This window comes from Sphingomonas aracearum, assembly GCF_003345355.1.
GTDB lineage: Bacteria > Pseudomonadota > Alphaproteobacteria > Sphingomonadales > Sphingomonadaceae > Sphingomonas > Sphingomonas aracearum.
Genome location: NZ_QQNB01000001.1, coordinates 832,283 through 888,414, shown reverse-complemented (window position 1 = coordinate 888,414; position 56,132 = coordinate 832,283). Strand labels below are relative to the sequence as shown.

Below are 56,132 nucleotides of genomic sequence, written 5' to 3'. Positions count from 1 at the left end.
GTTGCCGCGCGCCGCTGGTGCCTGTCGCGCGACTTTCCGTTCACCACCGCCTATCACACGCAATTCCCCGATTATGTCGCCGCGCGCACCGGCGTGAGCCCGGAATGGCCGTGGCGCTACATCCGCTGGTTCCATCAGCCGGCGGAGGGCATCCTCGTCTCGACCGGCTCGATCGCCGAGACGCTGCATGCGCACGGCCTCCCCCAGACCAGGCCGTGGGGCAGGGGGGTGGACCTGTCGCTGTTCGGCGACGTGGCGCCCGACCCCGGCATCCGGGCGCTGCCCGGCCCGGTGCAGCTCTATGTCGGCCGGGTCGCCGTGGAGAAGAACCTGGAGGCGTTCCTCCGCTCGGGGCACCCGGGCACCAAGGTGATCGTCGGCGACGGGCCCGCCCGTGCCGAGCTGGAAGCGCGCTATCCGGACGCGCGCTTCCTCGGTGCCCGTTCGGGCGCGGCGCTGGCGGGCGCCTATGCCGCGGCGGACGTGTTCGTGTTTCCCAGCCGCACCGACACGTTCGGCCTGGTGATGATCGAGGCGCTGGCCAGCGGCACGCCCGTGGCCGCCTATCCGGTGCCCGGCCCGGTGGACGTGCTGGTGCCCGATGTGGGCGCCCTGCACGAGGAGCTGGACCGCGCCATCGCGCTGGCGCTCACCCGCGACCGGGCGACCTGCGCCGCCTATGGCCGCCGTTTCACCTGGGCCGCCAGCGCGCGGCAGTTCCTTTCCGCGCTGGTCCCCGGCTATCCCGAAGAACTTGCCGCCTGACGCGCCAGCCGTGGCGCTTGCCTCCGCGGGCCGCCCGCATTAGATGCAAGAATGTGACAGGCCGCTCCGTGAGGGGCGGCCCTTATTGTTTCTGACGGAGTTTCCGCCCGTGGCCCAAGACAACCGGCAGCCGCTCATGCCCCACGCGACCGCCTCCTGGCTGGTCGACAACACCGCGCTCAGCTTCGAGCAGATCGCCGATTTCTGCGGTTTGCACATCCTGGAAGTGCAGGCGATCGCCGACGACACCGCCGCGACCAAGCTCACCGGCCGCGACCCGATCCGCGCGCACGAGGTGACGCAAGGAGAGATCGACAAGGCGCAGGCCGATCCCGACTATCGCATGCAGATGACCAAGGGCCCGGAGCAGGTCCGCCGCACCAAGGGGCCGCGCTACACGCCGGTGTCGAAGCGGTCGGACAAGCCGGACGGCATCGCCTGGATCATCCGCAACCATCCGGAAATCTCGGACGGCGCGATCAGCAACCTGATCGGCACCACCCGCACGACGATCGCGGCGATCCGCGACAAGAGCCACTGGAACATCGCCAACATCACGCCGAAGGACCCGGTGACGCTGGGCCTCACCACCCAGCGCGAGCTGGACGCGGCGGTCGGCAAGGCGGCCAAGGCGGCCGGCATCGAGGCGCCGGTGGATACGCGCCTGGAAGGCGACCGCGAGGCGCTGATCGCCGAGCTGCGCCAGCAGCGCGAACAGTCCGCGCGCGACCTCGACGCGGTGGAGCAGGGCGAGGCCGCCCGTGCCGAGCCGACGGCGGAGACGCTGTTCAAGCGCTGAAGTCCGTTCGTCGCCCCGGGCTTGTCCCAGGGTGACGACACCGCGCGCTTTCCAGGCACGGTGCTGTTTGGAGCGGCGGATCGTGGCACTGGGCAGGGACGACGCATGCGGGCGAGCATCGCGCCAATGATCGCGTGACACCGGCGCGCAAGTGCCGCTAGCGCTGGCTTCATGGCCACCTTTCCCGCTTTCGCCGCCACCACGCACAAGGGCCTTACCTATCCGTTCGGCGGCGCCGCGCCCGGGACGGGCGAGGTGATGGAGGCCGCGCCGGGAGTCCGCTGGGCGCGGATGCCGGTGCCGGGGCCGCTCGGCCATGTGAATTGCTGGTTGCTCGACGACACGGACGGCGTGGTGCTGGTGGATACCGGCATGAACCTGGCCGATACGCGCGAGGCGTGGAAGGCGATCTTCCGTGGGCCGCTGGCCGGCGTGCGCGTCACGGCGATGCTGGGCACGCACATGCACCCGGACCATATCGGCCTGGCCGGCTGGATGGCGGATCACCACCAGGCGCCGGTGTGGATGACGCGCGGCGAGTGGCTGACGGCACGCATGCTCACCGCCGATGCGCGCGACGGGGTGCCCGGCGAGATGATCGCCTTCTGGCGCGGGGCGGGCTGGGACGATGCGCAGGTCGCGCATGCCAGCGCGCGGGGCTGGTCCGGCTTTCGCCGCATCGTCACGCCGCTGCCGCTCGGCTATCGGCGGCTGACGGACGGCGAGCGGCTGCGCCTCGGCGGGACCGAGTGGCAGGTGGTCACCGGATCGGGCCACAGCCCCGAACATGCCTGCCTGCTGAACGAGGCGGGCGGCGTGCTGATCGCCGGCGACCAGGTGCTGCCGCGCATCAGCCCCAACGTGTCGCTCGGCGTGACCGAGCCGGAGGGCGATCCGCTCGGCGAGTGGCTCGCGTCCATCGCCAGGCTGCGGCAATTGCCGGCCGACCTGCTCGTCCTGCCCGGCCATGGCGACCCGTTCACCGGGCTGCACACGCGCCTCGACGCGATGGATCGCGAGCATCGCGAGCGGCTGGACGAGCTTGCGGTCTTCCTGGCGGAGCCGCGCCGCGCGGTGGACTGTTTCGGCCGCCTGTTCCGCCGCGCGATCGGCCCCGACCTGCTCGGCATGGCGACGGGCGAGGCGCTTGCGCATCTCCGCCGCTTGGAGCTGGAAGGCAGGGCCGTGCGCGACGAGGCGGACGGCGTGTGGTGGTGGCGCGCGGCCTGAGCCTGGGTTATGCTTCCCCGAGACGATCGAGGAGAGCCGCATGTGCGATGAACTGACGGCCGAGGACAATCGGCACCTCTCCCGCCGCGCGTTCGGCATCGGCATGTCGGCGGCCAGCCTTGCGCTGCTGCTGCCGAGCCCCGCGGAGGCGGTGGCGGTGTCCGGCCGGGCGGTGCGCATCCGCACGCCGGACGGCACGGCGGACGCCTTCTTCGTCGCGCCCGCCACCGGCCGGCACCCGGCGGTGCTGATGTGGCCCGACATCATGGGGCTGCGTCCCGCCTTCCAGCAGATGGCGCGCCGGCTGGCCGAATCCGGTTATGCGGTGCTGGTCGTCAACCAGTTCTACCGCTCCACCAGGGCGCCGTTCCTGAAGGCGGGCGAAAGCTTCGACCAGCCCGAGGTTCGCGCGAAGATCGGCCCCTGGCGCGAGGCGCTGACGCCGGAAGCGATCACCCGCGACGCAAACGCCTTTGTCGCCTTCCTCGATGCGCAAAAGGAGGTCGATCCGAAGCGGCCGATGGGCAGCGCGGGCTATTGCATGGGCGGCCCCTTCGTCCTGCGCACCGCCGCCGCGCGCGCGGACCCGCTCCGCGCCGGCGCCTCCTTCCACGGCGCGCAACTGGTCACGGACGCACCCGACAGCCCGCACCGGCTCGCCGCGAAGGTGAAGGGCGGATATCTGTTCGCGATCGCCGCCAATGACGACGGCCGCGCGCCCGGCGACAAGACGGCGCTGCGCGAGGCCTTCGCCGCCGCGGAGGTGCCCGCCGAAATCGAGGTCTATGCGGGCGCGATGCACGGCTGGTGCCCGCCCGACAGCAAGGCCTACAACCAGGCCCAGGCCGAGCGCGCCTGGGGCCGGATGCTCGACTTGTTCCGGCAACAGCTCGCCTGAGGAGACGTTCGATGGCGCTGACCTTCTACACCAACCCCCTGTCGCGCGGCCGCATCGCCCGCTGGATGCTGGAGGAGGTCGGCGCGCCGTACGAGACGGTGGTGCTCGGTTACGACGCGGCGGGCATGAAGGCGCCCGATTACCTGTCGATCAACCCGATGGGCAAGGTGCCGGCGATCGTCCATGACGGGCGCGTGGTGACGGAGGGCGCGGCGATCTGCGCCTATCTCGCCGATGCCTTTCCCGCGGCGAACCTCGCCCCGCCGATGGCCGATCGTGCGGATTATTACCGCTGGCTGTTCTTCGCGGCAGGCCCCGTGGAACAGGCGGTCACCAACAAGTCGCTGGGCTTCACCCCCAACGAGGATCAGGGGCGGCTCGCCGGATACGGCAGCTACGACCGCACCGTGGATACGCTCGAAAAGGCGCTGGCCGGGCGGACATTCGTCGCGGGCGACCGTTTCTCCGCCGCGGACGTCTATGTCGGGGCGCAGGTCGGCTGGGGCCTGCAGTTCGGGACGTTGCCGCAGCGGGAGGCGTTCACCGCTTATTGGGCCGGGCTGGAGACGCGGGAGGCGTACAAGCGCGCCGCGACCATCGACGATGCACTGATCGCGGAGGCTGCGGCCTGACGGCAGGCGCGCGCGCAGGCGGGGTGCAGCGCCGCTGCCTGACGCTCGATCCGCCAGGCCTCGACTGACGGGTCAGCCGCCAGGCTTGCGCCGGGCGAGGTCCGCCAGCACCCGCGCCCGCCACTCGGGAGAGCCGGCGGTCCAGCCGGCGATCTCCGCCACGGTGCGGCGGCACCCCTCACAGAGCCGGTCCGCGCCGATGCGGCAGACGTTGGTGCACGGGCTCTCGATCGCGACCACCGGGACGATCTCGAACCCGTCCTCCTCCTCCACGGGCGCGGCGCTCAGGCGCCGAGCTTGTAGCTCAGGAAGTCCGGGATGGGGCCGTTCCAGCCCTCGTCCGGTCCGTCGCTGCGGAACGAAGACGACGGGGCCGGGACAGGGGCGCGCTCCGCGCGAGCGGGGCGCTCGGCCTGCTCGGGGCGGCGTTCGCGGCGCGGCGCGGCTGGCGCGTCCTCGCTCGCGACAGGAGCCGGCGTCTCGTCCCGGCGCTTGCCCCGGCCCTTGCGCGGCGCCTTCTCTCGCGGCTCGGCGGAGGCGGGGGCGGGGGCAGCCTCGACCTCGGCTTCCGCGCCCCCTTCCCAGCGCGGGATCCTGGTGCCGGTCAGCTTTTCGATATTCTCGATATTCTCGGCATCGTCCGGCGTCATCAGCGTGAAGGCCACGCCCGTCGCACCGCCGCGCCCGGTGCGGCCGATGCGGTGGACGTAGTCGTCCGGATGCCACGGCGCGTCGTAGTTGAAGACGTGGGACACGCCCTTGATGTCCAGCCCGCGCGCGGCGACGTCGGAGGCGACGAGGATGTTGATCTCGCCCGACTTGAAACGGTCCAGCTCGGCCAGCCGCTGCGGCTGTTCCATGTCGCCATGGATCTCGCCCGAGCGGAAGCCGTCGCGCTGCAGGCTCTTGTTGAGCTCGCGCACCGTGGTCTTGCGGTTGGAGAAGATAATGGCGGTGGTCACGTCCTCCGCGCGCAGCAGCCGCTCCAGCGTGGCGCGCTTCTTCTGGCCGGATGTCGGCACCAGCCATTGCGTGATCGACAGGTTGGTCGAAGCCGGACGCGAGACCTCGATGGTCTTCGGGTTGGACAGGAACCGGTCCGCCAGCTTCTTGATCGGCGGCGGCATGGTGGCGGAGAACAGCAGGGTCTGGCGCTGCGCCGGCAGCTTGGTGCAGATTTCCTCGATGTCGGGGATGAACCCCATGTCGAGCATCCGGTCCGCCTCGTCGATCACCAGCAGGTTGCACCCGGTGAGCAGGATCTTGCCCCGCCCGAACAGGTCCATCAGGCGGCCCGGCGTGGCGATCAGCACGTCCACGCCCTTTTCCAGCGCCTTCACCTGGTCGCCCATCTGCACCCCGCCGATCAGCAGGGCGACGGACAGCTTGTGGTTCTTGCCGTACTTCTCGAAATTCTCGGCCACCTGTGCGGCGAGTTCGCGCGTCGGCTCCAGGATCAGCGAGCGCGGCATGCGCGCGCGGCTGCGCCCGTGGGCGAGCACGTCGATCATCGGCAGCACAAAGGCGGCGGTCTTGCCGGTGCCGGTCTGGGCGATACCGATCAGGTCGCGCATCATCAGCACGGACGGGATCGCCGACGCCTGAATCGGCGTCGGCTCGGTATAGCCCGCAGCCGTGACGGCGGACAGGAGTTCGTCGGAAAGGCCGAGATCGGCGAAGGTCATGCAGGTTCCGGAAAAAGGACCAATACGCAAGGTACCGGCCAAGCGCTTCCGCGCTTTCCGGAACTGCCCCGAAAAGTCAAGAAAAGAGGCGGTGCCTTAGCGCCTGGCGACGAGTTTGCGGAACGTGTCGATGCGGCAGCTGCCCCCCGACCGTGCCCGGATCGAATCGCGCCCGGCGCATACCATGCCGTCGGCGGTGGGCTTCAGATAGAAGCCGGAATAGAAATCCATGGGCGAGCAATCGTCGTCCAGCACGGCGCGGAAGCGATCGTCTCCGTCGGCGATCAGGTCGATCGCGTTGCGCCCGGCAAGCGAGGCGCCTTGCAGCCCGTCCACCGGCAGGCATTTCGGCCCCTTCTTCTCCTCCCAGCGGATCGGCGGAGCATCGAGCGGCTGGCGTCCGATCGGCAGGCGGGGGATGCGCACGATGATGCGCTGCTGCACACGAAGCTGCGCCACCGCCAGGTCGGATCGCGATCGTCCGTCCTGGCCGAGCACGGGCGCCGCGGCGAGGAGGAGCGGAAGATAGGCGAGCGAATGCGGCATGGTTTCCTCGCGCGTTACCGCTTCCGGTTGAACAACGCATGAATTACCGCCACTTGGCCGGCATGACTCCTGCCCAATCGCGCCTTGTCGCGGCGGCGCGCGACGCATTCGGGCCGCGCGCGGCCGTGACGGACCCCGACCTGATCGAGCCCTGGCTGCACGACTGGCGCGGCCGTTTCCACGGCGCTGCCCCGGCGATCCTGCAGCCGGCGTCCACCGCCGAAGTGTCGCGGCTGGTCGCGCTGGCGCGGGAGGAGGGAGTGGCGCTGGTGCCGCAAGGGGGCAACAGCTCCATGGTCGGCGGGGCGACGCCGCCTTCGGACGGCTCGGCGCTGATCCTGTCGCTGCGGCGGATGAACGGCGTTCGCGCGATCTCCGCCGCCGACAACCTTGCGGTGGCCGAGGCCGGGGTGATCCTGTCCGACCTGCACGAGGCGGCGGCGACGGTCGGGCGGCGCTTTCCCCTGACGCTGGGCGCGCGGGGGACGGCGACGATCGGCGGGCTGTGCTCCACCAATGCCGGCGGAACGCAGGTGCTGCGCTTCGGCACCATGCGCAGCCTGGTCGCCGGGGTGGAGGCGGTGCTGCCGAACGGGGCGGTGCATGACGGGCTGGCGGCGCTGAAGAAGGACAATCGCGGCTATGACCTCGATCAGCTGCTGATCGGCGCGGAGGGAACGCTGGGCATCATCACGGCGGCGAGCCTGCGCCTGTTCCCTGCGATCGCTGCGCGCGCGGTGGGCTGGCTCGGCCTCGACAGCCCGGAGCAGGCGCTGCGCGTGCTGCGCCGGCTGGAGGCCGACACCGAGGCGATCGAAAGCTTCGAGATCCTGCCGGCAGGGTCGCTGGCCGCGGCGCTCGCCTACCTGCCGGACGCCCGCGCGCCGCTTGCCGGGCAGCACCGCTGGCACGTGCTGGTGGAAGCGGTCTCGACGACGGCGCAAGGGGAGGGCCCCTCCGCGCTCCTCGAACGACTGCTGGAGTCGATGCTGGCGGAGGGCCTGATCAAGGACGCGGCGATCGCCGCCAGCGAGGCGCAGGCGGAGGCGCTGTGGCAGCTGCGCGACGCGTTGTCGGCCGCCGAGCGCGCGCAAGGACCGGCGGCGCAGCACGACATTTCCGTGCCGGTGGCCGCCATGCCGCGGTTCATGCTGGAAGCGGCGGCCGCGTGCGAGGCGCGCTTCCCCGGCACCCACGCCTCCGGCTTCGGCCATCTCGGCGACGGCAACATCCACTTCCACGTCCGCGCCGCGCCCGGCATGTCGGCAGGGCAATGGTACCGCGAGCTCGCGCCGGAGGTGTCCCGCTTCGTTCACGACCTGGTGGTGGCGGCCGGGGGATCGATCTCGGCCGAGCATGGCATCGGCCAGATGAAGCGCGCCGAGCTCGAACGGCTCGCCGCGCCGGGCGACCTTGCGGCCCTGCGCGCGATCAAGGCGGCGTTCGATCCGCACGAGCTGCTGAATCCGGGCAAGCTCGTCACGCTTGCGCCGGCCGGAGCCACAATCTAGGGCGGAAATCCTCATGCGCGGGCGGGGGCCGGCGCGAGATTGCACTGAAACCGGAGAGACCTGATGGCCAGCGCGCCGAATTCGCAACTGCCGCTCTTCTACAACGCGCTGGAGCCGCTTTCGAGCGACGCGCACGCCAACTATCGCCTTCGTCCGCTGGACAAGGCGCCGTTCCTGGCACAGCACCATGCCGTGCCGGTCACGGTGGACGAGTTCAGCCTGGTGCAGCGGCACCTGCCGATCGTCTTCACCGTTGGCGACGATGCGGTGCCGATCGCGCTGATGGGCCTGAACGAGGGCGTGAACACCTTTGTCGATGACGAAGGCGCGCTGATCCAGAACGACCTGTACGTGCCGGCCTATATCCGCCGCTATCCGTTCATGCTCGCGCGGCTGCGGCCGGATGCGCAGGAACTGTCGCTGTGCTTCGACCCGACCTCCGGCGCGATCGGCGCCTTCGAGGAGGGCGAGGCGCTGTTCAACGGCAGCGAGCCGAGCGAGACCACGCGCAACGTGCTGGCGTTCAACGAATCGTTCGAGCAGGCCGGCGCCCGCACCGCCTCGTTCATGCAGGAACTGCGCGAGCTGGACCTGCTGATGGAGGGCGAGGTGACGATCCAGCCGAACGACAGCGACCGCCCGTTCGTTTATCGCGGCTTCCAGATGGTGAACGAGGAAAAGCTGCAGAACCTGCGTGGCGACCAGCTGCGCAAGATCCACCAGTCGGGCCTCCTGCCGCTGGTCTATGCGCACCTGTTCTCGCTGTCGCTGATCCGCGAGGTGTTCGCGCGCCAGGCCGCGCAGGGCAAGATGCCGCTGCCGACGCTCGCGCCGGTCAACTGATCGCGCGAAAGCAACATTTCGACGCACTGTGAGGGCGGCCCTTGAACCCAAGGGCCGCCCTCCTATATTTGGTCTACGCGGCCTTCGTGTCCCCCCCTTTCGCGGAGCCGCGCCGCGCCCTTTCAGGGCGCTCCTCCCTGAACCTCGGCCACCTCGCGCTCCCAGCGCGGGGTGGTTTTTTTATTCGGCGGCCAGCGTGGCGCCGCCGCCCAAGGCCTCGTCGGCCACGGCGCGGATCATCGCGCGCAGCAGCTCGGCGGTGCGCTCCAGCCCCGGGCCGGGTTGCGCCAGCGTTCGGTCGAGATAGAGGCTGCGGTCGAACTCGATCTGCACGGCATGCACGCCGCCGGCCGGCGCTCCGTGGCGATCGAGGATGTGGCCGCCCGCATAGGGCGTGTTGACCGCCGGGCGCAGGCCATGGCCGATCACGGCCGTCTCCAGCCGGTGGACGAAGCGCGCCGCGGCTGCCCGGCCGAACCGATCGCCCAGCACGATCCGTGCAGAGCCCTTGCCGGGCAGCGGCGGCATGGAATGAAGGTCGAGCAGCACCGCCGTGCCGAACCGTGCACGGGCCGCCGAAAGCGCCGCGGCGACCGCCGCATGATAGGGGCGATGGTCCTGGGCGATACGCCGTTCGATCTCGCCCGCCTCCCATTTGCGCCGCCACAGGTCCCCCGTGCCGCTGGCGCGCCGCGGCACCAGCCCCAGGCCCGAGCGCAGCTTCGCCGAGGCGAGCGGCAGCGGGAGCCTGTCGGCGCCGTCGTCCACCGCCGGATCGCGTTCGTTCTCGGCGCGGTTGAGGTCGATCCAGGCGCGCGCATGCTGCTGCACGACGGTGGTTTCCACGCCCCGCGCGGCGAGCGCCAGCACGTCCATGTAGCGATCCTCCAGCGGCAGCAGCGCGGCTTCCGGCACGCGCAGCGCGGCGCGCAGCGGCAGCGGGTAGACGCGCCCCGCATGCGGCACCGACAGCACGACGGGGCTCGCCGCGCCGCCGTCCAGGATCGAGAAGGGCGGGGCACCTGTCATCCGTCGGGAGCCTAGGATGTGCCACGGCAGGCCGCAATCGCCCGCGTCGCTCGCTGGAAAATGTTAAGCGCTTGGCGCATAACCCGGCGCTGACCGAAATGCGGGGCACCATGATTAGAATTCTGCTGGCCGAGGACGACCAGGTCATGCGCGAGTATCTGACCCGCGCGCTGGAACGCTCCGGCTATGCCGTCAGCGCCGTGGACCGCGGCACGGCGGCGATCCCGCTGCTGGAAAGCGAGCATTTCGACCTCCTGCTGACCGACATCGTGATGCCGGAGATGGACGGGATCGAGCTGGCGCAGAAGGCGGCGGACATGGCGCCGGACCTGAAGGTGATGTTCATCACCGGCTTCGCCGCCGTGACGCTGAAGACCGGCAAGCCGATGCCGCAGGCGCGCGTCCTGTCCAAGCCTTTCCACCTGCGCGACCTGGTGATGGAGGTGGATCGCCTGTTCGACACGGAAAGCGTGAGCGGCGGGCTCTGACGGATGCGCTTTCCCTGAAAAGCCGGCTTGCGTCGCCGCGCACGGGCGGCTAAAGGCCCGCTTCCCGTGGGCGTGTAGCTCAGTGGTAGAGCACTGTGTTGACATCGCAGGGGTCGCAAGTTCAATCCTTGCCACGCCCACCATGAAAGCCCGCCAGGTCGCCGACCCGGCGGGCTTTTTGTTGGCCCGCTCCTGGGCGCCCTAAAGGCCGGTGCCGATCACCTGCGCGGCGAAGCGCTCCATTTCCTCGGCCTGCGGGCTCATCTGGAGCAGCAGCAGGTCGAGCCCGGCCGCCTCGTATTCGGCGATCCGCTCGCGCAACTGCTCGGGGGTGCCGACGAGGTTGGGGCGCAGGCCGCGGTTGGAGACGGAATATTCCTGGATCTTCAGCTCGCGCTCCAGCTGCGTGCCCGACAGCCACTGGTCGAAATTGGCATAGCCGGCGGGCAGGTCGGTGACGGTGGTGATCCGCTCCAGCTCGCGCTTCGCCTCCGCCTCGCTGTCGCGCACGATGGCATAGGCGGCCATGCCGTACTGCATGGGGGCGCGCCCTGCTGCTTCCCGCCGCGCGGCCATGTCGGCGATCTTGGGCGCGATCGCGGCGGCGGGGTCGCCGTGCATGACATAGGCGTCGCACTGCGCGGCGATCATCGCCTTGGCCTTCTCGCTTTCCCCGCCGGCATAGACGGTGGGGCGCCTGGCCGGCTTGGGCGCGCAGATCGCGTCTTCCGTGCGATAGAACCGGCCTTCGAAGCTGAAGCGCTCCTCGGTCCACAGGCCGTCCACCACGCGCAGCCACTCCTCGGTGCGGGCATAGCGGTCGTCATGCTGGTCGAATTGCAGGCCGTACTGCTTCGCCTCGTCTGCCCACCAGGAGGACACGACGTTGAGCGCGAGGCGCCCGCCGGCGATGCGGTCGATGTTCGCGGCCGCCTTGGCGAACAAAGCGGGGTGGTGGAAGTTGGGGCGGACGGCCACCATCAGCTCGATCCTCTCCGTCACCGCGGCCAGCGCGGCGGCGGTGGACCAGGCATCCAGCGCGGGCTGCTCCACGCCCTTGATGTCGTTGAGGTTGAGCTCGGCGATCAGCGTCAGGTCGTAGCCGATCTGCTCGGCGCGTTGCGTCAGGCGGCGGGTATAGTCCCAGCTCGCCTCCATGCCCTCGTCCGCGACATTGCGCAGCCAGCCGCCGAACACCGGCGTCCAATATCCGTACCGCATCAGCGCGCCTCCTTCATGACCTGTACCAGATAGTCGACCAGCGGCTCGTGCGGATCCCAGCCGAGCACGTCCAGCGGCCTGGCGACGAAGTTCGACAGGGCGTTGATGTCGTAGAAGCGCGGCACGCCGTCGCGGTCGTCGATCATCACCTCCACGCCGCCGACATCCAGGTCCACCGCACGAGCGATCGCTTCCGCCGCCTCGCGCAGGCCGGCGGGAGGTTCGGCTGAAACCATGGGGATCGGCGCGCCGGGCACCTGGCAGGCGTCGGCCGGGCACAGGTCGAACGTGCCGCCGCCGGCGATGTCGAGCGCGTAGAGGAAGCGCCGGTCGAGTGTCTCGATCCGCGTCACCGTGCCGCGGCGCGCGGGCACATAGTCCTGCACCAGCAGCACGCCGTCGATGCTGGTCGGCAGCGTGCGGTCCGCCACCGCGGCGCGCAGTTCGTCGGTCGAGTCGAACCGGACGATCCCGGCGCCCGAGCCGCCGATATTGGCCTTCACCACCAGCGGGAAGGCGAGGCTGGCCGCCGCCGCCTCGACATCGGCCACACGGTGCACCACCCGGGTGGCGGGAATCGCGAGCCCGAGCCCGGCGATCAGCGACAGCTGCCGCGCCTTGGACGAGTCGATCGCCAGTACCTCCGGCCCGTTGACCACCCGCGCCCCGCCGCGTCGCCAATGGTCCAGGAGGGCGGCGGCGTGGAAGATCGGGTGCTCGTCGTCGCGCAGAAAGCTGGACATGGCGATGCGGTTGAACACCACGCGGGCGGGCGGCGTGCGATCCGCCGGGTCGAAGCTGCCTTCCGGCCTCAGCGCCAGATGTTCGATGCCACGCCGGTCGAGCGCGTCGATCAGCGGCGCGAACCAGGTGGGGTGTTCGTAGAGAAGGGCAAGATCGGTCACGATGGCGGGTTCTCCGGGAAGGCGGCTCGGTGGCATCGGCCCGGCGATAACGCCAGCCGCCTCCCGCTTCAGCAAGGAAAAGCAGAAGTTTCCGCCCCTTGCGTCGCCATGCTGCACGTCCGCCACGGTTATGGACCTGTTGCGCCCGGCCCGGCGTTCTGCCGCGATGGCCGAAGATGAAGAGTTCAGCGCGCGGCGCCAACACCGCGCCGTGCCCAGCGGGCGACTGGCGCGGCTCGGCGGCTTCGGCCGCCTTGCCGGCGGGGTGGCCGGCGGCATGCTGGCGGAGGGCGCGCGTCGGCTGGCGAGCGGCGAGCGCCCGCGCATGGGCGATCTCCTGCTGACCCCCGCCAACGCGACGCGGGTGGCCGACCAATTGTCGCACCTGCGCGGGGCGGCGATGAAGATGGGGCAGATGATTTCGATGGACGCGGGCGACCTGCTGCCGCCCGAGCTGTCCACCATTCTCGCACGCCTGCGCAACCAGGCCTATCGCATGCCGCCGGCGCAGCTCGACCGCTTGTTGCGGGAGGAATGGGGCGCGGACTGGCGGCGGCGCTTTCGCCATTTCGACGCCTCGCCGCTGGCCGCCGCCTCCATCGGCCAGGTGCATCGCGCGACCCTGCCGGACGGGCGCGTGCTGGCGATCAAGGTGCAGTATCCGGGCGTCGCCGAAAGCATCGACGCCGATGTGGACAATGTCGCCACGCTGCTGCGCGTCACCGGCCTGCTGCCCGCCTCGCTCGACCTCAAGCCGCTGCTCGCCGAGGCCAAGCGGCAACTGGCGGAGGAGGCCGATTATCTGCGCGAGGGCGAGCAGATGCGCCTCTATCGCGAGCGGCTGGCAGGCGATCCGCGCTATGTCGTGCCGGTGCTGGAGGAGGCGCTGACCACCCGGCGCGTGCTGGCGATGAGTTATGTCGAGGGGCGACCGGTGGAGGCGCTGGAGCAGGCTTCGCAGGCCGATCGCGACGCCGCGATGGCCGCCTTGCTGACGCTGGTCCTGCGCGAGCTGTTCGAGTTCGGGGTGATGCAGACCGACCCGAACTTCGCCAATTATCGCTGGCAGCCGGAGAGCGGCGCGTTGGTGCTGCTGGATTTCGGCGCCACCCGAACGGTGCCCGCCGATACCGCCGGCGCCTATTGCCGGCTGATCGAGGCGGGGCTGGCGCGCGACCGGAACCGCATTCGCGAGATTGCGGTGGAGACCGACTTCCTCGGCCCGGCGGCGGCCGCGGCGCATCGCGGGGCGGTGGACCGCATCATCGCGTCGATCGACGAGGCGCTGAACCGCCCCGGACCGTTCGACTTCGGCGACCGCGCCTTCGTACCCGTGGTGCGCGAAGAGGCAAAGGCGATGATGGCCGATCGCGACACCTGGCACGTGCCGCATGTCGAAACGCTGTTCGTGCAGCGCAAGGTGAGCGGCACGGCGCTGCTCGCCGCCCGGCTGAAGGCGCGGGTGGACGTGCGCGGGCTTGCCGGCGCGGCCATTGCGGACCATCCCGCGGCATGACCCGCAACCGGTATTATCAGGGGCCGCCGAGCGATCATTTCGACGGCACCCGCTTCTTCAACCCCGGCCAGCCTGCCACCGATCGCGGCCTGCGCGACATGCTGCGCTGGAAGCTGGCGGGCGGCGCGGCGAAATGGCCGAGGTCGGTGCCGGTGACCCCGGCGCGGCCGGAGGCGCGCGTCGCGGGCTTGCGGATCACGATGGTGGGCCATGCCTCCCTGCTGATCCAGGCGGCGGGCGCCAACATCCTGACCGACCCGGTCTGGTCGGATCGCGCCAGCCCGTTCCGCCGTGTCGGGCCCAAGCGGGTGACGGCGCCGGGCATCCGGTTCGAGGACCTGCCGCCGATCGACGCGGTGCTGCTGAGCCATGGCCATTACGACCATCTCGACGTCGCCACCTTGCAGCGGTTGCAGGCACGCGACGCCCCGCTGATCGCGCTGCCGCTGGGCAACGATACGGTCGTGCGGGAGGCGGTACCCGATGCCCGCTGCCTCGTCGGGGACTGGTGGAGCCGCCTGCCGCTGGGGGACGGCTTCGCCACCACGCTGACGCCGGCCTGGCACTGGTCCAATCGCTGGCCGAGCGACGCACGCATGATGTTGTGGGGAGGCCACTATCTGGAGACGCCCGCCGGCTCCGTGTGGTTCGTCGGGGATACCGGCTATGGCGACGGGCAGCTCGCCGGCACGGTGCGCGAGCGCCTGGGCGCGCCCGACACGGCCTTGATCCCGATCGGCGCCTATGAGCCGCGCTGGTTCATGGCGGCGCAGCACGTCGATCCGGAGGAAGCGGTGCGCATGTTCGAGGAGGTGGGCGCCGGCCGCGCGCTCGGCATCCACTGGGGCACGTTCCAGCTGACCGACGAGGCGCGCGACGCACCGGTGGAGGCGCTGGCGGCCGCGCGGGAAGCGGCCGGCATTGCGGCGGAGCGCTTCGTTCCGGCGCAACCGGGCACCGCCTACGACTTTCCCTGACGCCTGCATCCGGATAGGAGCCTGCGCCAGGAGAGACAGACATGACCGATTTCGACTTCGCGCTCGGCGAAAGCGCCGACATGATCCGCGAGAGCACGACCCGTTTCGCCACCGACCGCATCGCGCCGCTGGCCGCGCGCATCGACGCCGAGGACTGGTTCCCCCGCGAGGAGCTGTGGCCGGCCATGGGCGAGCTGGGCCTGCACGGCATCACCGTGGAGGAGGAGTTCGGCGGGCTCGGCCTTGGCTATCTCGAGCATGTCGTCGCGCAGGAGGAGGTTGCACGGGCATCCGCCTCGATCGGCCTGAGCTACGGCGCGCACTCCAACCTGTGCGTCAACCAGATCCGCCGCTGGGGCAATGCCGAGCAGAAGGCGCGGTACCTGCCCAAGCTGATCTCCGGCGAGCATGTCGGCTCGCTGGCGATGTCGGAAGCAGGCGCCGGTTCCGATGTCGTGTCCATGAAGCTGAAGGCCGAGAAGAAGGGCGACCGATACGTCCTCAACGGCACCAAGTTCTGGATCACCAACGCCGCTTATGCCGACACCTTGGTGGTTTACGCCAAGACGGGCGAGGGTAGCCGCGGGATTACCACCTTCCTTGTCGAACGCGGCATGAAGGGCTTCTCCATCGGCCAGAAGATCGACAAGATGGGCATGCGCGGCAGCCCCACGTCCGAGCTGGTGTTCGACGATTGCGAAGTGCCGGAAGAGAACGTCATGGGCCCGCTGAACGGCGGGGTAGGCGTGCTGATGAGCGGTCTCGACTACGAGCGCACGGTGCTGTCGGGCATCCAGCTGGGCATCATGCAGGCCTGCCTGGACGTGGTGTTGCCCTACCTTCGCGAGCGCAAGCAGTTCGGCCAGCCGATCGGCGGATTCCAGCTGATGCAGGCCAAGGTGGCCGACATGTATGTCGCGCTCAACTCCGCGCGCGCTTATGTCTATGCCGTCGCCCGCAACTGCGATGCCGGGCGCACCACGCGCTTCGATGCCGCGGGTGCGATCCTGCTCGCCTCGGAGAACGCCTTCCGCGTGGCGGGCGAGGCGGTGCAGGCGCTGGGCGGCGCGGGCTATACCAGGGACTGGCCGGTGGAGCGCTTCTTGCGCGATGCCAAGCTGCTCGACATCGGCGCGGGCACCAACGAGATCAGGCGCATGCTGATCGGCCGCGAGCTGATCGGCGCGGGCGAGCGGGTGGCGCAGTGAGCGCACCGGTACTGGAAACACGAATCGACCGCGAGGCTGAGCAGTTCCGCGCCAACACCGCGCACAACCTCGCTCTGGCGGAGCGGCTGCGCGACGACGTGGCGCGGGCGGCGCTGGGCGGCAGTGAGGCCTCGCGCGAGCGCCACGCCGCGCGCGGCAAGCTGCTGCCGCGCGACCGGGTGGAGCGATTGCTGGACCCCGGCTCGGCCTTTCTGGAGATCGGCCAGCTCGCCGCCAACGGCCTGTACGGTGACGAGGTGCCCGGCGCCGGCGTGATCGCCGGCATCGGCCGGGTGAGCGGGCGCCAGTGCATGATCGTGTGCAACGATGCGACGGTGAAGGGCGGCACCTATTACCCGCTCACGGTCAAGAAGCACCTGCGCGCGCAGGAGATCGCGCTCGAGAACCTGTTGCCGTGCATCTACCTGGTGGATTCCGGCGGCGCGAACCTGCCGCATCAGGCCGAGGTGTTCCCCGACCGCGAGCATTTCGGCCGCATCTTCTTCAACCAGGCGCAGATGTCGGCCAGGGGCATCGCGCAGATCGCCTGCGTCATGGGCAGCTGCACCGCCGGCGGGGCCTATGTGCCGGCGATGTCCGACGAAACGGTGATCGTGCGCGGGCAGGGCACCATCTTCCTGGCCGGGCCGCCGCTGGTGAAGGCGGCCACCGGCGAGGTCATCAGCGCGGAGGAACTAGGCGGGGCGGAGACGCATGGCCGCCGCTCCGGCGTGGTCGATCACGTCGCGGAGAATGACGAGCATGCGCTGACGATCGTGCGCGACATCGTCTCCACCCTGCCGCCGCAGCGCGCGCCCGGGGTGAACCTGCGCACGCCGGTGCCGCCGCGCTACGATGCGGCGGAGCTGTACGGCCTGATCCCGCAGGACGTGCGCGCGCCGTACGACGTGCACGAAGTGATCGCGCGGCTGGTGGACGGGTCCGAGTTCCACGAGTTCAAGCCGCTGTACGGCGCGTCGCTGGTGTGCGGCTTTGCCCATCTCGGCGGCATGCCGGTGGCGGTGCTGGCCAATAACGGCGTGCTGTTTTCGGAATCCGCGCAGAAGGGCGCGCATTTCATCGAGCTGGCGTGCCAGCGGCAGGTGCCGCTGCTGTTTCTCCAGAACATCTCCGGCTTCATGGTCGGCGGCAAATACGAGGCGGAGGGCATCGCCAAGCACGGCGCCAAGCTGGTAACGGCGGTGGCGACGGCCAGCGTGCCCAAGATCACCGTGCTGATCGGCGGCAGCTTCGGCGCCGGCAATTACGGCATGTGCGGGCGCGCCTATGACCCGCGCTTCCTGTTCACCTGGCCCAATGCCCGCATCAGCGTGATGGGCGGGGAACAGGCCGCCTCCGTGCTGGCGACGGTGCACCGCGACGCCGCGACGTGGACCGCGCAGGAGGCCGAGGCGTTCAAGGCGCCCGTCCGGCAACGCTACGAGGACGAGGGCAATCCCTGGTACGCCACCGCCCGTTTGTGGGATGACGGCGTCATCGATCCCGCGCAGACCCGCGACGTGCTGACGCTGGCGCTGACGGCGGCGCTCAACGCTCCCATTCCCGAGCGCCCTGCGTTCGGCGTGTTCCGGATGTAGGCCGCCATGATCCAGTCCCTCCTGATCGCCAACCGGGGCGAGATCGCCTGCCGCATCATCCGCACCGCGCGCGCGCTGGGCGTGCGCACGGTGGCCGTCTATTCCGATGCGGACGCCGATGCGCTGCATGTGCGCGAGGCGGACGAAGCGGTGCCCATCGGCCCGGCCGCGGCGCGCGACAGCTACCTGCGCGGCGACCGCCTCATCGCCGCCGCGCGAGAGAGCGGGGCGGAGGCGATCCATCCCGGCTATGGCTTCCTGTCTGAAAACGCCGACTTTGCCGAGGCGGTGATCGCCGCCGGCCTGGTGTGGGTCGGGCCGCGGCCGGACAGCATCCGCGCGATGGGCCTGAAGGACGCCGCCAAGGCGCGCATGATCGAGGCAGGCGTGCCGGTGACGCCGGGCTACCTCGGCGGGGACCAGCGACCCGAACACCTGGGCGAGGAGGCCGACCGCATCGGCTATCCCGTGCTCATCAAGGCCGTGGCGGGCGGCGGCGGCAAGGGCATGCGCCGCGTCGATGCCGCCGCCGACTTTGCCGACGCGCTCGCCAGCTGCCAGCGCGAGGCGGCCGCCTCGTTCGGCGACGATCGCGTGCTGATCGAGAAGTACGTGCTCGCCCCGCGCCACATCGAGGTGCAGGTGTTCGGCGACACGCACGGCAACGTGGTGCACCTGTTCGAGCGCGATTGCTCGCTCCAGCGCCGGCACCAGAAGGTGATCGAGGAAGCGCCGGCGCCCGGCATGGACGAGGACACGCGCGCCTCGCTCTGCGCCGCGGCGGTGCGCGCGGCACAGGCGGTGGACTATGTCGGCGCCGGCACGATCGAGTTCATCGCCGATGCCAGCGAGGGCCTGCGCGCCGACCGCATCTGGTTCATGGAAATGAACACCCGATTGCAGGTCGAGCACCCGGTAACCGAGGAGATCACCGGCGTCGATCTGGTGGAATGGCAGTTGCGGGTGGCCAGCGGCGAGCCGCTGCCGCTGCGCCAGGAGGCGCTGCGCATTTCCGGCCATGCGATTGAGGCGCGGCTTTATGCCGAGGATCCCGCGCGCGGTTTCCTGCCGTCCACCGGTACGCTGGAGGCGTTCGACCTGGGCGACACGGCACGGATCGAAACCGGGGTGACGGAGGGCGATGCGATCTCGCCCTTCTACGACCCGATGATCGCCAAGCTGGTGACCAGGGGGGCGACCCGCGAGCAGGCGCGGCGTGCGCTGATGAACACGCTGGAGGGGGCGGTGGTGTGGCCGGTGAAGAGCAATGCCGGCTTTCTGGTCAAGGCGCTGGCGCACCCCGACTTCGTTGCCGCCCGGCTCGATACCGGGCTGATCGCGCGCGAAGGCGAAGCGCTGCTGCCACCCGCCTTGCCGTCCCGGCAGGCGCTGGCGGATGCCGCCGCCAGCCTTGTCTCGCCCGGGCCGCTGCCCGGTTTCCGCCTGAACGCGGCGCCGCGTCTCACCGCGCGCTTCCTGGTGGGCGGCGAGCCCGCCGAGATCGACTGGTCGGAAGGCGAGGGCGAACTGGTGGAGCAGGACGATGTGCTGCTTGCCGAGGACGGCCAGACCTGGCGGGTCGAGCGGTTCCGCGCCTCGGCGGCGGCGGGCGCGAGTGCCGGTGACGGCGCGATCCTGGCGCCGATGCCGGGGCGCATCCTGTCCGTGGAGGTTGCCGCGGGTGATCGGGTGGCCAAGGGCCAACGCTTGCTGACACTGGAAGCGATGAAGATGGAACATGGATTGGTCGCGCCGTTCGACGGCATTGTCGCCGAGCTTTCGGCGAGCACCGGCGCGCAGGTGCAGGTGGATGCGCTGCTTGCCCGCATCGAACGGGCGGACGCCTGATGGCCGGCCGCTTCTATGACGAATGGACGGTGGGCGATCACCTCGTCCACGAGATCCGGCGAACGGTGACCGAGACCGATAACCTGCTGTTCTCCACCATGACGCACAACCCGCAGCCCTTGCACCTGGATGCGGAGGCGGCACGGGCCAGCGAGTTCGGCCGCATCCTCGTCAACGGCACCTTCACGTTCGCGTTGATGGTCGGCCTGTCGGTGGGCGATACGACGCTGGGCACGCTGGTGGCGAACCTCGGCTATGACGCGCTGGTGATGCCGAGCCCGGTGTTCCTCGGCGACACGCTGCGCGCGGAAACCACCGTGGAGGCGCTGAAGGACAGCCGCTCGCGCCCCAATGCGGGCATCGTCACCTTTGCCCACCGCATGCTCAACCAGCGCGACGAGATCGTCTGCCGCTGCCTGCGCAGCGCGCTGCTGCTGCGGCGGCCGGCATGAGGCTGCGCTCGCTGCTGTTCGTACCGGCCGACCGTCCGGAGCGCTTCGCCAAGGCGGCGGCGAGCGGGGCGGACGCGATCATCCTCGACCTGGAGGACTCGGTGGTCCCCGCCCGCAAGGACGAGGCGCGCGCGGCGGTGGCCGAGTTCCTGCGCGAGCCCGCCTCCGTGGTTCGGCTGGTGCGGATCAACCCGCTGGGCGCTGGCTGTCTTCCCGCCGATCTCGCCGCGGGCAGGGGCGCGGACGCGCTGATGCTGCCCAAGGCGGAAGGGGCGAGCGATGTCGACGCATTGCGCGCCGCCTGGGGGGAGGGCTGCCCCCCGATCCTGCCGATCGCCACCGAGACGCCGGCCGCGATCTTCGCGCTCGGCGGCTATGGGTCGGTGGCGGCGCAGCTGTGCGGGCTCACCTGGGGCGCGGAAGACCTGCCCGCCGCGATCGGCGCCACCACCTCGCGCGAGGCGGACGGGCGGTACACGCCGCCGTACGAGACCGTGCGGTCGCTGGCCCTGTTCGCCGCCCATGCGGCGGGCGTGGCCGCGATCGAGACGGTGTTCCCGGCAATCGCCGACGACGAGGCGCTGGCGGCCTATGCGGCGCGCGGCGCGCGGGACGGGTTCACCGGCATGATGGCGATCCACCCGCGTCAGGTGCCGATCATCAACGCGGCTTTCACGCCCTCTGCCGAGGCGGTCGCCGCGGCGCAGCGGATCGTGGACGCCTTTGCCGCCGCGCCCGAGGCGGGCGCGTTGCAGGTCGATGGCCGCATGGTCGATGCGCCGCACCTGCGCCAGGCACGATCCCTGCTCGATCGCGCCCGAACCGCATGATCCATCTTTCCCGGGCGCCGGCGATAACCGGCGCCGCCCTGTTCTTCGCGGCGCCCGCGCAGGCGCAATCCGAACCGGCATCCGGCGACATCACGGTCACCGCGCAGCGCCGCGAGGAGGAGGCGAGCCGCGTGCCGATCGCGATCACGGTGCTGGGCGGCGAGCAGATCGAGGACGAGGCGATCGCCAATCTCGATCGCCTCGGCACGAAAGTGCCCAACCTCTATCTCGCGCGCAATTTCGGCACGAGTTCGGGCGCGCTCGTCTTCCTGCGCGGGGTGGGCGAGGGAGATTCGATCTTCACCAACGATCCCCCGGTCGGCATCTATGTCGACGACGTCCTTCTCCCCCGGTCCACGGGGGCGTTGCTGGACCTGATCGACATCGAGCGGATCGAAGTGCTGCGCGGGCCGCAGGGCACGCTGTATGGCCGCAACACCAGCGGCGGGGCGTTGCGGGTGCTTACCCGGCGGCCCGATACCACCCGCACCGGCGGCGCGGCCGACCTGACGCTTGGCAGCTACGGCCGCTTCGACGTGCGCGGGACGGTGAACCTGCCGGTCACCCCGACGATGGCGGTGCGCCTGTCGGGCATCTCCCGCGTGCAGCGCGGCTGGGGGCGCAACCTCGTGGATGGCGACCGGATCAACGGCCAGCAGGTGCAGGGCGGGCGCGCCTCCCTGTTGTGGAAGCCGGGCGCCCGCGTGACGGTGTTCGCCACCGCCGACCTGACGATCGACCGCTCCGGCCCCCGCTTTCCGCAGCGTTTCGCCGCCGATCCCGCGCGGCCGGGTCGCCTGCTGCCGGCCTTCGTCGCGCCCGATGGCGACCTCGACAACTTCCTGTCGGCGGACACGCGGCCGCTGGGGGACACGGATACGGGCGGCGCGTCCCTGCGGGTCGACCTCGATCTGGGCGGCGCGACCTTGTCGTCGATCACCGGCTACCGCGCGCTGCGCTCCCGCATCGGCTTCGACCAGACCGCCACCCCGCCCGGCGAGGGCAACGTGATCCTGTTGCAGGATCAGCGGCAGCACAGCACCAGCCAGGAGGTGCAACTCACCGGCACCGCATGGGACGGTGCGGTGGATCTGCTCGCCGGGCTTTATTATTCCGGCGAGCACAACGATCAGTTGACGGCGTTGAGTTCCGCCGTGCCGGCCGGTTCCGCCGGCGCGCGCTTCCGCACCGACGACTTCTTCGTGGCGCCCTCGCGAGGGGCGGGCACGAGCGGCAACTGGTCGCCCTACGAGCCGCGCCTCGATACCGACAGCTATTCGGCCTATGGTTCCGCCACCGGGCATCTCGGCGCCCGCGCCACCCTGACGGCGGGGTTGCGCTTCACCGACGAGCGCAAGCGCTACGATGTGCGCTTCCTCACCGCTCCCGGAACGGTGCTGGTCCTGCCCGATGGCAGGCCAGCCCGGCGCACGCTCGCGCGCCGCTGGACGGACGTGTCGCCCCGCCTCGCGGCCGATTACCTGGTGCAGGGCACGGGCTGGCAGGCGACCGCCTACGCCTCGCTGGCGAAGGGCTTTCGGAGCGGCAGCTTCGACGGGCGCGCGCGCAACATCGATTTCGTGCTGAACCGGCAGGACGCGATCGCGCCGGAAAAGGTGTGGAGCCGCGAAGTGGGCGTGAAATCCCGCCTGTTCGATCGGCGCCTGACGCTGAACATCGACTATTTCGTCAACAGCTACACCGACATCGCCTTTTCCGCCGCGCGCGCGAACACCATCCCGCCCGACATCTTCCGCCAGAATGTCGGCGATGCGCGGATCTCGGGGCTGGAGGCGGACTGGTCGTTTCGGGTGCTGCCGGGGCTGGAGCTTGGCGGCTGGGCAGCGACGCTAGCTGATCGGTTCACCCGGCTGGCGGCGAGCCCCGGCTGTACCGCGTTCGTGGCGGACGAGCGACAGCTCGACCTGCGCTTCACGCCGGCGTTCCGCTACCAGCTGAACGCCAGCCTCGTCCGACCGCTCGGCAAGGGGCAATTGCGTCTTGGTGGAGAGTATAGCGGCTCCTCCCCCTACGACATCGCCCTGTGCAACGAGCCGCAGCACCGCGTCGACAATGCGGAAAGCGCCAATGCACGGATCGGCTATGAGCTGGGCGACTGGGCGGTCATCCTGTCCGCCACCAACCTCACCGATCGACGCTACAACAGCGGCAGCGTCGGCTCGATCGGCTATCCGGTCGCGCCGCGCGAGGTGCAGGTGCAGGTGCGCCGCCGCTTCTGAGCCCTTCTGTAACGTTTCGTGACCGGGTGGACAGGGGCGGGAGCCCGCCCTAGCCCCTGATGGTGATGCGACAGGCGATCGGCATGCTGCGCGGACGGGCAACCGTGCCGCTGCTCCTGGCGCTCGCCGGATGCAATCAACAGCAGTCCGCGCTGGTGCCGTTCGGCGAGGAAGCCGCCGTGCTGCGCCATCTCACGGTGGTGATGGTGGCGGGAGCCGTGGTGATCGCCCTGGCGCTTGCGGCGCTGATGGCCTGGGCGGTGCGCGCGCCGGAGGGCAGGCTGGGCCTGCGCGGGGGCGAGCGGTTGATCCTCGTCGCGGGCGGCGTGCTGCCGACGGTGCTGCTGCTCGGGCTGCTCGCCTACAGCCTGCCGGCGATGCGCCCGCGCGCGGTTGCGCCGGCGGACCTGCGCATCGCGGTGACGGGCGAGCAATTCTGGTGGCGGGTCCAATACGAGCCCGCCGGCGCCGCGCCGGTGACCAGCGCGAACGAGATCCGCATCCCCGTGGGCCGCACCGTGCTGTTGCACCTGGAAGGCCGGGACGTGGTGCACAGCTTCTGGATTCCCGGGCTTGCCGGCAAGACGGACATGATCCCGGGGCGGCGCAACGTCATGGCCGTGCGCGCGACGCGCGCGGGCCTTTTCCGTGGCCAATGCACCGAGTTCTGCGGCCTCAGCCACGCGCTGATGGCGTTCGACGTGGTGGCGATGCCGGCGGCCGAGTTCGATCGCTGGCTGGCCGCGGAACGCCAGCCCGCCGTCGCTCCGGCCGGTGCGGGCAAGGCGCTGTTCCTGGCGAACGGCTGCGGCGGATGCCATGCGATCCGCGGCACGGGGGCGGCCGGCGCGATCGGTCCGGACCTGTCGCACCTTGGCGGACGCACGACGATCGCGGCCGGCATGTTGCGGCCCACCGAGGCAAACATTGCGGCGTTCGTGCGCCATCCCGAACGGTTCAAGCCCGGCGTGCGGATGCCCGCCTTCCCGCAGATGTCCGAGGCCGAGGCGCGTGCCATCGCCCGCTACCTGAAAGGGCTGAAATGAGCCTCCACGCGCAGGACGATCCCGGCTTGCGCCATGCGCAGGAGGAGCGGCTGCGCGCCGCCTGGAAGCCGCCGGAAGGCTGGCTCAGGCGCTGGACGGACGTGAACAACAACCGCGTCGGCGTGTGGTACACGCTGACCGCCTTCGCCTTCATGCTGTTCGCCGGCGTGCTGGCGCTGATCATGCGCACGCAGCTCGCCGTGCCGGAGAACGACCTGGTCGGGCCGAACACGTTCAACCAGCTGTTCACGCTGCACGGCTCGGCAATGATGTTCCTGTTTGCCGTGCCGATGTTCGAGGCGGTGTCGATCATCCTCCTGCCGCAGCTGCTCGGCGCGCGCGACCTGCCGTTCCCGCGGCTCTCCGCCTTCGGCTATTGGAGCTTCCTGATCGGCGGCATCTTCGTGCTCGGCTCGATCTTCTTCAACGCCGCGCCGGACGGCGGCTGGTTCATGTATCCGCCGCTCACCACCCGAACGGACCTCAGCGGGCTGGGCGCCGACATCTGGATGCTCGGCCTGTCGTTCATCGAGGTGAGCTCGGTGGCGGCGGCCGTGGAGCTGATCGTCGGCGTGCTGAAATGCCGGCCGCCGGGCATGCGGCTGAACCTGATGCCGCTCTACGCCTGGTACATCCTGGTGGTGGCGGTGATGATCCTGTTCGCCTTTCCGCCGCTGATCGCGGGCGACGTGCTGTTCGAGATGGAACGGCTGCTCGGCTGGCCGTTCTTCACGGCCGAGAAGGGCGGCGATCCGCTGCTGTGGCAGCACCTGTTCTGGATCTTCGGCCATCCGGAAGTCTATGTCATCTTCCTGCCGAGCATTGCGCTGTTCGCGATGCTGATCCCCACGTTCGCGCGGCGGCATCTGCTGGGCTATCCGTATATCGTGCTGGCGGCGGTGGGGACGGCGTTCCTAAGCTTCGGCCTGTGGGTCCACCACATGTTCGCCACCGGCCTGCCGAAGATCAGCCTGGCGTTCTTCTCGGCGGCATCGCAGGCGGTGGTGATCCCCACCGGCGTGCAGATCTTCGCCTTCATCGCGACGCTGGCGGCCGGCCGCGTGATCTTCTCGACGCCCTTGCTGTACGCGACCGGCAGCCTCGCCATCTTCGTCATCGGCGGGCTGACCGGCGTGATGGTGGCGATCGTGCCGTTCGACTGGCAGGCGCACGACACGTATTTCGTCGTCGCGCACCTCCATTACGTGCTGATCGGCGGCACGCTGATGCCGCTGTTCGCCGGCCTTTATTATTACTGGCCGCTGGTGACGGGCAAGAAGCTGTCGGACCGGATGGGGCGCACGGCGTTCTGGATGCTGTTCGCCGGCGCCAACCTTGCCTTCTTTCCCATGCACCTGTCGGGCCTGATGGGCATGCCGCGGCGCGTGTTCACCTATCCGAGCGAACTGGGGCTGGGCGGGCTCAACCTGGCGTCCACCCTCGGCGCGTTCCTGTTCGCGGCGGGCGTGCTGGTGGTGGTGGTCGACATGGCGCTGTCGCCGCCGCGGGCCAAGGCGAAGCGCAATCCATGGGATGCCGGCACGCTGGAATGGCTGGCGCATCCCGATGACGAGGATTGGGGCATCCGCTCCGTGCCGCTGATCGAGACGCGCTACCCGATCTGGGACCAGCCCGGCTTCGTCGCCAAGGTTGACGAGGGCCGCTTCTTCCTGCCCGATGCCGAGGAAGGCCGGCGCGAGACGATCATCACCTCGGTGCTCGACGCGCGGCCGGTGGCGGTGCTGCGGCTCGGCACGCCGAGCTTCGTGCCGATGCTGACGGCCATCGCGGTGGGCGGCGTGTTCATCCTCACCACCTATCACCTGTACTGGTGGGCGCTGGCGAGCGGCGTTGTCGCGCTCGGCTTCATCCTGCGCTGGCTGTGGAGCACGGCGGAGATCCCGGAAAAACCGTGCAAGCCGATCGGGCACGGGCTGGAGCTGCCGCTGTACATCGCCGGCCCGCAGGCGCCGGGCTGGTGGGCGATGTTCATCACCATGCTGGCGGATGCCACGGCGTTTTCCGGGCTGGTGTTCGGCTATTTCTTCTTCTGGACGGTGCATACCGGCTTCCCGCCGCCCGGCGCGGGACCGGGTGCGGCATGGCCGATGATCGCGCTCGCCCTGACGGCGGCGAGTTGGGGCGCGACCCTTGCCGCGCGCGAGCTGCATCGGCGCGGCGGCGTGGCGCCGGCGCGGCTGCTGCTCGGCGCAGGAGCGCTGCTGTCGATCGGCTCGGTGGGGGCGGGGCTGGCGGGGCCCTGGCTGTCCGGGCTCGACCCGGCAGCGGCCGCCTATCCGGCGATCGTCTGGACGCTGGCGATCTGGACCGCCGCCCATGCCGGCATCGCCGCGATCGCGCAGCTCTACGCGCTCGCCCGCAGCCTGGCGGGGCGCACCACACCGTCCCACGACGCCGACGTGGGCAACGTGACGCTGTACCTCCATTTCCTGCTGTTCACCGCCGTGGTCGCCTATGCCACGATCGGCCTGTTCCCGGAGGTCGCATGATCGAGCGCCTGCGTGCCCGCGCCCGCTCGCTCAACGTCACCTTGTGGACGCTGATCGTGCCGCCGACCGTGTGGGCGGCGCATTTCCTGTTCTCCTACCTGTGGGCGGCGATCCGCTGCGCCAAGACCGGCAGCTTCTCCACCGCGCCGGGCGTGTTCTGGGCCTGCACGATCCTGGCGCTGCTCGTCATCCTTGCCTCCGGCTGGATCGCGCGGGTGCAGTCGCGCACGCCCGGCGATCATCCCCCTCACGAGGAGGGCACGGAGACCGACCGGCTGCGCTTCCTGGCCTATGCCACCATGTTGCTGGCCGGCCTCAGCTTCGTCGGCGTGCTGTTCACCGCCGCGCCGGTGCTGTTTCTGAGCGATTGCCGGTGAAGCGATCCGCGATCCTTGCTGCGGCTCTCGTGGCCCTGGCCATCGCCGCCGGCACGCGCGGGATGACCGGGCACATGGCCGCGCACATGATCGCCGTCGCCCTCGCCGCGCCGGCGCTGGCGCTTGCCCTTCGCGGCAGCCGGTGGGAGCCGGCGGCCCTACTGGCAAGCCCGCTCGCCTGGTCGGTGCTGGAGCTGGCGACCGTCTGGTTGTTGCACCTGCCGCAGGTGCGCATGGCGGCGGGTCATGCGACGGTGGCGATGGTAGCGGAGATCGGCTGCTTCCTGCTGGTGGGCACCGGTTTGTGGTCGGCGGTGCTCGCGCATCGAGGGCAGGCGGGCGCGGCGGGCATCGGCGCGCTGCTGCTGACGTCCATGCACATGACCCTGCTCGGCGCGCTGATCGGGCTGGCGCCCCGGCCGCTTTATGCGGGGATGGCGCATGGCGCGCCTTGGGGGCTGGGCGCGTTGGAGGATCAGCAACTGGCGGGTGTGGTGATGCTGCTGGTCGGCGGCGCGAGCTATCTGCTCGGCGCGCTGGCGGTGCTGGCCGGCATGTTGCGGCAGGGGGAGGCGCAGGCGGCATGACGGTTCGCATCACCTGGAAGCGCGTGCTGGCGGCGTTGCTCGCGCTGGCGCTGGCCGGATTGGCGGTCGGCTGGTCGGGCGCGGTGAACGTCGCGGCGTCCAGCGGCCATTGGCCGGTCACCGACTGGTTCCTCCACTGGGTGATGCGCAACTCGGTAAAGACGCGCAGCCATTTCGATGCGCCCAAGCAGCCGGCCGACGCGACCGGCCTGGTCAGCGCCGCCGGGCATTTCGCCGCTTCCTGCGCGGTGTGCCATGGAGCCCCCGGGCTGGGCGCGTCGCCCGTCGCGCGCGCTGCGACACCCCCGGCGCCGGACCTGTCGGTGAACGCCAGGGAGTGGAACGACCGCCACCTGTTCTGGATTCTGAAGCATGGCGTGAAGTTCAGCGGCATGCCCGCCTGGCCGGCGCAGGACCGGGAGGACGAGGTCCGCCGCATGGTCGCGCTGGTCCGTCGGCTGCCGGGCATGACGCCGGAGATGTTCGCGCAGCTGACGGGCGGGGCGGCGGCGATCGCCGGCTCCAACCGGTTCGAGACGTGTGCCGGTTGTCACGGCAGCGATGGGCGCGGGCGCGGGCAGGGCGACATTCCGGTGCTGGGCGGGCAGCGCTTCGAGTATCTGCTGGCCAGCCTCAAAGCCTATCGCACCGGCGATCGACACAGCGCGGTGATGGGCAATGCCGTTGCGCGGCTGAGCGAGGCGGACATGCGGGCGCTGGCGGCGCGGTTCGCGGCGATGCCGGGCCTTGGTGCGCCGGCCGGGGGCAGCGACCCGGAGGCGGAGCGGATCGTGCGCGAAGGGCTGCCGGATCGCGAGCTCCCCGCCTGTGCGAGCTGCCATGCGCCGAACAAGCCCTATCCGGTGCTGAACGGGCAGAAGGCCGCCTATGTCGCCGGGCGCCTGCGTCGCTGGCGCGGCGACGAAACGGTGGTGGATGCGCGCAAGACCCACGCCACCATGCCGGTGATCGCACGGCGCATTCCAGAGGAGATGATCGACCGGCTCGCCCGATACTATGCCGGGCAGGCGCGGAACTAAATCTGCATCAACCCGTTTGCGGCCAGTCCGGGTTCGATCCCGGTGCACCCGAAAGCGGGGGGAACCCAGAACATGATCGTCAACGGCATCACCGTGTCGCCGCCCGCGGACCCGCGGGTTTCGCTGCTCGACCTACTGCGCGAGGAGCTGCACCTGCCCGGCACCAAGAAGGGCTGCAACCAGGGCGCATGCGGCGCCTGTACCGTGCTGGTGGACGGTGAGCGCATCCTCTCCTGCCTGGCGCTGGCGGTGCAATATGAGGGGCGGGAGATCACGACGATCGAAGGGCTCGGCGCGCCCGGCGCGCTGCATCCCTTGCAGGCCGCCTTTGTCGAGCACGACGGCTTTCAGTGCGGCTATTGCACGCCCGGGCAGATCTGTTCGGCCGTCGCCATGGTGGAAGAGGTGCGCCGCGGCGTGCCCAGCCACGTCACCGCCGACCTTGCCGCCGAGGAGCTACTCCTGACGCCGGAGGAACTGCGCGAGCGGATGAGCGGCAATCTATGCCGCTGCGGCGCGCACAACGGCATCGTCGCGGCGATCACGGAGTTTGCGGAGGCCGGCCGATGACTCCGTTCCGCTACACCCGCGCGGTCGCCGCCGGCGATGCGCTGCGCCAGGGCGGGCAGGCAGGCGCGCGCTATCTGGGGGGCGGCACCAACCTGGTCGATCTGATGCGCGAGACGATCGAGCGGCCGGAAGCGCTGGTCGACGTGACCGGCCTCTTCCACGCGATCGAGGAAACGGCGGACGGCGGCCTGCTGATCGGCGCCGCGGCGACTAACACCGCGGTGGCCGAACACGCGCTGGTCCGCCGCCGCTACCCGCTGTTGTCCCGCGCCATCGTGGCGGGCGCCTCGGCGCAGATCCGCAACATGGCGACGGTCGGCGGCAACCTGCTCCAGCGCACGCGCTGCACCTATTTCTATGACAACGAGGGATCGCGCTGCAACAAGCGCCGGCCGGGCGAGGGATGCGACGCGATCGGCGGGTTCAACCGCATCCACGCGATCCTGGGCGCGTCGGCCGATTGCGTCGCGACGCACCCGTCGGACATGTGCGTCGCGCTGGCGGCGCTGGACGCGACCGTGCACCTCGGCAGCACGCGCGGCGATCGTCGCCTGCCGCTGACCGACCTCCATCGGCTGCCCGGCGACCGGCCCGACGTGGAGACGATGCTGGAGCCGGGCGAGCTCATCACCGCGATCGAGCTGCCGCCGCTGCCGCTGGCGGCGCGCTCCACCTACCGCAAGGTGCGCGACCGGGCGAGTTATGCCTTTGCGCTGGTTTCCGTCGCCGCCGCGCTGGAGGTGACGGACGGACGGGTGCGCGACGTGCGCCTCGCGCTCGGCGGTGTGGCGCACAAGCCGTGGCGCGCGTGGAAGGCGGAGGAAGCGTTGCGCGGGCAACCCGCGACGGAAGAGGCCTTCACCGCGGCCGCGCTCGCCGAGCTGGCGGACGCGCTGCCGCTGAAGGACAACGGGTTCAAGATCGAGCTTGCCCGCCGCACGATGGTGGCGGTGCTGGGCGAGCTGGCGGGAGCGGGCGCATGAGCATGCTGGAAGATGCCAAGCAGGCCGCCAAGGGCATGGCGCAGCAGGCGGTGGGCAAGGCGATCCAGCTCGCGCCCGACAGCTGGATGCCGGGCGGCCGGCCCGATCCGCTGATCCGCGAGCAGCACGGCCAGATCGGCCGGCCCGTCTCGCGCATCGATGGCCCGCTGAAGGTCGGCGGGCAGGCGCGCTATGCGGCGGAGTTCGCGCTCGACGGCATGGTCTATGCCGCGCTCGCCTACAGCACGATCGCGCGCGGGCGGATCCTGGCCATCGACACGAAGGCGGCGGAGGCGGTGCCCGGCGTCGTGCTGGTGATGACGCACGAGAATGCGCCGCGCATGAACAAGGTGCCGTTGTTCCTGACCGACCAGAAGGCCGCGGGCGGCGTCGACCTGCCGATCTTCCAGGATCCGGAAGTCCATTGGAACGGCCAGCCGGTCGCCGCCGTGCTCGCCGAAACGCAGGAGCAGGCGGACCATGCGAGGTCGCTGCTGCGCATCACCTATGAAGAGGTGCCGGCGATCACCAGCTTCGCGGGCGCCAAGGCCAAGGGAAAGCATCCGGGCGTGTTCATGGGCAACCCGCTCAACATCCGCATCGGCGACGCGGAGGAGGCGCTGGCTGCCGCGCCCTTCAGGGTGGACCAGGCCTATGAGACGCCGCGGCACAGCCACAACGCCATCGAACTCCACGCCTGCACCGTGGCGTGGGAGGGCGACCGCCTGCGCGTGCACGATGCGTCCCAGCTGGTGGCGCACACCGCCTGGAGCCTGGCGCAGGTGTTCGGCATGGAGGAAAGCCAGGTCCACGTTTCCTCGCCGTTCGTCGGCGGCGGGTTCGGCGGCAAGTGCCTGTGGAACCACCAGGTGATCGCCGCCGCCGCCTCGAAGCTGGTGGATCGCCCGGTACGCCTGACGCTGTCGCGCGAGGGCGTGTACCGCGTGGTCGGCGGGCGCACCTCCACCGAGCAGCGGGTGGCGATCGGCGCATCGGCGGACGGCACGTTCGAGGCGCTGATCCATACCGGCACGGTGGCGATGAGCCCGCACAACCAGCTGCCCGAGCCCTTCATCCTGCCGGCGATGAGCGTGTACGGCGCGAACGCGTTCAAGCTGGAGGTGGACGTGGCCTATATGGACATGCTCGCCAACACCTTCATGCGCGCGCCGGGCGAGGCGGTGGGCACGTTCGGGCTGGAATGCGCGATCGACGAGCTGGCCGAGGCAATCGGCATGGACCCGATCGACCTCCGGCTGAAGAACGAGCCCGACAAGGATCCGGTGACCGGCGCGCCCTTTTCCATCCGCGAGGTGGAGAAGATGTGGCGCGACGGGGCCGAGCGCTTCGGCTGGTCGGATCGCGCGCCCGTCGCCAGCCGGCGCGAGGGCGAGTGGCGGATCGGCACGGGCGTGGCCGGCGGCACCTATCCCTATTACCGCATGCCCGGCGGCGCGGCGCGCATCACGCTGCGCCAGGACGGGCACGCCACCATCGACATCGCCGCGCACGACATGGGCATGGGCACCGCCACCGCGCAGACGCAGGTCGCGGCGGACCGGCTCGGCCTGCCGATGGACGCCATCACCTTCAACTATGGCGACAGCACGCTGCCCGGCGTGGTGCTGGCCGGCGGATCGCAGCAGACCGCCTCGATCGGCGCGTCCGTGATCGCGGCGCACCGCCTGCTGGTGAAGGAGCTGCTGCAGCTCGCCGGCAACGACTCGCCGCTCGCCGGCCTGTCGGTGGAGGAGGTCGGCGGGCTGGACAACGGGCTCGCCAGCCTGGCCGACCCGTTGCGGCACGAGACCTATGCCTCCATTCTCACCCGCGCACAGCGGGGCACGCTGGTGGTGGAAGGCACGCCGCCGCCGCCGCTGGAGACCATGCATTGGTCGATGCACAGCCATTCCGCGCTGTTCTGCGAAGTGGGGGTGAACGCAGTGACCGGCGAAGTGCGCGTCCGCCGCTTCCTCGGCTCGTTCGATTGCGGGCGCATCCTCAACCCCAAGACGGCGGCCAGCCAGTTCCGCGGCGGCATCATCATGGGGCTGGGCATGGCCTTGATGGAGGAAACGCAGTTCGACGAGCGCAAGGGGCGGATCATGAACCCCAGCCTCGCCGAATATCACCTGCCCGTGCACATGGACGTGCCCGAGATCGACGTGATCTGGACCGACGTGCCCGATCCGCACGCCCCGATGGGCGCGCACGGGGTGGGCGAGATCGGCATCACCGGCGTCGGCGCGGCGGTGGCCAACGCGATCTACAACGCCACCGGCAGGCGGGTGCGCGACCTGCCGATCACGCTGGACAAGCTGCTCTAGCGCCGCGACCGTCCTTGCGAGCGTAGCAAAGCAATCCAGGGTTCCGCGGGTTGCCCTGGATCGCTTCGCTGCGCTCGCAACGACGAGTGAGCCAGCCCCATGTCATCCTGCTCTAGCCAAGCGGCGCCGGCGGCAATATATACCGCGCGTTATGGAAAGTGCCGTTTTGCCAGCGCCCAAGGGTCGCCCGCGCGAATTCTGCGTCGATGGAGCGCTTGCGGCCGCGCTCGGCGTGTTCTGGGCCAAGGGCTATGAGGGCGCATCCATGGCCGATCTCACCGCGGCGATGGGCATCACCAAGCCGAGCCTCTATGCCGCGTTCGGCAACAAGGAAGCCCTGTTCCACAAGGCGCTGGACCTCTACGAGGCCGAAAAGCTCGCTTATACCCGCGAGGCATTGCAGCAGCCCACCGCGCGCGCGGTGGCCGAGCACCTCCTGCGCGGCGCGCTGGAGGCGATGGCGGGCGGATGCGACCCGAAGGGCTGCCTGGGCGTCATCAGCTCCACCGCCTGCGGCGCGGAGGGCGAGTCGATCAAGGCGCATGTCACCGAGCGGCGGCTGTCGTCCCAGGCGGCGATGGCGGCGCGTTTCGAGCAGGCGGCGGCGGACGGCGACCTGCCGGCGGAGGTCTCCCCCGAATCGCTGTGCCAGTATCTCTATGCCATCCTGCAGGGCATGGCCGTGCAGGCCGGGGCGGGGGCCAGCCATGCCGATCTCGAGCGGGTGGTGGAAACCAGCCTGATGATCTGGCCGGGCAAGTAGGCGCGGGCGACCGTTTTCCTGAAAACGTACTGAGCGGTACAGAAAGCGATTGACGGACGCCGGTCCGATTTCTATACCGACCAGTATAGAAGATTGGCAGCTCCTCTTCGTTCCGTCGCTCCGGGTATCGGCCCTGCGCGGCCGTCGAGTTGCGCCCAGCGAAGGGGAAACACGCATGGCCTATGTCGCATTCAACGAGCCCGGCGCCGCCGCCCTGGCCGATGCCGTCGCGGGAACGACGATCGCCCCCGATGAGGGCCGCCTGAGCGCGCTGGAATGGTCGGTGGTGGCACTCGCCCGCCGCGACAGCCTGAGCTCGCTGCGCACCCCCGGCCGCATCGCGGTGGCGATGCGCGTGGTCCTCAAGACCCCCAACCCCCGCCTCGCCGACGAACGCCTGGAAGCGCTCCGCCGCATGGCCGTGCTGGCGTGGCACCACAACTATGCCGTGCCCGGGCACGAGGTGAAGGCGTTCCTGGCGGCGGGGTTTACGCTGGCGCAATACGATACGATGATGGCGAGCCTGTCGGCGGCACGGATGTCGATCAAGCAGTAGCTCTCTTCGTGGTGAGCCTCCAGACTTACCTAAAACTCAGTTCAGGCGCTACAAATCCCTTAAAGTCTTGAGGACGTCTTCTACGCGGCCCTCAGTAGTCTTCTGCCCAACCAGTTCGTATAAATTGCGAAGTTTTATTGCGAAATCTATGGCTGGATAATCCCTAAATTTATATAGATCGGCAGACGCTACATTATCAATCAAATTTAGTTCTTTGTCGAATAACCATAATTCAAACTCACTCCCACTATCTCTCTCATGATCTATATGGACGATATACTCGCCGACCAGGGCTTCGTATGAGTTTGCAATTGTTCGGGACGACCACTTCAGCGCGCCTGATCTGGTTTTTTGATCCAAAGAGGATATTAGCTCTTTGTAGCTAGACTCACTGCTGTGCATTTTGCACTTCCTTCTGAGCTGTTACGATTGTATGCTCAAGAATATTAACTTGTATTCTTATGCTTTTTATTATGTCGGAAGAATCGAAACCTTTGATGCCCTTACTTGAAATATCCTGCAGTAGTTGGATTGACTCGAGAAATGTTTGAAGGTTGCGGTCTGTAAGCTTATCTTCACCGCCAGTATATTCGAGATCGCCTTTTAGTCTATGTAATAGGCTTTGCCCTTCCCAGAGGCTATCAGAAGCAGAAATCCAATCGTGATTTCGCATATAGATAATAGATTTTTCAAAATATTTGATCACCCTGGCCGCTTCTACAGAGGCATCCGAATGTTTTAGCCTAGTTTTGAAACTTTCTAGTGCAATCGATACGGAGTCGGTTGCAGACTTTGTTCTTCTAATTTGCCAAAGCGTAATGACAAAACCGAGAACTGAAATCACCAGACCTACTATGGTTAATATAAGGCCCCAACCGCCAACGAGATAGCTGTTGTTTGGATCAAAGACCGCGTGCATTCCGCTTTGATGCCAGAAAAGCCTCCAAACGCAATAGCTACTCCGCCGCCACCTGCTCCACCTTCGTCCGCAACAACGGCGCCAGATACTTCCCCGTAAAGCTCCGCGGTTCCTTCACCACCGTCTCCGGCGTGCCGACGGCAACAATCTCGCCGCCCTTCACGCCGCCTTCCGGCCCCAGGTCGATGATCCAGTCGGCGGTCTTGATCACGTCGAGATTGTGCTCGATCACCACCACGGTGTTGCCTTGCTCGACCAGCGCGTGGAGCACCTCCAGCAGCTTGCGCACGTCCTCGAAATGCAGGCCGGTGGTCGGCTCGTCGAGGATGTAGAGCGTGTTGCCGGTCGCGCGACGCGCCAGTTCCTTGGCGAGCTTCACGCGCTGCGCCTCGCCGCCGGACAGGGTGGTCGCCTGCTGGCCGACCTTGACATAGCCCAGGCCCACCTCGACCAGCATCGCCATCTTCTCGCGGATCGGCGGCACCGCCTTGAAGAACTCGGCGGCGTCTTCCACCGTCATGTCCAGCACGTCGGCGATCGACAGCCCCTTGAACTTCACCTCCAGCGTTTCGCGGTTGTAGCGCGCGCCGTTGCACACGTCGCAGGTGACGTAGACGTCGGGCAGGAAGTGCATCTCGATCTTGAGCACGCCGTCGCCCTGGCACGCCTCGCAGCGGCCGCCCTTGACGTTGAAGGAGAAGCGGCCGGGCTTGTAGCCGCGCGCCAGGCTCTCCGGCAGGCCCGCGAACCAGTCGCGGATCTGGGTGAAGCTGCCGGTATAGGTTGCGGGGTTGGAGCGGGGGGTGCGGCCGATCGGCGACTGGTCGATGTCGATCACCTTGTCGAGATGCTCGAGCCCGGTGATCCTGTCGTGCTTGCCCATCAGCACGCGCGCGCCGTTCAGCTGCCGCGCGGCGGCGGCGTAGAGCGTGTCGAGCGTGAAGCTGGACTTGCCGGAGCCGGACACGCCGGTGATGCAGGTGAAGGTGCCCAGCGGGATGCTCGCGCTCACGCCCTTCAGGTTGTTGGCGGTGGCATTGTGCACCGTCAGCTTCTTGCCCGTGCCCTTGCGGCGCTTGGCCGGCACCGGCACCTCGCGCACGCCGTTGAGGTAATCGGCGGTGACCGAGCCTTCGTGCGCGAGCAGTTCGGGCAGGGTGCCCTTGGCGACGATCTGGCCGCCGTGCACGCCGGCGCCCGGCCCCATGTCGATCACGTAATCGGCGGTGCGGATCGCGTCCTCGTCATGCTCGACGACCAGCACGGTGTTGCCGAGGTCGCGCAGGCGGCGCAGCGTCGCCAGCAGCATGTCGTTGTCGCGCTGGTGCAGGCCGATCGAGGGCTCGTCCAGCACGTAGAGCACGCCGGACAGGCCGGAGCCGATCTGCGAGGCCAAGCGGATGCGCTGGCTCTCGCCGCCCGACAGCGTGCCGGAGGTGCGGTCGAGGTTGAGGTAATCGAGCCCGACATTGTTGAGGAAGCCGAGCCGCTCGACGATCTCCTTCAGGATGCGCTCGGCGATCGCGCGCTGCTGGTCGTTGAGGTGATCGGGCAGCGACTGGAAGAAGGCGAGCGCATCCACCACGGAGAGGTGGGTGGCGTGGCTGATATCCTCGCCGGCGATCTTCACCGCCAGCGCCTCGGGCTTCAGGCGCGCGCCGTGGCACGTCTCGCACGGCTTGGCCGATTGATACTTGCTCAGCTCCTCGCGCATCCAGGCGCTCTCGGTCTGGAGCATGCGGCGGTTGAGGTTGCCGATCACGCCCTCGAACGGCTTCTTCACGTCGTAGGACTTCTTGCCGTCCACGAAGGTGAGGGTGACGGCCTTGCCGCCCGTGCCGTGCACGATCGCGTGCTGCACCTCGGGCGCGAGGTCCTTCCACGCGGTGTCCAGCGTGAAGCCGAGCTCGCGCGCCAGGCTGCCCAGCACCTGCATGTAATAGGGGGAGGGCGGGTTGCTCTTCGCCCAGGGCACCACCGCGCCCTTCTTGATCGTCAGGTCGTGATTGGGGACGACCAGGTCCTCGTCGAAGATCAGCTTCTCGCCCAGGCCGTCGCACACCGGGCAGGCACCCTGCGGCGCGTTGAACGAGAACAGGCGCGGCTCGATCTCGGCGATGGTGAAGCCGGACACGGGGCAGGCGAAGCGTTCGGAAAAGACGATGCGGTTCTCCGGCACGCCGGCGCCCTTCATCTTCTTGGGGCTGTCGGCGCCCGGCCCGATCGGCGCTTCGCGGACGTGCGGTGCCGTGGCGACCGCTTCGGCCACCGTCGTATCCGCCAGATCGACATAAGCGAGCCCGTCGGCGAGCTTCAGCGCCGTCTCGAAGCTGTCGGCCAGCCGCGTGCCGATATCGTCGCGCACGACGATGCGGTCGACCACCACCTCGATGTCATGCTTGAACTTCTTGTCGAGCGCCGGGGCCTCGTCGATCTCGTGCAACTCGCCGTCGATGCGCACGCGGGTGAAGCCGGCCTTCTGCCATTCCAGCATCTCCTTGCGATACTCGCCCTTGCGCCCGCGCACGACCGGCGCGAGCAGATAGGCGCGCGTGCCCTCCGGCAGCGCCAGCACCCGGTCCACCATCTGGCTGACGGTCTGCGCGGCGATCGGCAGGCCGGTCGCGGGCGAATAGGGCACGCCCACGCGCGCCCAGAGCAGGCGCATGTAATCGTAGATCTCGGTCACCGTCGCCACCGTCGAGCGCGGGTTGCGGCTGGTGGTCTTCTGCTCGATCGAGATGGCCGGCGACAGACCCTCGATATGATCGACGTCCGGCTTCTGCATCAGCTCCAGGAACTGGCGCGCATAGGCCGACAGGCTCTCGACATAGCGCCGCTGCCCCTCGGCATAGATGGTGTCGAAGGCGAGGGACGACTTGCCGGAGCCCGACAGGCCGGTGATCACCGTCAGCGTGTCGCGCGGGATGTCGATGTCCACGCCCTTGAGGTTGTGCTCGCGCGCGCCGCGGACGGAGATGTGGGTCAGCATGGAGTGGCGTGTTCCAGATTTGTTCGGATCGGGCAAGATCGGGAAAGGCGTTCTCGTCAACGCCGTTGCGCACCCAGATGGTTCCGCGAGCGGCACTCTTCAATTGCCCGGGCGGCGCCATGTGATTGTCGCTGGCGCGCCGCTGCGGTAGGTTGCGCCATGCTGTTTCCGATCCTTGCCGCCTTCGGCCTGCTGCCCTCCATTCCGGGGCAGGCCGCCCCGCGCCCGGCCTGCACTGCGCCCGCGCCGGTGCCGCGCGAGCTGGCCGGCTGGGCCGCGGCACGCCCCCTCAAGGCCGCGGCGCGCGCGACGCAGCTCGGCACGGCCGAGATCGAGGTGGGGGTCGGCTATCGCCTGGCGCTGGCGCCACAGGCGCAGGCCACGCTGCCGATCGCACCGGGCAAGGCGCCGGCTGCCGATGCGAGCGGCGGGCTGCTGGGCTTCACCGTGGTCCGCGCGGGCCGCTACCGCGTGGCGCTCGGCGCGGGCGCGTGGGTGGAGGTGGTGCAGAACGGACAGGCGCGTCCGTCCGTGGCGCATGGTCACGGTCCGGACTGCACCGGCATCCGCAAGATGGTGGATTACGACCTCACGCCGGGCCGCTACATCCTGCAACTGTCCGGCAGCCCGCAGGCGGGCGTCACCGTGCTCCTCGCCGCCCTCGATCAGCGGCCCAGCGCATAGACCACCCGCACGCCGGCATTCTCGATGCCGGGGTTCTGGCGCGAGAACAGCCTGGCGTGGCTGTAATGTTCGTAGGCGATTTCCACCGCCCAGCGCCGGTCGAGCCGCAGGCCCAGCGAGAGGTTGGGGTTGAACAGCACGCTGGAGCCGAAGGACGTGCGGTTCGCATAGACCTCAAACCGGTCGAGCCGTTGCTGCCGCGTCAGCCCCGGCGCAAAGGGATCGGGCGTGAAGCGGTAGCCGGTCTGATACGCAATGCCGACGCCGCCCTGCAGGTAGAGCGAGCGGGCGAGCGATTGTCGCCATTCCAGCCCCCCGGAGAAGAAGCTGGTCCGCCCGTCCGTGTTGATCTGCGCCTTGGCCACCGCATGCGGGCGCGCCAGCCAGCGGAGCCGGTCGAAGCGCCTGCTGCGCCAGCCCAGTTCCACATCCACCGTGCCGCCTTCCTCGGCGCTTTCCAGCAGATAGCCGTCCGGCACGCTGCGCCACAGCGTCAGGCCGTGCGCGAGCACGCCGCTGAACAGTTCCGGGCGCGACGGAGCGGCCTCCTGCGCCGCTGCAGGTGCGGCGACCAGCGCCAGCACCAACCCCGCCCATCTCGTCCGCATTCCCTTCTCCCGCCCGTCCTGTCGAGAGTGGCAGGCTGTGCCGCGCCGCGCTAGGCTTCCTGAATGCTGACCCGTCGCTCCCTTGTCGCCGCCGCCGCCATGGCTGCCCTGCCGCTCCCCGCAAAGGCCGCCGCCGACGAGGACTGGGCGGCGCTGGCCGCCGACGTGAAGCGCGAGATGGCCTGGGCGTGGAGCGAGTATCGCAAGGTCGCCTGGGGGCAGGACGAGGTGAAGCCGGTGTCCGGCACCGGACAGAGCTTCCTGATCCCGGGCGCCAGCGTCGGCCTGTCGATCGTCGAGGCGCTGGATACCTTGTGGCTGATGGGCCTGGATGCGCAACTGGAGGACGGCATGCGGTGGATCCGCGAAAAGCTGCGCTTCGATCTCGACGGCGATGCGCAGGTTTTCGAGGCGACCATCCGGCTGGTCGGCGGGCTGCTCTCCGGCCATCTGGCGACCGGCGACAAGCGGCTGCTGGAACTGGCGCACGATCTCGCCACGCGCATGATGCCGTGCTTCGACACGCCGACCGGAATGCCGATGCGCTACGTCAACCTGGTCACCGGCAAGACCCGCGATCCGCAGAGCTTTCCGGCGGAGGTAGGCGGCGGCATGGCCCCCGAGTTCGTCACGCTTTCCCGCCTCACGGGCGAGAAGAGGTTCGGCGAGGCGGCGATCAACGCCATGCTGGCGCTGCATGCCAAGCGCTCGAAGCGCAACCTCGTGGCGGACAGGATCGACGTGCAGACCGGAGCCTGGCTGTCCCGCCGTGCCACCGTCGCGCCGCCGACCGACAGCTGGTTCGAATATCTCTGGGATACGTGGCGGCTGACCGGCGACACCCGGCTGCGCGACGCATACCGGGTGGAGACCGCGGCGGTCCTCGCCAACTGCGCCGACCGCACCACGGGCGACCTGTGGTTCGCCAATGTGGATGTCGAGACCGGTGCCAGGCTGAACCTGCGACAAAGCGAACTGTCGGCCTTCTACCCCGGCCTGCTTTCCGAAGGCGGCGACCATGCCGCCGGTGTCGCGGCGATGGCCGGTTGGGAGAAGGCGCAGGCGCGCTGGCCCGTGCTGCCCGAGGCCTTCGACCCGACCGACTGGTCGATCCGCGCGGCCAGCAACGCGTTGCGCCCGGAGGTGGCGGATGGCGCCTTCACCTTGTGGCTGAAGGACCGGAGCCCGCGCTGGCGCCGGCTGGTGCGCGATCATTTCCGGGCCATGCAGAAGCACAACCGGGCCGCGCACGGCTTTTCCGGGCTCACCGACGTGACCACCGGCGCGCAGGACGATGCCTGTCCCGGCTATTGGTGGTCCGAGCAGATGAAATATTACTGGCTGATCTTCAGCGACACGAAGCGCTTCGACTATCGCGACAACTACCTTTCCACCGAGGGCAACGTGTTGCGTGGTTTCCGCCGCTGAGCCTCTGGCGGCGCAGGCGGGTGTGTCTTACATGTGCGACACACGAAGGAGTCCTCATGGCCAAGAAGAAGCCCAAGCTGAAAAAGACCATCGCCGGCGTGAAGGTGCCCAAGGAGCTGCGCAAGAAGGGCGCGGAAATCCTGGAAACCGCCAGCAGCCCGGGCGGGCGTGAGCTGATCGCCACCGGCATCGTCGCGCTGGCCGGTCTGGCGGCGACGAAGAAGGGCGGTCCGCTGGCCGCCGCGATCGGGCGCGAAGGGGGCAACCATGCCCGCACCATCGCCAATGCGATGGGCGATGCCGCCGGCGTGCTGATGGAGAAGCTCAGCAAGTAATCGCGCGCAGGGCCCGGGCCGGGCCGGCGCACCGCCTGTTCAATCCCGCAGCTTGCCTCGCCAGGCGAGGCTCTGGCGGTTGAGGGCGACGAGGTCCGCCTCGTTCGCGATCACCGCCCGGCCCAGGGCGACGGCGCGGGCGAGCAGGGGTTCGGCGATGTGGCGATAGGCCGGCCGCTCGCGCACCACATCATACCAGCGACCGCCCACCGCCGCGTCCAGCAGGATGCGCTGGAAGCAATGGTCGGCCCGCACCGGCCAGCGCCGCTCGCCGGCCAGCGCGGGCAGGCGGTCGCGGGTGAGCGACAGCCATTCGGCCTCCAGTTCGGCGCGCGTCATCACGGTCCAGCGCGCCGGAAGCAGGGCGGTTCCTCAACCCTGGGCGGTGCCGGACAGGGGCATGCAGGCGCGCAGGGCCGCTTCGCATTGCGGACGCTGCAGCAGGTGGAAGTGTCGCGGCGTCATGCCCAGGAACGTATGCGCATCGCGCAGGAAGTGCGAAACGTCGTAGTAGCTGGGATCGATCGCGCGATAGTCGGTGGCGGCCGACAGGCGCGTCACCCGCTGGTACGAGCGCAGGAAGCGCGCCCGCCGCAGCAGCACCTTGGGCGTCATGCCGAAATAGCGAAGCGAGAGGCGGCGCAGGGCATGGGGCTCCACGCCCAGGCGGGTGGCGACCTCCCCGATCTCGGCAAAGCTGTTTTCCAGGATCATCGTGGTAAGCCCGCGAAGGATCGCCTCGTCCGGGTTGGGCGGGCCGAGCAGATCGGGCAGCAGCCTGTCCAGTGCAGGCTTCAGCTGTTCGGCCGGCACCGTCGCCAGTTCGGCGGCGAGCCGTTCCGCCACCCCGGCACCCAGCATTCGTTCGGCCGGGGTCACCTGGTTGTGCAGATCGCTGGCCCGCCAGCGCGTAAGCCGCGCCCAGCCGAGCGCGCTGATCCCGAACCCGATCGTCACCCCGCCGCCCTCGCGCACTTCCATCGCCTTGCTGGTCGGCCCGTACAGCGCATACTGCGGCACGGGATCGATGTGGCGGCCGCCGATCGTCACGGCGGTGGGACCGTCTATCCGCAGCATCAGGCGGATATAGGCGGTGCCGGGCAGGATCCAGCTGGTCCGCTCATCGGCGGCGGCCTGCGGCACTTCATAATGATGATAGGCGGTGAACCAGTCGGCCACCGATGCGTCCGGACGATCGTAGCGGATCGCCGACGCCACCGATTGCGCCGGAGCGCCCGGCAGCCCGGTGTCAGACGGAAGCATTTCGTTGAGCTGCAACAACGACATACGATCTCCCCCGTTCGCCGATTCCCCCGAGGGCGAACGGGTTTTTGTACAGATCGTAAGACCGCGCCGGTCAATATCCCGAACGGAGTACGCATCCGGTTTGGACGCGTTCAATGCCCCGGCGCCGGATCAGACGTGGATCGGCTTGCCCGTCACCGCCATCGCCGCTTCCTTGATCGCTTCCGAATGGGTCGGATGGGCGTGGCAGGTATAGGCGATGTCCTCGCTGGTCGCGCCGAACTCCATCGCCTGCGCCGCCTGCGCGATCATCGTGCCGGCGACGGAGGCGATGCACCACACGCCGAGCACGCGGTCGCTCTTGGCGTCCGCGATCACCTTCACGAAGCCGCCGTCCTCGTGATTGGTCTTGGCGCGGCTGTTGCCCGCCATCGGGAACTTGCCGACCTTGATCTCGCCGTTCGCCTTGGCCTGCTCCTCGGTGAGGCCGACGCCGGCGATCTCGGGCCAGGTGTAGACGACCGAGGGGATCACGTCGTGGTTCACGATGCCGTGCTGGCCGGCGATGTTCTCGGCCACCGCGATGCCCTCGTCCTCGGCCTTGTGCGCGAGCATCGGGCCGGGCACGACGTCGCCGATCGCCCAGACGCCGTCCGCCTTGGTGCGGAAGTCGTGATCGATCTCGATCTGGCCGCGGTTGTTCACCTCGATCCCGATCTTGTCGAGTGCGAGGCCTTCGGTGTTGGGGCGGCGGCCGATCGACACGAGCACGCAGTCCGCCTCGATCGTCTCGGCCGCGCCGCCGGCGGCGGGCTCGACGGTGATCGTCGCCTTGTCGCCAGCGACCTGAACGCCGGTCACCTTGGTCGACAGCTTGAACTCGAGGTCCTGCTTCTTGAAGATCTTGTTGGCTTCCTTGCGCACTTCGCCGTCGAAGCCGGGCAGCACCTGGTCGACATATTCGACCACCGTGACCTTCGCGCCCAGGCGACGCCACACCGAACCGAGCTCCAGCCCGATCACGCCGCCGCCGATCACGACGAGGTGCTCCGGCACCTTCGGCAGCTCCAGCGCGCCGGTGCTATCGACCACCACCTTCTGGTCGATCGTCACGCCGGGCAGGGCGGTGACGGAGGAGCCGGTGGCAATGACGATGTTCTTCGCCGTCACCCTCTGGCCGGCGACGTCGACGGTGTGCGCATCCTCGAACGCGGCGCGGCCCTTCAGCCACGTCACCTTGTTCTTCTTGAACAGGAACTCGATGCCGCCGGTCAGCTGCTTCACCGCGTCGCGGCGCTGCCCGTGCATCGTCTCCAGATCGAGCTCGGGCGTCACCTTGATGCCCATCTTGGCCATCGCGCCGTTCGCCGCGGCGTCGAAATACTCGCTCGCGTGCAGCATCGCCTTGGACGGGATGCAGCCGACGTTGAGGCAGGTGCCGCCCAGCGTCTCGCGGCTCTCGGCGCAGGCGGTCTTGAGCCCCAGCTGCGCCGCGCGGATCGCGGCGACATAGCCGCCGGGGCCGGCACCGATCACCAGGACGTCATAGTCGTACGTTGCGTCTGCCATTTTCATCTCCGTTCCCCGGCGGAGGCCGGGGTCCAGTTGCGGGGCAGATGTGGTGATCGCTGCGCCCGGTTACATCTGCCTTCCCAACTGGGCCCCGGCCTCCGCCGGGGAACAGGCACTTACAGGTCGATCAGAATGCGCGTCGGGTCCTCGATCGCGTTCTTGAGCGCGACCAGGAAGGTCACCGCCTCGCGGCCGTCGATCAGGCGGTGGTCGTAGCTGAGCGCCAGGTACATCATCGGGCGCACCACCACCTGGCCGTTCACCACCACCGGGCGATCCTCGATCCGGTGGAGGCCCAGCACGGCCGACTGCGGCGGGTTGATGATCGGCGTGGACATCAGCGAACCGAACACACCGCCATTGGAGATGGTGAAGGTGCCGCCCTTCATCTCGTCCATCTTCAGCGTGCCGTCCTTGGCGCGGCGGCCGAAATCGCCGATCGTCTTCTCGATGCCGGCGACCGACAGGTTCTGCGCATCGCGGATCACCGGCACGACCAGGCCGTTCGGCGCGGACACGGCGACCGAGATGTCGGCATAATCGTGGTAGACGATCTCGTCGCCCTGGATCTGCGCGTTGACCGCGGGAATGTCCTTCAGCGCCATGGTCGCGGCCTTCACGAAGAAGCCCATGAAACCCAGGCGCACGCCGTGCTTCTTCTCGAACAGGTCCTTGTACTTCGCGCGCGCCTCGATAACCGCCGACATGTCCACGTCGTTGAACGTGGTCAGCATCGCGGCGGTGTTCTGCGCTTCCTTCAGGCGCTTGGCGACCGTCTGGCGCAGGCGCGTCATCTTCACGCGCTCCTCGCCACGACCCGAGGAAGGCGCAGCGGCCGGCGCCGAGGCCGGAGCCGACGGGGCGGGCGCGGTCGTCTTGGCGCTGGCGGCGGCGGCGATGTCTTCCTTGGTCAGGCGGCCGTCGCGGCCCGAGCCGGTGACGGTGGACGGATCGACGCCCGTCTCCAGCACCGCGCGGCGCACGGAGGGCGACAGCGCGGCAGGCGCGTCGCTTGTCACCGGGGTGGCGCCATGGTTGCCGTAGCCGCCGGCCACCGGCGGGGTTTCGCCGGACGGGGCAGCCGCCTTCGGGCTCTCCGTCACGGCCGGCTGCGGGGCGGGGGCTTGCGCAGGCGCGCCGTCACCGGCCTCGATCGTCGCGAGCAGCGCGCCGACTTCCACCGTGTCGCCCACCTGCACCGCATGCTGGCCCATCACGCCGGACACGGGGGAGGGGACCTCGACCGAGACCTTGTCGGTCTCCAGGCTGGCGATCGGCTCGTCGGCCGCCACCGCGTCGCCGGGCTGCTTCAGCCACTCGCCGACGGTCGCTTCGGTGATCGACTCGCCCAGCGTGGGCACGTTCACTTCGGTTGCCATCACGTAAGTCCTTTAGCTGCCCGGCGCCTGCGCGGGGCGCGCGGCAGTGGTGGTGGTGGTGTTGCCCGCCGTACGACGGAATTCCTCGCGGACGTCATGGCCCAGCGCATTGGCGACGAGTGCCGCCTGTTCGAGCTGGTGCCGCTTCATCAGGCCCGTCGCGGGGGAGGCGGCGGCGGCGCGACCGGCATAGCGCGGGCGCTGCGGCTTCACGCCGGCCTTGACCATCGCGTCCTCGATGAACGGCTCGACGAAGAACCAGTATCCGTTGTTACGCGGCTCTTCCTGCGCCCAGATCACCTCTTCGAGGCTGGTCATGCGCTTCAGGCGCTCGACCAGCGGCTCCCCCGGGAAGGGGTAGAGCTGCTCGATGCGGACGATCTCGGTCCCGGTGTCGCCGGCGGCGTCGCGGGCCTCGAACAGGTCGTAGGCGACCTTGCCGGTGCACAGGACGAGGCGCTTCACGTCCGCATCCGCCGGCTTGTTGGGATCGGAGAGGATGCGGCGGAAGTGGCTGTCGCCCAGGAACTCGTCCGCGCTCGATACCGCCGCCTTGTGGCGCAGCAGCGACTTGGGCGTGAACACCACCAGCGGCTTGCGGAAGCTGCGATGCATCTGCCGGCGCAGCAGGTGGTAATAGTTGGCCGGCGTGGTGCAATTGGCGACCTGGATGTTGTCCTGCGCGCACAGCTGCAGGAAACGCTCCGGACGCGCCGAGCTGTGCTCGGGGCCCTGACCCTCGTAACCATGCGGCAGCAGCATCACCAGGCCGTTGGCGCGCAGCCACTTGGACTCGCCCGATGCGATGAACTGGTCGATCATGATCTGCGCGCCGTTGACGAAGTCGCCGAACTGCGCCTCCCACATCACCAGCGTCTTGGGGTCCGCCAGCGCATAGCCGTATTCGAAACCGAGCACGCCATATTCGCTGAGCGGCGAGTCGAGCACTTCGAAGCGGCCGTGCGGCAGCGTGGTGAGCGGCACGAACTTATGCTCGTCATTCTGGTCGACCCACACGGCGTGGCGCTGCGAGAAGGTGCCGCGGCCCGAATCCTGGCCGGACAGGCGCACGCCATAGCCCTCGGACAAGAGCGAGCCGAACGCCAGCGCCTCGCCGGTCGCCCAGTCGAACCCCTGGCCGGAGGAGAACATCTGCCGCTTGGCGTCGAGCACGCGACCCAGCGTCTTGTGGACGGTAAGGTCTTCGGGAACGGTCGTCAGCGTGCGGCCCAGGCTGTCGAACAGCTTGCGGTCGATGCCCGTCTCGACGTTGCGGCGCGCGGTTTCGGCATCGGCCGGGGCATGGAGGCCCGACCAGCGCCCGGCGAACCAGTCCGCCTTGTTCGGGCGGTAGCTGGCACCCGCCTCGAACTCGCCTTCCAACAGGGTCGTGTATTGCCTGACGTTGTCGTCGATCCACGCCTGGTCGACCACGCCCTGTTCGATCAGCTTGCCGCCATAGATCTTGCTGACCGGCGCATGGCTGCGGATCGCCTTGTACATCAAGGGCTGGGTGAAGCTCGGCTCGTCGCCCTCGTTGTGGCCGAAGCGGCGATAGCACCACATGTCGATCACCACGTCGCGGTGGAACTTCTGCCGGTATTCGATCGCCATCTTGGTGGCGAAGGTGACGGCCTCGGGATCGTCGCCGTTGACGTGGAACACCGGCGCCTGCACGCCCTTGGCCACGTCCGACGGATAGGGGCTGGAACGCGCGAACTGCGGGCTCGTCGTGAAGCCGACCTGGTTGTTGATCACGAAGTGAACGCAACCGCCGGTATTGTAGCCGCGGATGCCGGAAAAGCCGAGGCACTCCCACACGATGCCCTGGCCGGCGAACGCCGCGTCGCCGTGGATCAGCACCGGCAGCGCCATCTTGTGCTCGGTCAGGTCGCCGGCGATCGTCTGGATCGCGCGGGTCTTGCCCAGCACGACGGGGTCTTCCGCCTCGAGGTGAGAAGGATTGGCGACCAGCGACATATGCACGCTGATGCCGTCGAACTCACGGTCGGTGGAAGTGCCGAGATGGTACTTCACGTCGCCCGAGCCCGCCACGTCCTCCGGGCTGGACGAGCCGCCGCCGAACTCGTGGAAGATCGCGCGGAACGGCTTGCCCATCACGTTGGACAGCACGTTCAGCCGGCCGCGATGCGCCATGCCGAACACGATCTCGTTGACGCCGTACTGGCCGCCATATTTGATGAGGCTTTCCAGCGCCGGGATCATGCTCTCGCCGCCGTCCAGGCCGAAGCGCTTGGTGCCGACATATTTGCGGGCGCAGAACTTCTCCCACTCCTCGGCTTCGATCACCTTGTTGAGGATCGCCTTCTTGCCGAGCGGCGTGAAGTCGATCGCCTTGTCCTTGCCCTCCATGCGCTCCTGAAGGAACACGCGCTCCTCAACATCGGCGATGTGCATGTATTCGAGGCCGACATTGCCGCAATAATTGGCGCGCAGGATGTTCACCAGCTCGCGGATGGTCGCCCATTCCAGGCCCATCGTGCCGCCGAGATAGACCGGGCGATCGATGTCCGCGTCGGTGAAGCCGTAATATTCGGTCTTGAGGTCCGCCGGCAGCTCGCGCAGCCCCGACAGGCCGAGCGGATCGAGGTTCGCGGCGAGGTGCCCGCGCACGCGATAGGTGCGGATCAGCAGCTGGGCGCGGATCGCGTCGCCCGCCGCCTTGACGATATCGTCCTTGCTCGGCGCAGGCGCGGCCGGCGCCGCGGCGGGAGCGGGCTTGCCGCCGCCCTTCGCGGGCTTGGGCGCGGGCTCCATCTGCGTCGGATCGAGCGCGGCGGTGAGGTCGTCGGTGGTGGTGAGCGGCCAGTTGGACTTGCCCCAGCTCGGCCGCTGCGCCTGTCCCTCGAGCCCGTCGAAGAACTGCCGCCAGCCGGCCTCCACGCTGTCCGGCGCCGACTGGTAGCGCTGGTAGAGCGTTTCGAGATAGGCGGGGCTCACGCCGCCGGCGATCTCGCCGAAATCCAAACCTTCAAGGCCCATCACTCACGTCCTTCCGGCATCCTGGGGAGGAATGCCAAGGCGGGCGCGGGAGACGAAAACGCTTCTCCCGCGCCGCGCATTTTACCCCTTCAACACTTCCAGCAGCGTGGAGCCCAGCTCCGACGGGCTTGCCGCCACCTTGATGCCGGCCGCTTCCATCGCCGCGATCTTGCTTTCCGCGTCGCCCTTGCCGCCCGACACGATCGCGCCGGCATGGCCCATGCGACGCCCCGGAGGCGCCGTGCGGCCGGCGATAAAGCCGGCCATCGGCTTGCTTCGGCCGCGCTTGGCCTCGTCGATCAGGAACTGCGCGGCCTGCTCCTCGGCGTCGCCGCCGATCTCGCCGATCATGATGATGGATTCGGTCGCGTCGTCGGCCAGGAACAGCTCCAGCACGTCGATGAAGTTGGTGCCGTTCACCGGATCGCCGCCGATGCCCACCGCGGTGGTCTGGCCCAGGCCGGCGTTCGAGGTCTGGAACACCGCCTCATAGGTCAGCGTGCCCGAGCGCGAGACGACGCCCACCGAGCCCTTCTTGAAGATGGAGCCCGGCATGATGCCGATCTTGCACTCGCCCGGCGTCAGCACGCCCGGGCAGTTCGGGCCGATCAGGCGGCTCTTGGAGCCGGACAGCGCGCGCTTGACCTTGACCATGTCGAGCACCGGAATGCCCTCGGTGATGGCGACGATCAGCGGCACCTCGGCGTCGATCGCCTCCAGGATCGAGTCCGCGGCAAAGGGCGGCGGCACGTAGATCACGGACGCGGTCGCGCCGGTCTTCTCGACCGCCTCGGCGACGGTGTCGAAGTTCGGCAGGCCGAGCTCCTCATGGGTGGTGCCGCCCTTGCCCGGCGTCACGCCGCCGACCATCTGCGTGCCGTAGTCCAGCGCCGCCTTGGTGTGGAAGGTGCCGGTCTTGCCGGTCATCCCCTGGGTGATGACCTTGGTGTTCTTGTCGACGAGGATGCTCATTGCTTCTCCTTGTTCCCCGGCGAAGGCCAGGGCCCAGTTGGGGAGGCGGTCATGGTTGTGCGATCCGATCGAACAGGTCTTCCCAATCCGGGTTGAGCCCTTCAACTTCCCGCAGCTTCCAGTCCCGCTTCCACTCCTTCATCCGCAGCTCGCGCTGCCGTGCTGACTCGATGCTGTCATGCGCCTCATACCAGACCAGGAGCTTGCAGCCGTGCTTCTTCGTGAACCCTTCGATGATCCCGGCGCGATGTTCCAGGACGCGCTTGAGCAGATTGCTCGTCACGCCGATGTAGATCGTTCCGTTCCGCCTGCTCGCCATGATGTAGACGAAGCCGGGCGTGCCCATTGTGGAGGTTCTCCCAACTGGACCCCGGCCTTCGCCGGGGAACAGATCAGTTCAGCGTTTCGTCGATGCCCTTGCAGGCGACCAGCAGCTCCTTCACCGCGTCCACCGACACGGTGAGGTTCTGCTTGGCCTCCTCCGACAGCTTCACCTCGACCACCTTCTCCACGCCGCCGGCGCCGATCACCACCGGCACCCCGACATAGAGGTCGTCCACGCCGTACTGGCCGGTCAGGTGCGCCGCGGCCGGCAGGATGCGCTTCTGGTCGTAAAGGTACGCCTCGGCCATCGCGATGCCGCTGGTGGCGGGCGCGTAATAGGCCGAGCCGGTCTTGAGCAGCGCGACGATCTCGCCGCCGCCGCCGCGGGTGCGCTTGATGATCTCGTCGACCTTCTCCTTCGTGGAGAAGCCCATCTCGATCAGGTCGGCGACGGGGATGCCCGACACCGTGCTGTATTCGAGCACCGGCACCATCGTGTCGCCGTGCCCGCCGAGCACGAACGTGTTCACGTCCTTCACCGACACGCCGAACTCCTCGGCAAGGAAGTGGCTGAAGCGGGCCGAGTCGAGCACGCCGGCCATGCCGACCACCTTGTTGTGCGGCAGGCCGGAGAATTCGCGCAGCGCCCAGACCATCGCGTCGAGCGGGTTGGTGATGCAGATCACGAAGGCGTCGGGCGCATTGTCGCGGATGCCTTCGCCGACTGCCTTCATCACCTTCAGGTTGATGCCGAGCAGGTCGTCGCGGCTCATGCCCGGCTTGCGGGCGACGCCGGCGGTGACGATGATGACGTCGGCGCCGGCGATGTCGGCATAATCGTTGGAGCCCTTGATGGAAGCGTCGAAGCCTTCCACCGGGCCGCACTGCGACAGGTCCAGCGCCTTGCCCTGCGGCACGCCCTCGACCACGTCGAACAGGACGATGTCACCCAGGCCCTTGAGCGCAGCGAGATGGGCGAGCGTGCCGCCGATATTGCCGGCGCCGATCAGCGCGATCTTCTTGCGGGCCATGAGAGTCCTTTCCCGTTTGCCGCCCCGCGGCGGTGCGGGCGGGTGTCGCGCCGCGGCTTAGGCCCTTCTTGGCCGCGGGGCAACCGCAAAAGGAGACAATCGCGCCGCTTAATGCAAAGAGATCGCAGTAGCAATAGGCCGACCTTCGCGGACCGTGGCAGCGCGGGAAATCACGCGGTGCAGGGTTCGTGCCGTCGCGAGGGATGCGGAACCCTGCGGGCCGTTTAGGGCGGCGAGCAGTCGCCGGCCGGCAAGAAAGCCACTGGACGAAGAAAAGGTCGACGCCGAGCCAGCCGGGGCTGAGCGACGCGCGGAAGTGGAGGCCGGGCACCGCAGCATCGCCAGACCGCGCAACGCATCAAGCATCGGCTGGCGGGATGGTCCATGCGGCGCCGTCCAGGGCAGCAGGATCTAAGAAGCGGTAGCGCCCGTTCCGTGGCCCTGGGCGAGATAGTCCTCGGAGCGCATCTCCTCCAGCCGGCTGACCGTGCGCTGGAACTCGAAGGCGCCGTCGCCGCGCTCGTACAAGGCGTCCGGCTCGGCATCGGCCATGGCGAGCAGCTTGACCTTGTGCTCGTACAAGGCGTCGATCAGCCCGACGAAGCGCGCGGCCTCGTTGCGGTTGTCGGGTCCGAGACGGGGGATGCCGACGAGGATCACGGTGTGGAAGCGCCGGGCGATCGCCAGGTAGTCCGGCGTGCCGCGCGCCTCGCCGCACAATCGCTTGAAGGAGAAGACGGCCACGCCCTTCAGGCTCTTGGGTACGTGCAGGGTGCGGCCGCCGGGCACCGCGATGTCCTCGGCGGGAACATGCTCGCGGTCCTCCGGCGCGAAATCGGTCAGGCGGAAGAAGGCGGCGGAAAGCGTCGCGGTGTTGGCGGGCGAGTTGGGCACCAGCCAGGTGTCCATGCGGCCGAGCCGGTCGCGGCGGTAATCGATCGGGCCGTTCAGCGCGAGCACGTCCAGCCGCTGTTCGATAAGGGCGATGAACGGCAGGAAATGCTCGCGGTTCAGCCCGTTCCTGTAGAGCTCGGACGGGGCGCGGTTGCTGGTCGTCACCACCGTCACGCCGTGTTCCAGCAGCGCGGTGAACAGGCGCGAAAGGATCATGGCATCGGGCGAGTTGTTGACGATCATCTCGTCGAACGCCAGCACCCGCGTTTCGGCGGCGATGGCCGCGGCGGTGGGCAGAACGGGATCGCCGATCTCCTTGCGGCGCTCGACGCCCAACCGCTCGTGCACCTCCAGCATGAACTCGCCGAAATGCACCCGGCGCTTCTTCTCGACCGCAAGGCAGGAGAAGAACAGGTCCATGAGCATCGACTTGCCGCGACCCACGCCGCCCCACAGATACACGCCGCGCGGGGAAGGCGGCGCCTTGCCGCGCAGGCGATCGAACAGGCCGAGCCTGGGCGCGCCGGCTTCGAGCTCGCGCTGGAGCCGGTCGAGCCGGGCGGCGGCGGCGGCCTGTTCGGGGTCGCGCTTCAACTCGCCAGCGGCGATCAGCTCTTCGTAGCGGGCGAGGACGGAGGTCATTTCTGTTCTCCCGCGACGGCGGGAGTCCAGGGCCGCGAGCGATGCGCCTGCGGCTCTGGGTTCCCGCCTGCGCGGGAACACGGTTGAGGCCGGTTCATCCGGCAGCGCCCGACGACTTGCGCAGCGTGCCGGAAAAGCTCGCCACGGTGCCGATGCTGTCCTGCACGATCAGGCCGCGCAGGAAGAGCATGCGGCCGGTTTCGCGAAGAAGCTCGATCCGCGCTTCCAGCGGCTCGCCGACCTTGCCGCCGGCGATGAACTGCGACGACAGGTCCAGCGTCACCGCGCGGCCCGCGCCGAGCGAGCCAAAGGCGCGCGCGGCGGCGAACAGGGCGACGTCCATGAACCCGAGCAGCGCGCCGCCATGCACGTTGTCGCCGAGATTGGAATGCTTGTGCTCCGGCGTCATCCGCACGCGCGCCACGCCATCGTCCACCCGTACCAGCAGCGGGCCGAGAAAGGCGTTGTAGCGATCGGGATCGGCCAGATCCCACGCCATCCAGCCGGGGTGGTCGGCGGAAGGTTCGAAGCGGAAGCGGGGCGTGGCCTCGGAGGAGGGGCTCAAAGAACCCGCTCCACCTCCATCTTCTTGATCTCGGCGATCGCCTTGGCCGGGTTCAGGCCCTTGGGGCAGACGTTGGCGCAGTTCATGATCGTGTGGCAGCGGTACAGGCGGAAGGGATCCTCCAGCTCGTCCAGCCGCTCGCCGGTCATCTCGTCACGGCTGTCGGCCAGCCAGCGATAGGCCTGGAGCAGGATCGCCGGGCCCAGGAACTTGTCGGCATTCCACCAATAGCTGGGGCAGGAGGTGGAGCAGCAGGCGCACAGGATGCACTCGTACAGGCCGTCCAGCTTCTCGCGATCCTCCGGCGACTGCAGCCGCTCCTTGCCGGCGGGCGCGGGCGTGACGGTCTGCAGCCACGGCTTGATGGAGGAATATTGCGCGTAGAAGTGCGTGAAGTCCGGAACGAGATCCTTCACCACGTCCATGTGCGGGAGCGGCGTGATGCGCACGTCGCCCTTGCAGTCCTCGATGGCGGTGGTGCAGGCCAGGCCGTTGCGGCCGTTGATGTTCATCGAGCACGAGCCGCAGATGCCCTCGCGGCAGGAGCGGCGGAAGGTGAGCGACGAATCCTGCTCCGACTTCATCTTGATAAGCGCGTCGAGCACCATCGGCCCGCATTCGGCCATGTCGATCTCGAACGTGTCGTAGCGCGGGTTCTCGCCGCTGTCGGGATCGTAGCGATAGACCTTGAACGTCTTCACGTCCTCGGCGCCCGCCTCGGCCTTGTGCACATGGCCGTTCTTCTTGATGACGCTGTTCTTCGGAAGCGCGAATTCGGCCATCGCCAAACAATTCCCTCTAGGCTTTCGTCCAGCGGCTATGCCTTTCGCAGCCGCAGCGCAAGCCCTTCACGCCGGCCGGTTGGCCAGCACGCTGTCGAGCAGGCCGGGGAAGCGCGCGTCGAACTCGGCACGGCGCAGGCGGTTTCGCTGATCGCGGCCGTCCGCGCGCGACTCGATCAGCCCGGCGTTGCGCAGAACCTTGAAGTGGTTGGACAATGTGCTCTTGGGCACGGAGCAGGCGCCGGTTCCCGCACAATTGAGGTCCGGCGAACCGGCCAGCGTGGCTACCATGTCCAGCCGCACGGGATCGGCCAGCGCGTGCAGCGCAGCGGCGAGGCTCACATCGGTCAGGCGGGGATGCACGAAATCGGACATGGGCCCGATGTAAGAGAGAATGTCACAGTTTCATAGTTCGGAACTATTGAACTAACTGGACGGCCTCCCAGATGAGCGTCCGCCGGCAGCGGGCCTGAAGGGCACACGCGGGCATCTGGAGTTTCGTGTCATGAGCTTGAAGGGCAAAAAGGCGATCGTCACCGGCGGGTCGCGCGGCATCGGGGCGGCGATCGCGCGGCAACTGGCCGCGGAGGGCGCGGACGTCGCGATCACCTATGCCGGCAACCGCGAAGGCGCCGAGGTGACCGTCGCGGCGATCGAGAAAGCGGGCGCGCGCGGCTTCGCGTTCCAGGCCGATGCGGCAAACTCCGCCTCGCAGCAGGCCGGGATCGAGCAGGCCGCCGCGGCGCTCGGCGGGATCGACATCCTGGTGCAGAATGCCGGCGTTGCCGCCTTCTCCACGCTGGACACCGACACGGACGACGCGTTCGACCGCATGTTCGACACCAACGTGAAGGGGCTGAACGTGGGCCTGCGCACCGCCCTGCCGCACCTGGGCGAGGGTGGGCGCGTGATCCTGATCGGCAGCGTGGTGGCCGACAAGGGCTTTGCCGCCAACGGCATCTATTCGGGCACGAAGGGCGCGGTGAAGGCGATGGGTCGGGCCTGGGCGCTGGAGCTGGCGCCCCGGGGCATTCTGGTCAACGTCGTCCAGCCGGGCGCGACAGATACCGACATGAACCCGGCCGATGGCGAGTTCGCCAGGCAGGTGACGAGCATGGTGCCGCTGGGCCGCTATGGCCGGCCGGAGGAGATCGCCAACGCGGTGACGTTCCTGGCGAGCGACAAGGCGTCGTACATCACGGGCACCACCCTCAACGTTGATGGCGGGGTGACCGTCTAGATCACGTCCAGCACGAGGCCGAGGTCGCGCGCTTCCTCGGCCTCCATGTACCAGTTGGTTACCGCCTTTTTCTGCAGCTCCTCGAAGCTGATCCGGCTGCCGGCGACGAGATCGCGAAAGCCTTCCTCCTCGATGCGGATCGACTCCTCCAGCTCGTGCAGCTTGCCTTGCACGATGGTCACGGCGGCGCGCAGCGGGCCGACAAGCGCGAGCTGGCTGGTCATCTGCCGCTCGTGCAGCATCAGGCGGGTGCCGCGGGTGAGAAAGCGCTTGTCGGCGGGAAAGGACGCCATGAACGTCGCGCCGGCGGAATAGACCGAGACCTTGCCGAGGAACAGCGTCTCGCGGCCGGTATATTGGCGCAGCAGGCGCAGGTCGTCGCCCATCGCGCGCGCCATCTCCGGATCGCCGCCCAGCGTGGTGAGGGAGACGACGATCGGGCCGTCGGCGGGCACGTTTGCCAGTTGCTGGCGGAAGCTCGAATACATGGTGTCGTCCACCTGGCCATGCAGGTGGATGTGCGGCAAAGCGAGCAGCGGATAATCGGTCGGGTGGCTTGTCGCGGCGGCGGTGTCGGTCATGGAGCGCGCAACCGCCGGCACGGGCGGTGGTTCCCGCTACATCCGGTCGAGCAGGGTCACCGCGGGCGTGCCGACCGGCGCGGTGGCGGCTTTCGGAGCCCGCCGGTCCAGCGCATCCAGCCAGGCGCCCGCGCGCGAACCGATCGCGACCTGCGGCTGCGAGGGCTCGAGCTTGCCCTTGCCCTCCCACGCCGCGATCAGGCCGGAGGCTTCCCGGGCGGCGACGGCGAGCGGCTGGGCCTTGCGCAAGCCATGGTTGACCAGCGCGTCGCCGAAGAAGGTCCAGTCGCTGTCCGCCTGGCAGCCGAACGAGCTGCGGGTGGCGGAGGCGGCGGTCAGGATCACGCTGTCGTCGCTCGCCAGCATCGGCACGAACACGCCGGAAAAGCAGGCCGACAGGATCACCAGGCGACGGCGCAGGTGCAGGTCGTCCAGCATCGACCAGAGCCGTGCCGGGCTGATCGCGCCATAACCCTCGTCGCCGTCGCTGTAGACGATGCCGAACGGCGCGCCGTGGCTGGTGGTGTAGAGCACCAGCACGTCCTCGGCCGGGTCCATCAGCTCGGCGATGCGCGCCAGCGCCGCCTCGATCGCGGGCGGCGAGCCGATCGGCAGGGGCGAGGGCGCGGCGCCGTCGCTGCCCGCCAGCGTGACGGTGCGCCCGGCCGCGTCGTAGCGGCGCGACAGCACCCTGGCCGCCTCCCGCGCCTCGCGGCCGAACACGGGATCGCTGTCCAGCGCGACCGAGAGCACATAGGCGTCCACCACGCCCTTGCGCTGCGGCAGGAGCGGGGCGAGCGCCTTGTCCAGCCGGCGATGCTCGGCCAGCGCCCAGCCGGCGGGGCGGCCGCGCTCGGTGGACAGGCCCTGGTCGGCGAGCCGCTCGAACGCGCCGATCGGCGGCGGATCGGCATTGTGCTGCGGCGGCGTGTAGCCGGCCTGCTGCGCGGGGGCGC

At 69.0% G+C, this 56,132-nt stretch carries 53 protein-coding genes and 1 tRNA gene (2 of these 54 running past the window's edge); 31 read left to right on the top strand and 23 right to left on the bottom strand.

Translation table 11 applies throughout. The features are described from left to right. The 5 genes from DVW87_RS04345 to DVW87_RS04325 form a co-directional block, all read left to right on the top strand. Window positions 1-765, top strand: partial view of a glycosyltransferase family 4 protein gene (locus DVW87_RS04345; RefSeq protein WP_114686487.1) — the 3' portion only. 255 nt of this gene lie to the left of the window's left edge; 765 of the gene's 1,020 nt are visible here — the last part of the coding sequence; its start codon lies beyond the left edge, outside the window; it ends in the stop codon at window positions 763-765. Window positions 766-901: 136 nt separating this feature from the next. Further along, a complete protein-coding gene (locus tag DVW87_RS04340) occupies window positions 902-1,564 on the top strand; it encodes a DUF1013 domain-containing protein (protein ID WP_114686486.1) in 663 nt (220 codons plus the stop codon). 171 nt (window positions 1,565-1,735) lie between these two features. Continuing rightward, a complete protein-coding gene (locus tag DVW87_RS04335) occupies window positions 1,736-2,794 on the top strand; it encodes an MBL fold metallo-hydrolase (RefSeq protein WP_114686485.1) in 1,059 nt (352 codons plus the stop codon). Between the two features lie 40 nt (window positions 2,795-2,834). Beyond that, complete coding sequence (locus DVW87_RS04330; protein WP_114686484.1) at window positions 2,835-3,692, top strand: dienelactone hydrolase family protein; 858 nt, start codon at window positions 2,835-2,837, stop codon at window positions 3,690-3,692. A gap of 11 nt (window positions 3,693-3,703) precedes the next feature. Then, window positions 3,704-4,324, top strand: coding sequence for a glutathione S-transferase family protein (locus DVW87_RS04325; protein WP_114686483.1), 621 nt, complete (start codon window positions 3,704-3,706; stop codon window positions 4,322-4,324). A 72-nt stretch (window positions 4,325-4,396) separates the two neighbouring features. Here the strand turns inward: DVW87_RS04325 and DVW87_RS04320 are convergent, their stop codons facing one another. From DVW87_RS04320 to DVW87_RS04310, 3 genes are all read right to left on the bottom strand, one after another. Next, the gene (locus DVW87_RS04320; RefSeq protein ID WP_239017745.1) at window positions 4,397-4,597 is read right to left on the bottom strand and encodes a DUF1289 domain-containing protein; all 201 of its coding nucleotides are present in this window, start codon (window positions 4,595-4,597) and stop codon (window positions 4,397-4,399) included. Window positions 4,598-4,608: 11 nt separating this feature from the next. After that, window positions 4,609-6,009: a DEAD/DEAH box helicase gene (locus DVW87_RS04315; RefSeq protein ID WP_114686482.1), complete on the bottom strand. Its 1,401-nt coding sequence runs from the start codon at window positions 6,007-6,009 to the stop codon at window positions 4,609-4,611. A gap of 96 nt (window positions 6,010-6,105) precedes the next feature. Continuing rightward, window positions 6,106-6,555, bottom strand: a complete 450-nt coding sequence (locus DVW87_RS04310; protein ID WP_114686481.1) for a hypothetical protein — start codon at window positions 6,553-6,555, stop codon at window positions 6,106-6,108. A gap of 62 nt (window positions 6,556-6,617) precedes the next feature. Between DVW87_RS04310 and DVW87_RS04305 the strand changes: the two genes are divergently transcribed. Beyond that, the gene (locus DVW87_RS04305; RefSeq protein WP_114687065.1) at window positions 6,618-8,066 is read left to right on the top strand and encodes an FAD-binding oxidoreductase; all 1,449 of its coding nucleotides are present in this window, start codon (window positions 6,618-6,620) and stop codon (window positions 8,064-8,066) included. Window positions 8,067-8,129: 63 nt separating this feature from the next. Continuing rightward, on the top strand, window positions 8,130-8,909 hold the full coding sequence (locus DVW87_RS04300) for a SapC family protein (RefSeq protein ID WP_114686480.1): 780 nt from the start codon (window positions 8,130-8,132) through the stop codon (window positions 8,907-8,909). A gap of 180 nt (window positions 8,910-9,089) precedes the next feature. Here DVW87_RS04300 and DVW87_RS04295 read toward each other — a convergent pair whose 3' ends face one another. After that, entirely contained in the window at window positions 9,090-9,938 is an 849-nt protein-coding gene (locus DVW87_RS04295) for an N-formylglutamate amidohydrolase (RefSeq protein ID WP_114686479.1), read from the bottom strand. Between the two features lie 110 nt (window positions 9,939-10,048). Here DVW87_RS04295 and cpdR point away from each other — a divergent pair, with 110 nt between their 5' ends. Continuing rightward, entirely contained in the window at window positions 10,049-10,426 is a 378-nt protein-coding gene (gene cpdR / locus DVW87_RS04290; protein ID WP_114687064.1) for a cell cycle two-component system response regulator CpdR, read from the top strand. A 68-nt stretch (window positions 10,427-10,494) separates the two neighbouring features. Beyond that, window positions 10,495-10,569, top strand: a tRNA-Val gene (locus DVW87_RS04285). A 58-nt stretch (window positions 10,570-10,627) separates the two neighbouring features. On the opposite strand, the gene DVW87_RS04280 is transcribed toward DVW87_RS04285, so the two are convergent. Both DVW87_RS04280 and DVW87_RS04275 read right to left on the bottom strand, forming a co-directional pair. Beyond that, the gene (locus DVW87_RS04280) at window positions 10,628-11,647 is read right to left on the bottom strand and encodes an LLM class flavin-dependent oxidoreductase (protein WP_114686478.1); all 1,020 of its coding nucleotides are present in this window, start codon (window positions 11,645-11,647) and stop codon (window positions 10,628-10,630) included. Then, window positions 11,647-12,552 carry an ATP-grasp domain-containing protein gene (locus DVW87_RS04275; protein WP_114686477.1) on the bottom strand — a complete coding sequence of 302 codons (906 nt, stop codon included), beginning with the start codon at window positions 12,550-12,552 and terminating at the stop codon, window positions 11,647-11,649. The genes DVW87_RS04280 and DVW87_RS04275 overlap by 1 nt, the downstream gene beginning before the upstream one ends. Window positions 12,553-12,718: 166 nt before the next feature. On the opposite strand from DVW87_RS04275, the gene DVW87_RS04270 reads away from it, so the two are divergent. The 18 genes from DVW87_RS04270 (at window position 12,719) to DVW87_RS04190 (ending at window position 33,980) form a co-directional block, all read left to right on the top strand. Continuing rightward, complete coding sequence (locus DVW87_RS04270; RefSeq protein ID WP_114687063.1) at window positions 12,719-14,068, top strand: ABC1 kinase family protein; 1,350 nt, start codon at window positions 12,719-12,721, stop codon at window positions 14,066-14,068. After that, window positions 14,065-15,045, top strand: a complete 981-nt coding sequence (locus tag DVW87_RS04265; RefSeq protein WP_114686476.1) for an MBL fold metallo-hydrolase — start codon at window positions 14,065-14,067, stop codon at window positions 15,043-15,045. Before DVW87_RS04270 ends, DVW87_RS04265 begins: the two co-directional genes overlap by 4 nt. A gap of 41 nt (window positions 15,046-15,086) precedes the next feature. Next, a complete protein-coding gene (locus DVW87_RS04260; RefSeq protein ID WP_114686475.1) occupies window positions 15,087-16,253 on the top strand; it encodes an isovaleryl-CoA dehydrogenase in 1,167 nt (388 codons plus the stop codon). Next, entirely contained in the window at window positions 16,250-17,851 is a 1,602-nt protein-coding gene (locus tag DVW87_RS04255; RefSeq protein ID WP_114686474.1) for a carboxyl transferase domain-containing protein, read from the top strand. The genes DVW87_RS04260 and DVW87_RS04255 overlap by 4 nt, the downstream gene beginning before the upstream one ends. 6 nt (window positions 17,852-17,857) lie before the next feature. After that, on the top strand, window positions 17,858-19,699 hold the full coding sequence (locus DVW87_RS04250; protein WP_114686473.1) for an acetyl/propionyl/methylcrotonyl-CoA carboxylase subunit alpha: 1,842 nt from the start codon (window positions 17,858-17,860) through the stop codon (window positions 19,697-19,699). Next, window positions 19,699-20,151: a MaoC family dehydratase gene (locus DVW87_RS04245; RefSeq protein WP_114686472.1), complete on the top strand. Its 453-nt coding sequence runs from the start codon at window positions 19,699-19,701 to the stop codon at window positions 20,149-20,151. Before DVW87_RS04250 ends, DVW87_RS04245 begins: the two co-directional genes overlap by 1 nt. Continuing rightward, window positions 20,148-20,981, top strand: coding sequence for an HpcH/HpaI aldolase/citrate lyase family protein (locus DVW87_RS04240; protein WP_114686471.1), 834 nt, complete (start codon window positions 20,148-20,150; stop codon window positions 20,979-20,981). The genes DVW87_RS04245 and DVW87_RS04240 overlap by 4 nt, the downstream gene beginning before the upstream one ends. Beyond that, on the top strand, window positions 20,978-23,221 hold the full coding sequence (locus tag DVW87_RS04235) for a TonB-dependent receptor (RefSeq protein ID WP_114686470.1): 2,244 nt from the start codon (window positions 20,978-20,980) through the stop codon (window positions 23,219-23,221). The genes DVW87_RS04240 and DVW87_RS04235 overlap by 4 nt, the downstream gene beginning before the upstream one ends. Before the next feature lie 65 nt (window positions 23,222-23,286). Next, entirely contained in the window at window positions 23,287-24,267 is a 981-nt protein-coding gene (gene coxB / locus DVW87_RS04230; protein WP_239017744.1) for a cytochrome c oxidase subunit II, read from the top strand. Beyond that, window positions 24,264-26,777, top strand: a complete 2,514-nt coding sequence (gene ctaD, locus DVW87_RS04225; protein WP_114686469.1) for a cytochrome c oxidase subunit I — start codon at window positions 24,264-24,266, stop codon at window positions 26,775-26,777. Before coxB ends, ctaD begins: the two co-directional genes overlap by 4 nt. After that, window positions 26,774-27,154: a hypothetical protein gene (locus DVW87_RS18270; protein ID WP_239017743.1), complete on the top strand. Its 381-nt coding sequence runs from the start codon at window positions 26,774-26,776 to the stop codon at window positions 27,152-27,154. The genes ctaD and DVW87_RS18270 overlap by 4 nt, the downstream gene beginning before the upstream one ends. Continuing rightward, entirely contained in the window at window positions 27,151-27,741 is a 591-nt protein-coding gene (locus DVW87_RS18265) for a cytochrome c oxidase assembly protein (RefSeq protein WP_239017742.1), read from the top strand. The genes DVW87_RS18270 and DVW87_RS18265 overlap by 4 nt, the downstream gene beginning before the upstream one ends. Beyond that, complete coding sequence (locus tag DVW87_RS04215; protein ID WP_114686467.1) at window positions 27,738-28,781, top strand: c-type cytochrome; 1,044 nt, start codon at window positions 27,738-27,740, stop codon at window positions 28,779-28,781. Before DVW87_RS18265 ends, DVW87_RS04215 begins: the two co-directional genes overlap by 4 nt. A gap of 72 nt (window positions 28,782-28,853) precedes the next feature. Further along, window positions 28,854-29,351, top strand: a complete 498-nt coding sequence (locus tag DVW87_RS04210) for a 2Fe-2S iron-sulfur cluster-binding protein (protein ID WP_114686466.1) — start codon at window positions 28,854-28,856, stop codon at window positions 29,349-29,351. Then, entirely contained in the window at window positions 29,348-30,334 is a 987-nt protein-coding gene (locus DVW87_RS04205) for an FAD binding domain-containing protein (protein WP_114686465.1), read from the top strand. The genes DVW87_RS04210 and DVW87_RS04205 overlap by 4 nt, the downstream gene beginning before the upstream one ends. After that, window positions 30,331-32,661, top strand: a complete 2,331-nt coding sequence (locus DVW87_RS04200; RefSeq protein ID WP_114686464.1) for a xanthine dehydrogenase family protein molybdopterin-binding subunit — start codon at window positions 30,331-30,333, stop codon at window positions 32,659-32,661. The genes DVW87_RS04205 and DVW87_RS04200 overlap by 4 nt, the downstream gene beginning before the upstream one ends. A gap of 151 nt (window positions 32,662-32,812) precedes the next feature. Further along, complete coding sequence (locus DVW87_RS04195) at window positions 32,813-33,424, top strand: TetR/AcrR family transcriptional regulator (RefSeq protein WP_114686463.1); 612 nt, start codon at window positions 32,813-32,815, stop codon at window positions 33,422-33,424. A gap of 175 nt (window positions 33,425-33,599) precedes the next feature. Beyond that, window positions 33,600-33,980 (top strand): hypothetical protein, encoded by a 381-nt coding sequence (locus DVW87_RS04190; protein WP_114686462.1) that lies wholly within the window; start codon window positions 33,600-33,602, stop codon window positions 33,978-33,980. A gap of 388 nt (window positions 33,981-34,368) precedes the next feature. On the opposite strand, the gene DVW87_RS17750 is transcribed toward DVW87_RS04190, so the two are convergent. Together DVW87_RS17750 and uvrA are read right to left on the bottom strand one after the other, a co-directional pair. Next, the gene (locus tag DVW87_RS17750) at window positions 34,369-34,899 is read right to left on the bottom strand and encodes a hypothetical protein (RefSeq protein WP_147276211.1); all 531 of its coding nucleotides are present in this window, start codon (window positions 34,897-34,899) and stop codon (window positions 34,369-34,371) included. A 37-nt stretch (window positions 34,900-34,936) separates the two neighbouring features. Further along, the gene (gene uvrA, locus DVW87_RS04185) at window positions 34,937-37,891 is read right to left on the bottom strand and encodes an excinuclease ABC subunit UvrA (RefSeq protein ID WP_114686461.1); all 2,955 of its coding nucleotides are present in this window, start codon (window positions 37,889-37,891) and stop codon (window positions 34,937-34,939) included. A 159-nt stretch (window positions 37,892-38,050) separates the two neighbouring features. Between uvrA and DVW87_RS04180 the strand changes: the two genes are divergently transcribed. Beyond that, a complete protein-coding gene (locus tag DVW87_RS04180) occupies window positions 38,051-38,575 on the top strand; it encodes a hypothetical protein (RefSeq protein ID WP_114686460.1) in 525 nt (174 codons plus the stop codon). Here the strand turns inward: DVW87_RS04180 and DVW87_RS04175 are convergent. Further along, the gene (locus DVW87_RS04175; RefSeq protein WP_114686459.1) at window positions 38,557-39,183 is read right to left on the bottom strand and encodes an acyloxyacyl hydrolase; all 627 of its coding nucleotides are present in this window, start codon (window positions 39,181-39,183) and stop codon (window positions 38,557-38,559) included. The two genes, DVW87_RS04180 and DVW87_RS04175, sit on opposite strands and share 19 nt — an antisense overlap. 63 nt (window positions 39,184-39,246) lie before the next feature. On the opposite strand from DVW87_RS04175, the gene DVW87_RS04170 reads away from it, so the two are divergent. Then, a complete protein-coding gene (locus DVW87_RS04170) occupies window positions 39,247-40,611 on the top strand; it encodes a glycoside hydrolase family 47 protein (RefSeq protein ID WP_114686458.1) in 1,365 nt (454 codons plus the stop codon). Between the two features lie 56 nt (window positions 40,612-40,667). Continuing rightward, entirely contained in the window at window positions 40,668-40,946 is a 279-nt protein-coding gene (locus DVW87_RS04165; RefSeq protein WP_114686457.1) for a hypothetical protein, read from the top strand. A gap of 39 nt (window positions 40,947-40,985) precedes the next feature. Here the strand turns inward: DVW87_RS04165 and DVW87_RS04160 are convergent, their stop codons facing one another. The 12 genes from DVW87_RS04160 to DVW87_RS04105 all read right to left on the bottom strand — a co-directional run bounded on the left by DVW87_RS04160 (window position 40,986) and on the right by DVW87_RS04105 (window position 53,730). Next, the gene (locus DVW87_RS04160; RefSeq protein WP_114686456.1) at window positions 40,986-41,285 is read right to left on the bottom strand and encodes a GCN5-related N-acetyltransferase; all 300 of its coding nucleotides are present in this window, start codon (window positions 41,283-41,285) and stop codon (window positions 40,986-40,988) included. A gap of 33 nt (window positions 41,286-41,318) precedes the next feature. Beyond that, the gene (locus DVW87_RS04155; protein WP_181814716.1) at window positions 41,319-42,209 is read right to left on the bottom strand and encodes an AraC family transcriptional regulator; all 891 of its coding nucleotides are present in this window, start codon (window positions 42,207-42,209) and stop codon (window positions 41,319-41,321) included. 153 nt (window positions 42,210-42,362) lie between these two features. Further along, complete coding sequence (gene lpdA, locus DVW87_RS04150; protein ID WP_114686454.1) at window positions 42,363-43,760, bottom strand: dihydrolipoyl dehydrogenase; 1,398 nt, start codon at window positions 43,758-43,760, stop codon at window positions 42,363-42,365. A gap of 119 nt (window positions 43,761-43,879) precedes the next feature. Then, a complete protein-coding gene (gene odhB / locus DVW87_RS04145) occupies window positions 43,880-45,142 on the bottom strand; it encodes a 2-oxoglutarate dehydrogenase complex dihydrolipoyllysine-residue succinyltransferase (RefSeq protein WP_114686453.1) in 1,263 nt (420 codons plus the stop codon). A gap of 12 nt (window positions 45,143-45,154) precedes the next feature. Continuing rightward, window positions 45,155-48,145 carry a 2-oxoglutarate dehydrogenase E1 component gene (locus DVW87_RS04140; RefSeq protein ID WP_114686452.1) on the bottom strand — a complete coding sequence of 997 codons (2,991 nt, stop codon included), beginning with the start codon at window positions 48,143-48,145 and terminating at the stop codon, window positions 45,155-45,157. Between the two features lie 81 nt (window positions 48,146-48,226). Beyond that, a complete protein-coding gene (gene sucD, locus DVW87_RS04135) occupies window positions 48,227-49,117 on the bottom strand; it encodes a succinate--CoA ligase subunit alpha (protein ID WP_114686451.1) in 891 nt (296 codons plus the stop codon). Between the two features lie 49 nt (window positions 49,118-49,166). After that, entirely contained in the window at window positions 49,167-49,463 is a 297-nt protein-coding gene (locus DVW87_RS04130) for a GIY-YIG nuclease family protein (RefSeq protein ID WP_114686450.1), read from the bottom strand. Between the two features lie 46 nt (window positions 49,464-49,509). Beyond that, a complete protein-coding gene (mdh, locus tag DVW87_RS04125) occupies window positions 49,510-50,472 on the bottom strand; it encodes a malate dehydrogenase (protein WP_114686449.1) in 963 nt (320 codons plus the stop codon). A 411-nt stretch (window positions 50,473-50,883) separates the two neighbouring features. Beyond that, the gene (gene zapE, locus DVW87_RS04120) at window positions 50,884-52,008 is read right to left on the bottom strand and encodes a cell division protein ZapE (RefSeq protein WP_114686448.1); all 1,125 of its coding nucleotides are present in this window, start codon (window positions 52,006-52,008) and stop codon (window positions 50,884-50,886) included. A gap of 94 nt (window positions 52,009-52,102) precedes the next feature. Then, window positions 52,103-52,507: a PaaI family thioesterase gene (locus DVW87_RS04115; RefSeq protein WP_114687061.1), complete on the bottom strand. Its 405-nt coding sequence runs from the start codon at window positions 52,505-52,507 to the stop codon at window positions 52,103-52,105. 62 nt (window positions 52,508-52,569) lie between these two features. Further along, window positions 52,570-53,355: a succinate dehydrogenase iron-sulfur subunit gene (locus DVW87_RS04110; RefSeq protein WP_114686447.1), complete on the bottom strand. Its 786-nt coding sequence runs from the start codon at window positions 53,353-53,355 to the stop codon at window positions 52,570-52,572. A 66-nt stretch (window positions 53,356-53,421) separates the two neighbouring features. Next, window positions 53,422-53,730: an ArsR/SmtB family transcription factor gene (locus DVW87_RS04105; RefSeq protein ID WP_114686446.1), complete on the bottom strand. Its 309-nt coding sequence runs from the start codon at window positions 53,728-53,730 to the stop codon at window positions 53,422-53,424. A 130-nt stretch (window positions 53,731-53,860) separates the two neighbouring features. Here DVW87_RS04105 and DVW87_RS04100 point away from each other — a divergent pair, with 130 nt between their 5' ends. Next, the gene (locus tag DVW87_RS04100; protein WP_114686445.1) at window positions 53,861-54,595 is read left to right on the top strand and encodes an SDR family NAD(P)-dependent oxidoreductase; all 735 of its coding nucleotides are present in this window, start codon (window positions 53,861-53,863) and stop codon (window positions 54,593-54,595) included. Here DVW87_RS04100 and DVW87_RS04095 read toward each other — a convergent pair. Next, window positions 54,592-55,176: a ClpP family protease gene (locus DVW87_RS04095; RefSeq protein WP_114686444.1), complete on the bottom strand. Its 585-nt coding sequence runs from the start codon at window positions 55,174-55,176 to the stop codon at window positions 54,592-54,594. The genes DVW87_RS04100 and DVW87_RS04095 overlap by 4 nt on opposite strands. A 36-nt stretch (window positions 55,177-55,212) precedes the next feature. Next, a protein-coding gene (locus DVW87_RS04090) for a C13 family peptidase (RefSeq protein WP_114686443.1) crosses the window boundary here: on the bottom strand, window positions 55,213-56,132 show its 3' portion. Its footprint extends 88 nt past the window's final position; only the last 920 of its 1,008 coding nucleotides appear in the window; its start codon lies off the right edge, out of view; the stop codon is at window positions 55,213-55,215.

Coding starts and splice junctions, on each gene's coding strand:
- DVW87_RS04195 (WP_114686463.1), top strand. CDS start 32,813: ATGGAAAGTGCCGTTTTGCCAGCGCCCAAGGGTCGCCCGCGCGAATTC.
- DVW87_RS04335 (WP_114686485.1), top strand. CDS start 1,736: ATGGCCACCTTTCCCGCTTTCGCCGCCACCACGCACAAGGGCCTTACC.
- DVW87_RS04315 (WP_114686482.1), bottom strand. CDS start 6,009: ATGACCTTCGCCGATCTCGGCCTTTCCGACGAACTCCTGTCCGCCGTC.
- uvrA (WP_114686461.1), bottom strand. CDS start 37,891: ATGCTGACCCACATCTCCGTCCGCGGCGCGCGCGAGCACAACCTCAAG.
- DVW87_RS04265 (WP_114686476.1), top strand. CDS start 14,065: ATGACCCGCAACCGGTATTATCAGGGGCCGCCGAGCGATCATTTCGAC.
- DVW87_RS04100 (WP_114686445.1), top strand. CDS start 53,861: ATGAGCTTGAAGGGCAAAAAGGCGATCGTCACCGGCGGGTCGCGCGGC.
- DVW87_RS04240 (WP_114686471.1), top strand. CDS start 20,148: ATGAGGCTGCGCTCGCTGCTGTTCGTACCGGCCGACCGTCCGGAGCGC.
- DVW87_RS04245 (WP_114686472.1), top strand. CDS start 19,699: ATGGCCGGCCGCTTCTATGACGAATGGACGGTGGGCGATCACCTCGTC.
- DVW87_RS04260 (WP_114686475.1), top strand. CDS start 15,087: ATGACCGATTTCGACTTCGCGCTCGGCGAAAGCGCCGACATGATCCGC.
- ctaD (WP_114686469.1), top strand. CDS start 24,264: ATGAGCCTCCACGCGCAGGACGATCCCGGCTTGCGCCATGCGCAGGAG.
- DVW87_RS04210 (WP_114686466.1), top strand. CDS start 28,854: ATGATCGTCAACGGCATCACCGTGTCGCCGCCCGCGGACCCGCGGGTT.
- DVW87_RS04170 (WP_114686458.1), top strand. CDS start 39,247: ATGCTGACCCGTCGCTCCCTTGTCGCCGCCGCCGCCATGGCTGCCCTG.
- cpdR (WP_114687064.1), top strand. CDS start 10,049: ATGATTAGAATTCTGCTGGCCGAGGACGACCAGGTCATGCGCGAGTAT.
- odhB (WP_114686453.1), bottom strand. CDS start 45,142: ATGGCAACCGAAGTGAACGTGCCCACGCTGGGCGAGTCGATCACCGAA.
- DVW87_RS04200 (WP_114686464.1), top strand. CDS start 30,331: ATGAGCATGCTGGAAGATGCCAAGCAGGCCGCCAAGGGCATGGCGCAG.
- DVW87_RS18270 (WP_239017743.1), top strand. CDS start 26,774: ATGATCGAGCGCCTGCGTGCCCGCGCCCGCTCGCTCAACGTCACCTTG.
- DVW87_RS04110 (WP_114686447.1), bottom strand. CDS start 53,355: ATGGCCGAATTCGCGCTTCCGAAGAACAGCGTCATCAAGAAGAACGGC.
- DVW87_RS04295 (WP_114686479.1), bottom strand. CDS start 9,938: ATGACAGGTGCCCCGCCCTTCTCGATCCTGGACGGCGGCGCGGCGAGC.
- DVW87_RS04205 (WP_114686465.1), top strand. CDS start 29,348: ATGACTCCGTTCCGCTACACCCGCGCGGTCGCCGCCGGCGATGCGCTG.
- DVW87_RS04140 (WP_114686452.1), bottom strand. CDS start 48,145: ATGGGCCTTGAAGGTTTGGATTTCGGCGAGATCGCCGGCGGCGTGAGC.
- lpdA (WP_114686454.1), bottom strand. CDS start 43,760: ATGGCAGACGCAACGTACGACTATGACGTCCTGGTGATCGGTGCCGGC.
- DVW87_RS04215 (WP_114686467.1), top strand. CDS start 27,738: ATGACGGTTCGCATCACCTGGAAGCGCGTGCTGGCGGCGTTGCTCGCG.
- DVW87_RS04105 (WP_114686446.1), bottom strand. CDS start 53,730: ATGTCCGATTTCGTGCATCCCCGCCTGACCGATGTGAGCCTCGCCGCT.
- DVW87_RS17750 (WP_147276211.1), bottom strand. CDS start 34,899: ATGCACGCGGTCTTTGATCCAAACAACAGCTATCTCGTTGGCGGTTGG.
- DVW87_RS04235 (WP_114686470.1), top strand. CDS start 20,978: ATGATCCATCTTTCCCGGGCGCCGGCGATAACCGGCGCCGCCCTGTTC.
- DVW87_RS04340 (WP_114686486.1), top strand. CDS start 902: ATGCCCCACGCGACCGCCTCCTGGCTGGTCGACAACACCGCGCTCAGC.
- DVW87_RS04160 (WP_114686456.1), bottom strand. CDS start 41,285: ATGACGCGCGCCGAACTGGAGGCCGAATGGCTGTCGCTCACCCGCGAC.
- coxB (WP_239017744.1), top strand. CDS start 23,287: ATGCGACAGGCGATCGGCATGCTGCGCGGACGGGCAACCGTGCCGCTG.
- DVW87_RS04180 (WP_114686460.1), top strand. CDS start 38,051: ATGCTGTTTCCGATCCTTGCCGCCTTCGGCCTGCTGCCCTCCATTCCG.
- DVW87_RS04310 (WP_114686481.1), bottom strand. CDS start 6,555: ATGCCGCATTCGCTCGCCTATCTTCCGCTCCTCCTCGCCGCGGCGCCC.
- DVW87_RS04130 (WP_114686450.1), bottom strand. CDS start 49,463: ATGGGCACGCCCGGCTTCGTCTACATCATGGCGAGCAGGCGGAACGGA.
- DVW87_RS04270 (WP_114687063.1), top strand. CDS start 12,719: ATGGCCGAAGATGAAGAGTTCAGCGCGCGGCGCCAACACCGCGCCGTG.
- DVW87_RS04155 (WP_181814716.1), bottom strand. CDS start 42,209: ATGCTTCCGTCTGACACCGGGCTGCCGGGCGCTCCGGCGCAATCGGTG.
- DVW87_RS04330 (WP_114686484.1), top strand. CDS start 2,835: ATGTGCGATGAACTGACGGCCGAGGACAATCGGCACCTCTCCCGCCGC.
- DVW87_RS04095 (WP_114686444.1), bottom strand. CDS start 55,176: ATGACCGACACCGCCGCCGCGACAAGCCACCCGACCGATTATCCGCTG.
- sucD (WP_114686451.1), bottom strand. CDS start 49,117: ATGAGCATCCTCGTCGACAAGAACACCAAGGTCATCACCCAGGGGATG.
- mdh (WP_114686449.1), bottom strand. CDS start 50,472: ATGGCCCGCAAGAAGATCGCGCTGATCGGCGCCGGCAATATCGGCGGC.
- zapE (WP_114686448.1), bottom strand. CDS start 52,008: ATGACCTCCGTCCTCGCCCGCTACGAAGAGCTGATCGCCGCTGGCGAG.
- DVW87_RS04115 (WP_114687061.1), bottom strand. CDS start 52,507: ATGGCGTGGGATCTGGCCGATCCCGATCGCTACAACGCCTTTCTCGGC.
- DVW87_RS04305 (WP_114687065.1), top strand. CDS start 6,618: ATGACTCCTGCCCAATCGCGCCTTGTCGCGGCGGCGCGCGACGCATTC.
- DVW87_RS04300 (WP_114686480.1), top strand. CDS start 8,130: ATGGCCAGCGCGCCGAATTCGCAACTGCCGCTCTTCTACAACGCGCTG.
- DVW87_RS04250 (WP_114686473.1), top strand. CDS start 17,858: ATGATCCAGTCCCTCCTGATCGCCAACCGGGGCGAGATCGCCTGCCGC.
- DVW87_RS04175 (WP_114686459.1), bottom strand. CDS start 39,183: ATGCGGACGAGATGGGCGGGGTTGGTGCTGGCGCTGGTCGCCGCACCT.
- DVW87_RS04280 (WP_114686478.1), bottom strand. CDS start 11,647: ATGCGGTACGGATATTGGACGCCGGTGTTCGGCGGCTGGCTGCGCAAT.
- DVW87_RS04165 (WP_114686457.1), top strand. CDS start 40,668: ATGGCCAAGAAGAAGCCCAAGCTGAAAAAGACCATCGCCGGCGTGAAG.
- DVW87_RS04325 (WP_114686483.1), top strand. CDS start 3,704: ATGGCGCTGACCTTCTACACCAACCCCCTGTCGCGCGGCCGCATCGCC.
- DVW87_RS04190 (WP_114686462.1), top strand. CDS start 33,600: ATGGCCTATGTCGCATTCAACGAGCCCGGCGCCGCCGCCCTGGCCGAT.